Origin of the sequence: Bacillus sp. FSL M8-0071, from assembly GCF_037975455.1 — a bacterium.
GTDB lineage: Bacteria > Bacillota > Bacilli > Bacillales > Bacillaceae > Bacillus > Bacillus subtilis.
The window spans coordinates 747,033-804,703 of sequence record NZ_CP150256.1 but is presented as its reverse complement, the minus strand read 5'-3'; the positions used below and the strand labels follow the sequence as shown (position 1 = coordinate 804,703).

Sequence of the window (57,671 nt, the reverse complement as noted above, 5' to 3'; positions counted from 1 at the left end):
CCATCTATTGTGGACGGAAGAATTTTCCCCTCCATGCGGATTGGGAACGTTGCCGCTTCTTTTATGATGTTTTTGACAAGACCGATTTCAAAAGCTGCTTTGAGCCTTGTACCGCCTAGCTCCTCCATAATCAAATAAATAATGGCTTCTTCATTTTCTTCAATATACGTGACGGCTTTTTCTAAAATGGTTCTTTTCTCGAACGGGTTGACCGCATCCCATTTTTTCTTTGCCAGCGCCGCTGCCCGATACGCTTCATCTACATCGTCAGCAGTCGCTTTACGGAATGTTGTGAATGTTTTTTGAGTATAAGGATTTTTGTTTTCCAATACATTTGGGCTGCTGCCCTCCTGCCATTTCCCGCCGATAAACTGTTTATTCAACTCTTCATATTGAAACATGGTCAGCATCTCCTTTATAACCGCAAATCAAAATATGGGCGAATCTATTTTTTCTATCGGTTCATCTTGCATAAAATTGAATATACGATTAGTAAAAATTACTATCCTATGATACGACAACGCTGTTTCGCTTCTATCATTTAAAGCAGAAAAATATTTTATTGACTGCGTCAAATTTCGACAATATAATACAACAAGAAATGCATATAATGATTAGAATATTTTGAATATTTATAGGAGGAACTTTTGATGAGTTCATTATTTAGAAAAAAACCGCTTGAAACATTGAGTGCGCAGAGCAAGTCAAAAAGCCTTGCCCGTACGTTAAGCGCATTTGATTTAACCTTGCTCGGTATCGGTTGTGTCATCGGTACAGGGATTTTTGTCATTACAGGAACAGTGGCAGCGACCGGTGCAGGTCCCGCCCTCATCATATCGTTTATTTTAGCGGGGCTCGCCTGTGCGCTGGCTGCTTTCTGTTATGCTGAGTTTTCGTCTTCCATTCCGATTTCGGGAAGCGTGTACTCATACTCATACGTGACACTTGGAGAGCTGCTCGCCTTTTTGATCGGATGGGATCTTATGCTTGAATATGTCATTGCACTGTCGGCGGTTGCCACCGGCTGGTCTTCATACTTTCAATCACTGCTTGCCGGCTTCAATCTTCATATTCCGGCTGCACTGACAGGAGCGCCGGGAAGCACGGCGGGCGCCGTATTTAACCTTCCGGCTGCGGTGATCATTCTCCTCATCACTGCGATTGTCAGCAGAGGCGTCAAGGAAAGCACACGCTTTAACAACGTTATTGTACTGATGAAAATCGCGATCATTTTATTGTTCATTATTGTCGGCATCGGCTATGTGAAACCGGACAACTGGTCTCCTTTTATGCCATTCGGGATGAAAGGCGTCATACTTAGCGCTGCCACTGTATTCTTCGCGTACCTTGGGTTTGACGCGGTTTCAAACGCATCAGAGGAAGTGAAAAATCCGCAAAAAAACATGCCCGTCGGCATTATTTCAGCTCTAGCCGTCTGCACGGTTCTGTACATCGCGGTATCGCTTGTGCTGACAGGCATGATGCCTTATGCCAAATTGAATGTCGGAGATCCTGTATCTTTTGCGCTGAAATTCGTCGGACAGGACGCTGTTGCCGGAATTATTTCTGTCGGTGCGATTATCGGGATTACGACGGTGATGCTCGCTTTGCTGTACGCTCAGGTTCGTTTGACATTTGCCATGAGCAGAGACGGCCTTCTGCCTGGATTGTTCGCAAAGGTTCATCCGTCATTTAAAACCCCGTTCCGCAACACATGGCTGACAGGGATCGTTGCAGCGGGAATCGCCGGCTTTATTAACCTCGGAACGCTGGCCCATCTGGTGAACATGGGAACACTTGCCGCGTTTACGGTCATTTCCGTTGCTGTCATTGTGCTAAGAAAAAAACATCCTGAAATCAAGGCGTCCTTCAGAGTGCCGTTCGTTCCGGTTGTGCCAATTATCAGCGCAGGCATCTGCCTTTGGTTCATGAACAGCCTTCCCGGCGTCACATGGCTTTCATTTGTCATCTGGATCGCTGTCGGAACGCTGGTTTACTTCCTATATTCGAGAAAACACAGCTTATTAAACAAATAATCTCTTTTCAGCCGGCGGTGCCTCACCCGCCGGCTTTTTCCTTTTTTTATGTGCTATACTTTGAATACATATGAGAAAGGGAGACACACAGATGAAACGATACCGCACTTTATTATTTGATGTAGATGATACCATCCTTGATTTTCAAGCGGCAGAAGCTTTAGCCCTGCGTTTGCTGTTTGAAGATCAGAACATTCCTTTAACAAATGACATGAAGGAGCAGTATAAAACCATCAATCAAGGTCTCTGGAGAGCCTTTGAAGAAGGTAAGATGACACGGGATGAAGTCGTAAACACACGTTTCTCCGCTTTGCTCAAGGAGTACGGTTACGAAGCGGACGGCGCCTTGCTTGAGCAAAAATACCGCCGCTTTCTTGAAGAAGGACATCAGCTTATTGACGGTGCATTTGATCTCATCTCAAATCTGCAGCAACAGTATGATTTGTACATCGTGACAAACGGTGTGTCTCACACACAATATAAGCGTCTCCATGATTCAGGATTATTTCCATTCTTCAAAGACATTTTCGTTTCTGAAGACACAGGCTTCCAAAAGCCGATGAAGGAATATTTCGATTACGTGTTTGAACGGATTCCTCAATTTTCAGCAGAGCACACATTAATCATCGGGGATTCACTAACTGCTGATATCAAAGGCGGACAGCTCGCCGGGCTTGATACTTGCTGGATGAACCCTGACATGAAGCCGAATGTGCCAGAGATCATACCAACCTATGAGATTCGTAAGCTTGAAGAGCTATATCACATTTTGAATATCGAAAATACCGTCAGCTGCTAATCAGGCTGACGGTATTTCTTTCATAAGAATCTTTTTTCCTCTTGATAAATTCTTCACCTTATGAATAATATGGTGGTATGCTTTGGTTATATATGTAAGGAGGAGACTCAATTGGCTATCGCCGCCCCGTTAAAAGAAAAAACAGTTCAAAAACCAGGCACCACGGTGTATCCGATTTTGATTATTATCGGAATTTGCCATATGCTCAACGATTCGCTTCAGGCTGTGATTCCGGCCATGTTCCCTATTTTGGAACGCTCCATGAGCCTGACGTTTACACAGCTTGGCATCATCGCTTTCACATTAAACATGGTGTCATCCGTCATGCAGCCTGTTGTCGGCTGGTATACCGATAAACGGCCGCGGCCGTATGCGCTGCCAGTCGGTTTGACCGCCAGCATGCTTGGCATTTTGGGCCTTGCATTTGCCCCGTCATTCATAACGATCTTATGCTGTGTGTTTTTCATTGGATTAGGCTCGGCCATTTTCCATCCGGAGGGCTCCCGTGTGGCGTATATGGCCGCCGGCACAAAACGCGGGCTCGCCCAGTCGATTTATCAGGTGGGCGGAAACTCAGGCCAGGCGATGGCGCCGCTGATCACCGCGCTGATCCTTGTGCCGCTCGGGCAATTCGGCGCTGTTTGGTTCACGCTTGTCGCCGCGCTTGCTGTTATGTTTCTCATGTATATCGCGAAATGGTACGCCTCACGTCTCGGCAGCCTTGCCCAGAAATCAGGCAAACAAAAGAAAACGGCTGAAAACACGGCCATCACCAAATCTGTTGTATCTGCTCTTATTATTATTATATTTCTCATTTTTGCTCGTTCTTGGTATACGAGTGCGATCGGTAACTTTTACACGTTTTACGCGATGGATACATATCACGTAAGCATTCAGCAGGCACAAAGCTATATTTTTGTCTTCTTGCTGTTCGGCGCAATCGGCACGTTTCTCGGCGGCCCGCTTGCAGACCGTTTTGGAAAACGCTTCGTTATCCTCGGTTCGCTGTTATGCTCGGCGCCGCTGGCGATTGTGCTGCCATTTGCCGGCCCGGTTCTCGCCTATGGCGTGCTCGCATTGATTGGCTTGGTTCTGATGTCGAGCTTTTCTGTAACGGTCGTCTACGCACAGGAGCTAGTTCCTGGAAAAATCGGCACAATGTCCGGTTTAACCGTCGGGCTTGCCTTCGGGATGGGCGCAATCGGCGCTGTGGCGCTGGGCGCTCTGATTGACGCCGCGGGCCTGACCCCGACGATGATCGCCATTGCCTTTCTCCCTGTTCTCGGCATCCTTGCCTTCCTATTGCCAAGTGACCAGAAGCTGAGAGAATGGCATAGCTGAAAAAACCCCTGCCAGGCGGCAGGGGGTTTTTTAATCCAGCTGGATAAAATGAGTGTCAGGCACTGCGTGCTTCGGGATAAAGCCATCCGCAAAGTCCGGAAACGCCGACTGTATTTCATCAATCCATCTTTTCAGATTTAATATATACGGCATATAAATCATCTCAATTGTCGCTTCGTCTTCAATCCGGTAGTACCAGCAAAGATTAAACTCTTTTTCTGTCACCAGTGTAAACCCAGAGAAATGATAGAAAATCAGCGGCGTTTCATCTATATACACGCGGCCGTCCTTTTGCCCGACCTTATAGTTTTCGATATTCCAAAGCGCTGTATTGGCTCCTATTGATTTGACAACATGAACACCTTTAAACTGCTCCGGCCATTTCTCCACATATCTTTGATCACCATATGTCTTTCGTTCCGTATCCATTTCGACCGTGCAAAATTCAATACAGTCCTGTCTCCACTGCCACACCGCTTCATATGCTTCCTTTGTATTACCGGCGCCGACAAAGCCTGTATTAAAGCGTCCGGTTCGGTCGTAGTAGGACATGAAGCGCGGCGAATTACGATGATCAGTCAAATACAGAGACGCCGTTGGGTTTTCTGCAAAAATACGTGCCGGATCAGAAAAGAAAAATAGATCCGTATCCATATGGGCAAAGTATTCAGCGTCATCCCACTTGCTCATCACATGAAACAAAAAGGCGGGCTTTAACGTCCAGCAATATTCATGAAACGTTCTGTTGCTTTTCGCTTTCAGCAGCTCCGGGTCTTCCATTTCATGCAGCTGCACAAAGGTTACATGCTCCCATGGAACGTGCTGAAGCAATTCATACGCTTTCTGGTCGACACACAGCACATATAAATGAAAATCATCGCAATGCTCATGGAGAGAATGAATCATAGGCATGAGCTTAAAGATATGTGTCCTTGACACTATCGTTGAAAAATGAAATGTACTCACTTATACCACATCCAATGATCTAAGATCCACGTGCAGCAAATCGTTGACAAGCGCATACAGTGCGTTGGCAAAATCGTTCACGCCTAGCTTTTTCTTCGCCTTAGGCAGAAGCTTGCGGACAGTTTGTAAATCAAAGCTTTTCGCCGTCACCCTTGGGGATTTCTTTCGCCAATCCGGATCAATGTTGCGCTCTTTAACAACATGTAGAAGCTCAAGAAACAGATTCAGCAGCATATCATATTTCTGTGATTCCAGCAGCTTTTGAATATCAGCCATGATTCTGTTCGTCATGTCAGGCGGGAACGGCCCATTAAAAGCGAGATGAACGTCTAAGGAGCGGATGTTATTGTATTTATCGCACATATAGGCAATGTTTGCCCGAATATCGTCTACAGACTTACAATTGCTTGGATGTTCCTGATGAACACTGACAATATCACGGCGAAGCCTGAAGGTCAATCCGGCCTGATGAAGCCTGATCCCGAGGTCATAATCCTCAAACCCGTACCGCACAATGCCTTCGTCAAATAAACCGAGGTCAACCACATGCTTGCGTTTCACAGAGGAATTATTCGTGATAAAAAAGCGCCATGGCATATGATAGCCTTTCAAGTCATCGCCGTACTCATCTAAAATCTTCTTGAGCACGTCTATAAAGTCGGTATCGAGGTCAAAGCTTTTATCAAGAAAGCTTCCGTTTTTGATGTCCGCTTCCTCCAGCAGCTTTTGTTTGTCTTTCTTCGGCATTTCACCTGTGAGCTTTGCGAGCTGTTCCTTATGTTCTTCTTCAAATCGTTCATAGTAAAAACTGTAGATCCGTTTCCAAAACAACCCGCACACGACGAGATTCTCTTCGTTCTCATGGGCTTTAATATGTTTTGCCACAAGGTCCTTTGCCGCAAGCATATCGCTGTCATGGAAAATCAGGATGTCTCCTCTGGCATTGCGAAGCGCCTGATTTCGTCCGTACGCAATGCCCCTGTTTTCTTTAATCCGTGTAAAGATCAGCGGAAAATCAGCTTGAAATGACTCAAGCATCGAGAGCGTCCCGTCCTCAGAGCCATTGTCCGCTACAATGACTTCGAATTCTTCATCGCACTCCTGCTGGTTTAATGACAGAAGGCTGTTGTAAAGACGCTCCTTCGAATTATATGCAGGAATAATAACGCTTGCTTTCACTTCATTTTCACTTCCTGTATTTACTCATTTATTTGTTGTCATCTTTTGAAGCAAAACCGTTAAATTCAGGGTCTAACGTTTGCATGTGCTGAATGATATGCGGCAGTGTCTCTTGATACAGTTCATGCACAAACGGCAGATCTGTGCGGGTTGTTTCATGAATCTGTTTGATTTCATTGATGCTGACGATTCGGTATCCGCTGAAATGATAAAAGATCAGCGGACTGCCATCCTCCAGCACGATCCGGCCATCATTCCAGGAAAACGTATGCTGCCCATAATTCCAATGCCCGATGTTCACGCCGGGTGTTGTAATGTCACACACATTCGGAAACAGCTCAGACATATAATCCAAATAGCCCTGATCACCGAATTTTCCTTCACCCGGTGCATTTTTGCATTCCTCAAGACAGCGTTCCTTCCACCACCCCAAGCAATCCGTGCCTGCATCATCATGCTTGAAGCTGATAAACCCGGAATTATATCTGCCTAAAAGACGCTGCAGCATGTCAATCTGCTCTTTCTCAAAAGAAGGGATTACAATATCCCCCCGTGAAAGCAGCACCGAGCAGTCCGGCTGGTTTTCAAAAATCGGCGATGGATCTGCATAGAAAAAGAGATCCCCGTCAATATACGTCACACGCTCCAGCTCAGGATTGCTGTTCAGCACAGCTTGCAGAAAGATCGGCTTCATCGTCCAGCAATACTCACTTTGATCTCTGGTTTCCTTCAGCTTCAGCAGCAATTCATTTTCAAGAGCGGCCACCGGCACAAGGTTCAGCTGCTTCATCTTCAGCTTCTGTAACACGCGGTGCGTATCTTCATCCATGCAAAGTATAAAAATGGGACTGTCTTGATCAACTTGCTCTAACGACTTAAACAAAGCGACTGCCTGATATAATCTTCCTTTTGATAAAACGGTGCAATACGCGCTGGTCACAGTCTTGTTCACCTCGTTTCACATTACTTTTTGAAGAATTCCGTATACCACTCAATCGTTTTTTCAAGTCCCTCATCAATAGTGTAGGCCGGTGTCCAATTCAGCAGCTTTCTTGCTTTTTCCGCGGATAAATATTGATGTTTGATTTCATTGCTTCCCTGATTCAGCACCTTAGGTTTCAGATTACTGTTCATTTTCTTTAATATTTTCTCTACCAGTTCAAGTACGGTCAGCTGGATCTCATTGCTGAAGTTAAAGGCCTCTCCGGCAAGATTGTTTTCTTCCATTTTTTCTGCAAGAAGCAGATAAGCCTGAACGGCGTCTTCAATATAGAAGTAGTCCCGTACAAATGTGCCGTCGCTTCGGATTTCCGGCGCTTCCCCGTTCAGCACAAGCTGAATCGTCTGAGGAATGATGCGGTTGAAGTTCAAATCTCCGCCGCCGTATAAGTTTCCGCAGCGCGTAATGCAGACCGGAAGCCCGTACGTGTGAAAATAGGTGTGGCTGATCAGATCTGCGCAGCTTTTTGAGACGTCGTACGGGTGCTTGCCTTGCAGCGGCATGTTTTCATCGTATGGAAGGTTTTCTTGATCGCCGTAAGCTTTATCACTTGAAGCGACAATGACCCGCTTAATTAACGGATGCTTGCGGCAGGCTTCGAGAATATTCCAGGTGCCGAGGATATTCGCTTCAAAGGTAGAAATCGGGTTGCGGTTTGCCACGCCGACAATCGCTTGTGCAGCAAGATGAAAGACTGTGTCGATCTCATACTCGCCAAGCGCGCGTTCAATCACAGCCAAGTCCTCAAGAGAGCCCCGCACGATGTTCATTTTCTTGATATGTTCTCCCTGATAAAGATTGGATTGAGGAACATGATCCCTGACAAGCCCCGTAACATTTGCGCCCTGATCGATCAGCTCTTTCACCAAATAGCTTCCTAAAAGACCTGTGCATCCCGTGACAAATACGTTTTTATTTTTCCAGAAACTCAAATCGTTTCACCATACCTTCCATACTTGTTGTCCTTGATTCCACATTTTGTTGACTTCTAAGAGATTTTTATACGTATCAATGGCCGTCCAAAATCCGTAATGGCGGTACACAGCAAGCTCTCCGTCTTTGGCAAGGTTCTTCAGCGGTTCATCTTCGAACATCGCGTTCCCATCCTTCGGCAAATAATCGAAAACCTTTGGACTGAGAACGAAGAATCCGCCGTTGATGATTCCGTCACTTGATGTCTTCTCAGAAAATGTTTTCGCCATGCCGTCCTCAACCGTCAAGGTGCCAAACTGCGAGACTTTGTCAATGCCGGTGACAGTCGCGGCAGCACCTTTTGTCTGATGATAGCTGATGAGATGGAAAAGATTGATATTGGCCAGCCCGTCTCCATAGGTGAGCAGAAATGTTTCATCACCGATATAGTCTTTCGCCTGCAAGATTCTTCCGGCTGTCAGCGTATCTACCCCAGTCTCCAAAAACGTAATTTTCCACGTTTCAGGCTGCCCCAGCATCTGTACCTCTCCCGTAGAGCTGTCGAGTGTCAGGCTGTTGTGCTTCCATTCATAGTCGAGAAAGTATTCCTTGATTTTTTCTCCTTTATAGCCCAAAAGCAGAATAAACTCGTTTACTCCGTAGTACTGATAAATTTTCATAATATGCCATAGAATCGGTTTGCCGCCTATCATGGCGAGCGGTTTAGGAATGTCATTCGTGACTTCACTCATTCTCGTTCCTTTTCCGCCGCAGAGAATGACCGCTTTCATCTCTACCCCTCATCTCTATGAATATTGAGTTCGAAACCTGGTACATCTTCACAATCTATCAAGGCATTTCCCCGATAATTTGTCCGATTTCAATCCGGTTTCAAAATCTACTGTAATGATATGAGAGAAAGCCAGCCTTGGTGACCAAATGGAATCTATTTTTTCAAGTTGGTTGTATAACCAAAAAAAGAGCCTTGAGCGAAGGCAATGCGCCCGCTCAAGGCTCTTTTTCATCTTATTTGATTTCTTTCTCCTTGCCGTAATGATAGTCTGACGGATCAACGGCTTTGAAATCATTTAGTTTATGGAACCTCAGCAAGTCTTTGTACAGGACACTGTCTGAAAGGCTCAGCTGCTGGTTCACTCTTGTTTTCAGATTCTTCGTTTCTTCATTCGCTTTCAGTTTTTCACCTGTCTTCGTATCGTAAATGATATTGTCGACTGATGTGTACTTCGGCGTTACGAAGTCTCCGTTTCTGAATGCCACCGTATCGTCGTGGTCTTTAGAGAATAAATCAGTACCAAAGTTGATATATTTCTGAGAATCAATTCCTTCTAAGTGCAGAAGTGTCGGCATGACGTCAATTTCGCCGCCATACGTATGGTTCACTCCGCCTTTTTTGCCAGGAACGCGGATCATCAGCGGCACACGCTGGTTCTGTGCGTTTTGATAATCTGTGATCTCTTTTCCAAGAATCTCTTTCATCGCTCGGTTATGGTTTTCAGAAATACCGTTATGGTCACCGTAAATCATGATGACTGAGTTGTCATACAGGCCGGCTTCCTTCAGCTCCTTGAAGAATTGCTCAAGCGCTTCGTCAAGGTAACGTGCTGTCTGGAAGTAGCTGTCAACTGTGTTATCGCCTGTTGTCGCTTTTTTAAGAGACGCGTCTTTTTCATCAAGGTTAAACGGATAATGGTTTGTCAATGTAATCAAATGCGCATAAAATGGCTGTTTAAGAGATTCAAGCTTTGGAATCGATTCTGTAAAGAACGGCTTATCCTTAAGCCCCATATTAATCACATTTTCATCTGACATATCATACGTGCTTGCGTCGAAGAACTTGTCATATCCGATATGTTTGTAAATCTGGTCACGGTTCCAGAACGATTTGTAATCACCATGCAGGACGGCGCTTGTATAGCCTTCCTTCTGGTCTAAAATCGCAGGAAGCGACTGGTAGGTGTTTTCGCCTTTCGTCACAAACGCGGAGCCTTCAGGAAGACCGAAGATCGAGTTATCCATTGTCAGCTCGGCATCAGATGTTTTTCCCTGGCCTGTCTGATGGAAGAAGTTATCAAAATACGTCACATCTTCCCCGCCGTGCGCAAGTTTATTTAAGAAAGGCGTCACCTCTTCACCGTTTAGCTTGTAGTCAATCAGGAATGACTGGAAGCTTTCGAGGTGAATTTTAATGATATTTTTGCCTTTGGCAGAGCCGAAGTACTCGGCGTTCGGTTTTGCATAATGAGACGTCGTGTAATTCTCGACGCTTGTTAAATCATCGCTGCTTGCATAGGCCCGTTGCGTTTCTGTTTGAGCCGTCTGTACACCGTCATAAATGGTGTAGTTGTATAAACCTAAATATTTCACAATATAATTGCGGTCAAACGTTCTTGTCAGCAGCTGCGGACGGTCTTTTTCCGCATAGTGCAGGTTGATGAAAAACAGTGCGATCCCAGAAAGGATCACTAAAGATGCAAAGCGTTTTTTCATTTTGTATTCTTTTAATTCAGGTCTCCAGATCAATACCGCAATCAAAATGATAATATCTAAGAAATAGAAAATATCATGACCGGCCATGATACTGAAAATCCCGTCTCCCATGTTTCCAACGTTTCCGGACTGTTTAATGTTCGGGAACGTCAAGAAATCGTCAAAGAAACGATAGAATAAAATATTTGCATATAACACAAATGTCATCAAGAAATCGATAATCAGCATAATAATGGCTGATTTACGCCCTTTCGCCAGCAAAGCCAGTCCTAAAAAGAAGACGGCGCTTGAGAATGGGTTAAATATCAGGAGGATCTCCTGAGTTGTGCCTTTTACCCCAAGATTAAACTCAGTCTTGTAGGATAAATACGTTTTTGCCCAAAACAGTATAACAGCCAGCACAAAAAAGCTAAGTTTGTAAGAAAAAAGTTTCTTCATGGCAACCTCTACTTTCTTAAACACTTTAAGTTCTTCATTCATATTTACCTGCTCTTTATATCCTGCCTTCCAATTCCTTCTTTCCAAACAAAATCAAGGCATCACACAACAAGAAATACACCGCGGCAAGCCGGAATATTTATGTTTCGCACCATATCATTTTTATTACAACCATTTGGAAACCAATCACTGGACGAAAGAAACCTTCATTTCGTTTCACATTTTTTTCTCGGAAATAAAAAAAGGATTTCTTTTGTCATGTGTGCCTTTGAAAAAAGAAATAGATACCGAGTATAAGAATAACATAAACTAGCAAAAACGAAAAATAGGTTTTGCAGACAGCCCGCCCTTCCGGCGGACTGAAGTTATTGTATGCATGAATGTTTAGCGCGATCACCATTTTTTCGAAAGGACTAAAAAGACTGGATGTCTCCAGTCTTCTTTATCTATATCCCTGCCCAGACATCCTTAGCGTACATACCGGTATCCTGCAGATGTCTCAGCCAGTTTTGCGCTTCTTGTTCCCCGGTTCCATGGACAGCCTGATACGCTTTTTGAAGTGCCGCCTCCACATCCGGGGCCATTTTGCTGCCATCACCGCATACATAAAGCCTGCCACCGCGGTCAAGGATTGATATTAATGTATCTGCTTGGTCAGCCATGAGATGCTGGACATATGTTTTCGGCATGCCCTCTTTTCGGGAAAAGGCTGTGTGGACAGTGACGATTCCGTCTTTTTCAAACCGCTCAAGCTCATCTCGGTAAATAAAATCCCGATCGTTCCTGCATCCAAAATAGAGATGAGCCTCACCGAGCGTTTTGCCCTCCCGCTTTAAAACATCGCGGGCTTGAAGGAATCCGCGAAATGGCGCGACTCCCGTGCCTGGCCCGACCATAATAATTGGCGTTTCAGGGTCTTTCGGAAGCTGAAACCGGGATTCCGGTGTGCGGATAAACATCACGACATCATCACCGGCTTGACGCTCAGCTAAATCATTTGATGCCACACCCCTGTATTCGCCACGGCCGCTCCACGCCGGGCCGCGCACGACACCGACTGTGATCGATGCTTGCCGCGGATTCACTCTTGGAGAGCTTGAAATCGAATAATATCTCGGTTTTAACGGCCGTAAAAGCTCTAAAAATCGTTCAAACGGCATGTCGCACGCTTCATACTTTTCAAGCAAATCCAGCATGGAAATTCGTTTTTTCAATATTTGCTCCTGATAAACACCCTCTGCTGACAGTTCTTCTAATTCGCGCCTATGCGGCGGACACACTGTAAATGCCGCCAGTTCACGTATTTGCGCTCTTGTGGCTGCTTCCTGCACCTCGACGCTGTAGCTGAGAAGATCATGCAGGCTGACAGGACGGCCCAATGGCAGATGCCCCGCACTGCGGCCGCTTGCCGACAATGTCACTTGGTCGGTTCCCTTCAAACCGAATCTGTGAAGAATCCGGCTGACATTGGTTTGGCTGTTTTTTGGCAATACGCCAAGATGGTCGCCCTCTTGATATTCAACATCCGGCGGCAATGCGATTTCGATATGGCGGGTGCTTCGATCGCTGTCCGCAGACTGAAGTTCACGATTTTCAGCAATGGATGCGTGAGAGGCTTCGTACGATCTAGCCAGCGGAGACTCGCCCAGCCCTCTGACAAACTGAAGGCTCAGCGTGCTTCGTTCCTTATCGGCGTTTTCATTAAGCTCCAGTCCGAATGCCTTAATGGCGTCTGCCCACATGCTTTTTTTCCACTCGTCAAGCTGCCCTTCAAAATCACCGCTCACATCCCCTTCCCCGCGCGCAGAAAACCGAGTCGCGCCTTTCTCCGCAAGCTGCTCATCAATGAATCTCGGCACGTATTGATACGTGCTCGCCCAGTTGTGGTCGCCGCAGCCAAATACCGCGTAATGGACGCCCTCAAGCTCACCCGGTTTGATTTCTTGAAGCCACTGCACGAACTGTCCGGCATTGCTTGGCGGTTTTCCATTATAAGACGAGGTCACAATGACAACCGCTCCCTCTTTCGGCAGCTTTCCAATCCGGTCGTTCAGAGGTGCTGTCTCTGTCCTTACGCCGTGAAGACTGGCAGTATCAGCAAGCTCCCGAGCGACGCCTTCTGCGGTGCCGGTATCTGAGCCGTACAGCACGAGAAGCGGGCGGTTGTTAAGACCGATGACCGATGCACCCTTTGCTTCCGTTTTCTCCTTTTGCTCATCAGGCGCGGCTTTTTCAGCTGCCTGGACGTCCGCATGAATGGCTTCCTGATGACGGCTTTGAACCCTGATGTGAAAATCGCCCGGCTTAAGTGTTAAGGTTTGTTTGATATCAAGCTCATAATTCTCATGATCAATCAGTGTGAAATATTTTAGAATCATGCCTAACACAAGTGTGGCTTCATGAAGGGCAAACTGCATGCCGATACAGGCCCGTTGTCCATTTCCGAATGGTTTGTACGCATGATGAGGCACTTGGTCCTGATGCTCAAACCGTTCCGGCCGAAATTCTTCTGCGTCCTTTCCCCAAGCGTCTCGATCACGATGAAGCTGCGGAATCAGCACAGAAATTCTGTCATTCGTCGTGATCGGGAATTTCCCGCCAATGACTGTGTCTTCTTTTGGATAAAGGCTGAAAGCCGGAGCTGTCGGCCATAAGCGCAGTGATTCATTTAAAATCATCCGTATGTATGTAAGCTCCAGCACTTGTTTATAGGTCGGCGCTGCATCCGTCAGCACCCGATCGACCTCTTCATACGCCTTTTTCAGTTTGTCAGGATGCTTCAATAAAAAGTAAGTCGCAAAGGAAAGCAGGCCGCTCGTTGTTTCATGGCCGGCAATCAAAAACGTAATGATTTGAAAGCGGATATTTTCGTCGTCGAGCTTTTCACCCGTTTCCGGATCTTCCACATTTAGCATGCGGGCGAGCAAATCTTTTTCATCCTGGTCTCCATTCGCCCTGCGCTCTGCAATAATGCTGTCGACTAACGAAAACATCGTTTGAATATCATGGCGGAATTGCCGCTTTGTTCTGACCATAAGCTTATCTTGAACATCAAGCCGCTGCATTTGATGCATCGCTTCATCAAGCGCCCGCACCATACTGTTGATAAACGGGTGGGGCGTTTCTCTGTAGTAACTGTTAAAGCGGTAGTTAAACCCGCATAGCCCAATGGTGTCGAGCGTCAGCCGGGTCATATCTCCCGGGACATCGACTGCTTCATTCGGATTGAGCCTTGCCCATTTTTGAATGAGCTGAACAGCGATATCAACCATTTTCTCATGATAGTCCTTCATGGCCCGCTGGCTGAACGTCGGCATCAGAATGTTGTGCGCTTTTCTCCAGTTAGGCTCATGCGTCCAGCTCGTAAACAATCCGTCACCGGAAAACGCGCGGACCTTTTCCAAGGCGCCTTCAATGCTTTTATCAAACCGTTCTTCATCACAAACCTCTTTCACCAATTCGTGGCCGGACACTACAATGGTCGTGCCCGCGGGTGTATGGATTTGAAAAATCGGGCCCTGTTCTTCCGCCAGTTTGATCAGCGAAAGCGTCGGCTTGTCTTTATCGATTAAAGGCAAATTGCCGAGCGGCCCAAACGTCTTCGGCTGAGGAATCGGGCTTGTTTCCTTCATCGAACCATTCCTTTCCGTATGAGATGCCTTCTATTTGACTACATTTCCCTTTCATGGTCATGATTATTCCGTTCTCCCAATTGACGCATGATCGCTGTTTTTTCTATACTTGAGAAGCTGTACAATACGCGAATAAGGTGAGTTTATATATGGATTTTGAAATTCGGTTTTTATCCTTTTATGTCATACAGGTGGAAGGCAAAGATGAGCAGGCGAACAAGCAGTTCAAGCACTTCCAGACCCTTGATACGGGCGAATTTGAAGAAAGCGAGCTGAAGGACTTTCTCGACGGGGAACTGAAAAAAATCGTCAAACGGAAAGCAGACCGCCATCCGCAGTCCGAGCAGGTCCCGACGAAAATCGGCCATTTTATCGTCGAGCCCGGCCACGAGCTCGATTCTAACCCAAACTACAACATGTTCAACCGCGCGCGTCTGGCGGAAACAAAAGAAGACTTCAATGAGCTGAGCGAGCAGTTCGTCCGCACGTACCTTGACACAAGCGCGGTTCGCGGCGGCGTGTTTCTCGTCGCTTCGGCCGTACCGAGAAAATACTTTGACGAGTCATTTGTCTTTATTATGAAATGTGATTTTGAGCCGAAGGTCGCCCGCATCTCTGACGCGTCTTCTCTCATTAAAAAAGTCGAAATGGCGATCACGACAAAAAACATGAAAAGCATCCAATACCCGTACATGCCAGAGGAAGGAATGGTCGAGGAAGGTGAACTGAAAATCCACCAGGCCTCACACGCCCGCTATTTTGAGGACTTTCTGAAATTCGTCGAGTACGGAGAATCAATGCCAGAAATCATGAAAAATCAGGTCATGAACATGGTACAAGAGCACGTCTACGAGACATTTGAAGACAACAGCGAAGAACTCAAGCAGTTCGAGCACGACATTGAGATTTGGGAAGCAAGCGAAAAACGGGAAATCCAAGAGCGCCTCGACACCCATCAAGTCATCGAAGCCTCCGCCCAAATCATCGAGCACACGCCAGAGGCCCAGCTGAAAATGAAAGTCGGAGAAACAGAGATTAAGGGATTGCTAGCGGATTTTGGCGATTCTATTCATCTCGCAAAAGTAAACGGGCGCTATGTCGCGCTGATTGAAGCCGAGACGATTTCGTTTGAGAAAGGCAGTTCGCCGGTGGAGTTTTATAAGCCTGAGGGGCTGCATGAGGTGATTGAGCGGATAAGGAATAAAACAGAGCAAGACTAAAAAGTCCAGAAATCACTTTCTGGACTTTTCCTATTTAATACCCTTCCCTCAACACCGCATAGCATTCCCCAATCAGTTCTTCCGCTCCCGGCTCTCCTTTCAGCCCGCGGCGGACGATTTCTGAAGATAGGTTCTGGACTTTGAGCGCTCTTGGGGCTCTTCTTTTGTAGTACGCCTGTAATGCTGTTTCGTGGTCGGCGTGGTTTTGGAGTTCTTCGGCGAGGACGATGGCATCCTCGATCGCCATTGCCGCTCCTTGCGCCAGGGTCGGCGCGCCGGCGTGGGCGGCGTCTCCTCCGATGACAACGCGGCTTTTGTGCCATGGCTCCTGCACGGCGACCTGCTCCAGTTTGTTAAAGATGACAGGATGCTGTTTTGACATGTGCTTTGTAACAAAATCCAGCCCCGGAAAACCAGAAAGAACCTCTTTTACTCTATCAAACCGGGTATCTTCCTCATCCCAGTAATCGCTCGTGCAAGGCTGGAGGACGAAGACCTAGCCAGCGTGTTCCGCCAATGGCACCACCCCGATTTGTGTGTCTCCGCTTCTATACATGAATGTTGCGTCCTCGAATGTGTAATCAGGAAGTTCGATATAAAAGCGCCACGCTCCCATGCCGAGATGCTCTTTTTCCGTCTCCTTTTGCAGCATCTTATCGCGAACAACAGAGTGAATGCCGTCAAAGCCCGCCAGAATGTCAGCCTGCATCTTTTCTCCATCTTCACATAAGGCAGTGACCGATTCAGCAGTTTCTTCATAAGCGACAACCTTTTTCCCCCACTTGATGTCTACACCCGCCGCCTCGGCATGCTTCATGAGAATGTCATTTAACGTTTTGCGCAGGATATTATTGCGTCCTGGAAGTGAATCGTCTAAAAAGGATTCACTGACTTGAAACAGCAAATTCCCCTGTTCATCAAACGTTTTAAACCATTCTGTTTGAAAGCCGTGCTTACAGCACTCTTCGAATACGCCCAGTTCTTTCAACACCGCCAGTGCGTTTTGCGGCTGAAGAATCCCCGCACCTGTTTTTCGGTTTTCTGAAGCCGCTTCACATAAGGTGACGGAAAACCCTGCCTTACGGAGAGAAATGGCCGCTGACAAGCCGCCGATGCCGCCTCCTGCAATTAACATATGTTTCATATAAATAACCACCTTTTCAGCTCTATGTGTATTAGTTAGGTGCCTAATTATATTACCTTACTATGTCCCAAGAAAAGCTGTCAATCATCTCCAAGCCAAGTTGCGTTATGGTTTTCCCTCCTTTATAATCGTGTCACAACGAATGTACGGGAGCTACTTGCGATGGAATTAAAACATTTACCGAAATATAAGCATATAGCAGAGCACGCCGAAACGTATGCCAATATTGACGTCGGCTCTCTTGAATTGTTTTTATCTCTATTTGATATTTCAAAAAAAATGAATCATGTGATGGAGCATTACTTTGCTGGCCGAGGGCTTTCAGAAGGAAAATTCAAAATCCTGATGCTGCTCTTTGATGCCAAGGATCATAGGTTAAGTCCGACAGAGCTTGCCAAACAGTCAAACGTCACGAAAGCGACGATTACAGGCTTGCTGGACGGACTGGTGAGGGACGGTTTTGTCAGCCGCAGGCATCACACAGAGGATAAACGAAAAATCAGCATTGAACTGACAACAGAAGGCAAAGCACGCCTGGAGCAATTTCTGCCCGGCCATTTCAGCAAAATATCCGCTGTCATGGAAAACTACAGCGACGAGGAAAAAGACATGTTCGTGAAGATGCTTGGTGATCTTTTTGAAAGGCTGAGCGTGTTTAAAGACTAAAAAACCCGTCCGATCCGGACAGGCTATAGCGTCTTTTCTTCTGCAGCCGGATACGCATCCGGCTGTTTTTTCTTTATGACCGTAACAAATATGCCGCCGATGACACATGCAATGCCGATGAAATGCACAAACTCAAATGGCTCCTTCAATATCACGCCTGACAAAATGACAGCGGAGACCGGAAGAACGGATGTGAAAATGCCCGATACACCCGCCGGCACCTTCGTCACCCCGCTATACCATAAGTAAAACGCCAAAACAGTGACAAAAAGCGCGTAATACAGCACATACGACCAATCCAAAACAGTCGGCACGCTGTAATCAAATGAAGAGGCCTCAAACAAAGCAAACGGGAGAAAAAACAGGAAGCCGAAGAGCGATACGAAGGTCGAAATCGCCAGTGCCGAAATATGCGGGGATAGCAGCTTGGCCATCAATGTAAACAACGCTTCGCCAATGACTGCAGCAATGATCAGCATGTTCCCGAATAAGGCGTGCGGCGTCCCGTCTTGGCTCCCGGCTCCAAACAAATTAATCGCCATTACGCCGCAAACCGCCAGCAAAATGCCGATCAGCGTCTTTTTCTCAATTTTTTCTCTAAGCAGGAAAAAGGATAAAATACCGATCACCATGGGGGTTGTGCTTGTCAAAATGCCGCTTTCCGTTCCCGTAGTATATTGAACCCCATACAGCAGGCAAATACTGAACAAAAACACGCCTGTAAATGATTGCACCAGCAAAACGAGCACATCTTTTTTCGTTAAAGCCGGAAACCCTTTTTCAATGCAAAACAGCAGCGTGAGCAATACGACAGAAGCCAGCAAAAAACGCAGTCCCGAGGATAGAAAGACAGGAATACGCTCAACCATGAGTTTTCCTACGACGACAGAGCTGCCGACGATTGCCATGGCCGTTCCCAGGGAAATATATGCGCTTAATTGATTTTTCATCATACTCCACCTAACATTTTTGTTAAACATAGCATGTAAAATTAGTTTGTTACAGGTCCAATTCACAAGAAAATAATAGATCCATTTAAAAGCCAGCTCCTTGTGATTCGTATCATCTTAAAGTGGAATTTTGCTTTTTAATTTGGGAGAAGCTGCTTCCCCTTTCTTTTCTTTACTGGGCTGCCGATGACATAAACATGGTCTTGATGAATACCATCAGTCAAGTTTCTTGTATCAAGAAGGGCCTTTGCTGAAGATGTCAGCAGATCCGGATCGTACATAGAATGTGGTGTTAATAGCACCACACAGTCATATTCAGCAAATTGGCTGTAATGAAGCGGCCTGTTATCCATTTTAGCTCCATTCCGGTCAAAAATATTCTCACAAAACGGTTCATTCACACTGACCTTTGCACCCATTTCTGTTAACAACTCATATACATCTAGACTCGGTGATTCTCTGCAATCACTTACATTCGGCTTATATGCCATCCCCAGCAGCAAAATAGAAGCGCCATTCAGGCATTTTTTCTCTTCGTTCAAGATTTCGCTGATTTTACTTACAATGTGCTGAGGCATTTGTTTATTGATTTCCTGCGCTGTTTCAATAAAACGGCTGTAAAAATTTTCTCCTCTTGCTTTCCAGGACAGATACATCGGATCAAGCGGAATACAGTGCCCTCCGATCCCCGGGCCGGGATAAAACGGCATAAACCCGAATGGCTTTGTAGAGGCCGCCTTTATAACCTCCCATATATTCACTTCAAGCTTCTCACACATCAGTGCCATTTCATTGATAAAAGCGATATTAATGCTTCGGAATGTGTTTTCCAGCAGCTTTGACATTTCGGCAACTCGCGGGGAAGAAACCGGAAACACGGTATCAATAATGTGGCTGTACAGTAATTGTCCCCGTTCCAGACATTTCGGCGTAATTCCTCCGATTACCTTTGTTGTATTTTTGATTGTAAAACTTAGGTTACCTGGATCAATTCTTTCAGGCGAGAAGCAAATGTAGATGTCCTCTCCAACAATGAAGCCTTCTTCCGTTACGGATTGATGAATAATTTCTTCGGTTGTTCCTGGATAGGTTGTGGATTCTAATATAATGAGGCTGCCTTTTTTCAATCGTTTTTTGACATGGTTCATCACATTGACAATATATGAAATGTCAGGCTGCTGGTTTTGATCAAGCGGAGTCGGTACGCATATGATCATTACATCAAGCTTGTTAACCTCTTCATAGTGATCTACAGCTTTTAACCGGCCGTCTGCTACGACCTTTTCAAGGTCAATACCGTCTATATAATTGATTCCTTGATTGATGAGTTTCACTTTTTCCGAATCACTGTCAATTCCCATGACAGAAAAACCGTTTTCAGCGTAAGCAGTAGCTAGCGGAAGCCCTACATATCCAAGACCAGCAATGCCGATTGAGGCTTGCTTGTGCTTGATTTTTTCCAACATTTCCATTTCGCATCCCTCCTAAAATAAATGAGTTAAATCATTGCACAATCTTCATATAAAGTGGTTAAAATACGGATTGTCTCGTTAACAGCCTGGATCACATCTATGTCACGAACTCCTTCTACACGGCACCCCATAATGCGAATCTTGGCAGATTGATCCGTTATTTTTTGATAATCGCTGTCTCTATAGCAAAATTGGGATAGGATTCTGTCGTCATCCCTTATCACAAGACTGCCTGTTGACAGGCGAATTTCATTGTCAGAATTCACCGGTAAAAATGATTCACCGGCAGAGCTGACATCCAGTCTCATCTCACCATTGATCTTATCCAAGTCAAATGCTCCCAACGGAATCAAGCTTTGCACCGCAGCCACGTTCAAAACGTCGACAATAGGATTAATTTTCGGATATTTAACTAATTGATCTTTCAGTAAAAATCGCTGAATCATATTTTGAACGGACGGAGGTGTTTTTTTCGTCTGAAGTCCGATTGATTCAAAAAAAGCATTGTATGCTTTGATTACATCCGTTTGTTTTACATCCTGCTTTGTCTTCCCCCGCCACTGTGCATGTTCTTTCTTCCAAAGCACTTTCATGACTTCTTCCGTCTCTCTTCTGAGATTGCCTACCTGAATGTCAGCAGCAAAAATAATTAGATTCGGAAAAGCGGTTCGTACATCTTCTGTTATACGAATCTGGAATACTGGCTCCTTATTCATATTGTTCGATATCCCGAACTCACAAAACGGATTTCTTCTTCTACAGACAGATCAATATCAGTTGCTGACAGCAGAAGATCCGTCTGAATGATAATGTTATAGTGATTCGGAAAATGACAAGCATCAAATCCGGCAACAACGCCAAGATACGTTTCATTGATATACACACGATCACCCTTCTGTATGACCCCGCCTGTGTCCATCTCAGCAAATCCTAAGAAACCAATCCTTCCTACTAGCTGTCCGGGTTCATATGCTTTCTGATCAGTTGTCACAATTTCATGAATCTCTTTTTCTCTGATACATCTAGTTTGAAAGTTTTCTAAAACCATGTTTCGTTTATCCTGTTTATGAAATAAAAGTTTCACAAACCGTCCGGTTACGGTCCGTTTTATAGCTGCAATCTTCATTGTTTAGCTCCCTTATAAGGTTACTCTTCCAAAGCTGTACGCTTCTTGTACAAGCCGGACAGCATCTTGACCGCTTTCTCCGAAGCAATTTCCGGCAGCGATGCTGGCTTTGAAATCTTTTAAAATTTCTTCATACTCATGATAGAGGGAGGATTTAAACACTTCAAAATCTTTCAGCATATCAATATGAATCGTTGTACCGTCTTGCAGCGTAATATCAACATCTTTTCTTTCTCCATGAGGAAATTCCCAATCAAGCTCCACTTGTGCCTGTACGCCGTCACCATTTTTCAATTGAATAACAGCTTGTACATCAATGTCATTCGCATTGTTCCAAATTTGTGCACCTGTTACATCAAGCTTGCCCAAGAAATAAGATAGCGTATCAAATACGTTCGGTCCGTTATCAGCAACACATCCACCTCCGCATTGGTCCGGTTCGAGATACCAGCTGTCACTTCCGGCGTGTTCTTTAATATTTTCTAAATAACGGGCTTTTACGCTTTTGATTTGTGATAGGTTTATTTTTTTCATCTCATTTAGAAAATTGATATTGTACCGTCTGTGGAATGCTGTAAAAAGTGTCTTCTGTACTTGTTGAGAACGTTCAGCCAGACGGTCAGCATCTTTCAGTTCAATTGTTAGCGGTTTTTCACAACAAATATGATGACCGCATTCCAATGCATAGCGGCAAATGTCATAATGCATGTGATTCGGAACATTAATGACAACACCGTCAATATCGGCCTTTTCTAAAAACGTTCGGTAATCTGTGTAGTGCTCCGCCTCAGGAAAAGGACTCATTTTTTCTTTTTGTATATCGCATACCGCTGACAGTGTAAATGAGTCTAACTGTTTAATGGCCTCTACATAATATTTTGATATGACGCCCAATCCAATGATCCCGATTTTCATAATGTTATCCCCCAATTTATTAAGAATAGACTTTTGAAGCCTGTGCATATTCTGGTATGCTGATTCCCGCCTGTTTCGATAAGTTGGTTAAAGAACCAAATATCACTTCATCCACCGTAATGTTCTCCTTCTTCCTCACCCCTTCAAGATAACCCGGATAAATGACTTGATCCGCTGTTTGTGTTGTCGGACAAGCCATTAGCGTGCTTAGCATTTGTTCCATACGGTGTTTGAATTGTGAGATTGGAACGAATGCATCTATATTAATTGTCATAAAGAAATGGCCGACATTGTAGTCATTCTCTCCAGCCCCTTTTTCCGACAATACACCGGAATGAGGACCGATATCCGCCCCCGAAAGCAGTCCGCATAAAATATCTACTAAAATCGATAAGCCGTATCCCTTGTTTCCTCCCATTTCCGGTCTCCCGCCAAGGAACTGGATAAACCCTTGTCCATTAAGGTAGTCATGCGGATTTGTTGTCGTTTGGCCTTCCTTGTTGATCAGCCATCCCTCAGGAATAGACCGCCCCTGTCTCGCTGCTTCTTTTATTTTTCCAGTAGCTGCAACAGTCGTACTCATATCTAATAAGAATGGCGGCAGTTCTTGTGAAGGTGCGCTTACACTGATGGGGTTTGTACCAAGCATATTTACCGTCCCGCCCATCGGCGGAGCCACTCCTTGTGAGCCTAAATTGGTCATAGAAAAACCTAGCATATTTTCTTGTAATGCTTTATGGCTGTAATAGCCTGCACTACCGAAGTGAGAGCTGTTTCTGACGGTTACGATCCCGACGCCGAACATTTTCGCTTTTTCAATTGCGATTTTCATCGCCGTATCACCAACGACGAGCCCAATGCCGTGCTGAGCGTCTAAAACCGAAATCGCCTGATGGTCGATGACATGCTGCACTTCGGCTTTAGGATTCATATCGCCGTTTTGAATTTTTGTTAAGTAAATTTTCTCCAAGTTTGCGATTCCGTGTGTTGAGAATCCGTTTAAATCGGCGTATGCCAGTACTTTAGCAGCAGTTTCAGCATGATCGTCTCGCAAACCGTGATGAATAAAAGTATTTTTGACAAACTCAGATAACTGATCTTCTTTAAATGTATAAAAGTTCATTTGAGCACCCGTTTCTTTGTTTTCTCATTAACATGTAAAATCAGATTTTTGATGTCCATGCTGAACTTCTCCAATTCAGCCTTTTCGATATATTCATTTTTTCCATGTGCATTATTGATTTCCAGGCTGCCTGGTCCATATACAACAGTATACATTCCGTCACCTTGCGCCCACATTGCATCACAAGTAAACGCTTTTGATTGCATATGACCGGGAAGCAGCTTCAAGCCAGATTCCTCGAGTAAAGCTCTTTTTGCTTCATTCTTATTATTTAATACTGGGAGTTCCTTCTTTACCCACGTTAAGGTACATATACTGTCTATTTCTCTCACAGTTTTTGCAGCATCAGGAACATCGGCAAATTGCAAAACAAAGGCTTTCATCGCTTCGGAATAGCTATCTTCTACAAGCTTTTCAATTAAATTGTGCTGCTCCATTGAAGAGTAGGCGAAATTCCACTTAAGAACCCCTGATCCATACACCTTGTTATGCATGCGGCCTGTATGCAAACCGGAAAGGCACATTTTTGCATCCGTATTGTTTAAGCGCTTTGATAGCGCCTTCGTCATAAACTGAGCGAGGAATCCTAAAACCAAGGTGGCATTATGACCTACAGCAGGGGCATCGTCGGTTGAATCGTTTCCATCAACAGTGATTTGTGCGGTCATTGACGTTGTAGAATGATCGAAAAATAAACGCTCCGTTGGTTCTATAAATACATTCAGCGCGCCAACGTAACCTCTTTCACAAAGAAGCTTTGTCCCATACACTCCCATTGCACCACCCTCTTCTCCGGAGACAGCCTGGATGATCACCTTCATATTTCCGGTAAGCGAGGGTGCTTCCTCAAGAGCCGCTTGCAGTCCCGCCAACAGAGCAACTGCCGGTCCCTTCATGTCAACGGCTCCCCGGCCAAAAAAGTTCTCATTTCGATAGCTTGTCATTCCGTATCCTTCAACTGTATCGATATGAAAATTGAACATAATGGTTGCTTCTCGTTCATGTGAATACCCCAGTTCCATAACCAGATTGGGCTGCGAGCTTAAAAAAGCATCGCCCATTTTTGCATACACCTCTTTTACAGCCCCCGGTATTTCAGATCTGAGAATATCTTCTTCCATCGGAGGAGCAAAATAAACCGGTTTAAACCCTAAGTGTGAAGCAGCTTCTGCATAACGTTTCAACGCGTATTCATGGTGTCCGGCAACTCCTGTTTCCATCGGAGTTGTCGTGTCGATATTCAGCAAATCCGTCAATAAATTAACATAATATTCAGTGAATAATTCAGCCATTGTGTACTCCTGTTTTCATGATCGACCTGACCAATTGTTCCGTTTCTCTTCCATATCTAATATATGAAGCAAAGTGATCGTTCTCATTCCCCGGAACTTCACCAAGATGAGGAATCAGATGAATATGCGGTTCAATCGATATGACACCTTTATAATTCAGATCTGCTAAATAAGCCAAACACTCCGCCGCTTTCGATTCACCGGCTCCTGGGAAGGTAAAATGGATGTTTTGACCATCACTCAAGCTGTCTTTCATATGAACATACTCCACATAAGGATAAACAGCCTTTAAAAAGGATAAGCTGTCATAGCCGTAAGTGATGCCGTTTCCGATATCAAACAATAGCCTTAATGCTTGGCTGTTTATGGATGTGATTAATTCAATTGTATTCTCTGCACTTTGTCCGCCCCAGCCGGCACAGTTCTCATGCAGCAAAATAATGTCTTCCTGCTCCGCTAATGTTGTCAGCTCTTTGACGCGAGCGATTACTTTTTCCTTCCATTCCTGTGGCTCTAATCCGTCATTTGGATAAGACATAATCCGAACGTAACGTGTTTTCAGACGGTGCATGCGTTCAGCTATTCTTTTTAGTTCTTCTTTTTCAGTTTCCTTATCGAATGTAATTGGCCTTTCCCAATTTCCCACTTTTGAAGAAAAAGCGGTTACTTTCATTTCATGCGACTGTATCAAAGAAACCACATCATTGAAGGCAGCCTCGTCAAGTTCAGCAATAGATAAACCTTGAATAGACCGGAGCTCAATGCTTTGCCACCCCAGCATTTGATGAGCTTTAATCTGCATATCAAGCGTTTGGGCAGCTTCATCCGCTATCCCGCTAAGACTGATGTTGCTTAGCCGCATAAAATTCATTCACCCTTTCTGTGATCTGTCGCACGTCGGTATGTCTCATCTCAGGATACAAAGGAAACGCTAAGCTCTTTCTTGCGAATTGCTCCGCATTTGGGAAATCTCCTGGCTGATGACCCAAATGCTGATAAGCTTTTTGCTCATGAATGGCAAGAGGATAAAAAACAACAGTCTCAATGCCTTTCTCTTCTAAAAATGACTGAAGCTCATCACGGTATTCAGCTTGTACAAGATATGTGTAGTATACTCGCTGATACTCCGTTTTTGGTGGCAAGGATACATAAGTTGCGGAAGGTGCCAGCTCTTTATGATACAGTTCCGCAAGTTCACCTCGTTTTTCTATGATTTGCTCCAACTGTTCCAGCCGCTGTGAAATAAAGTCGGCTACTAGTTCATCCATTCGATAGTTATAGCCTATTAAAGTGTGATAAAACCGTTTGCCTTCTTCTTGACCATGGTTTCTTAGCATTTTGCATCTTGCTGCTAATTCATCATCCTTGGTGACAATCATGCCCCCGTCACCAATCCCCCCGATCGGTTTTGCAGGGAAAAACGAGTACAGGCCGATGTCACCCAATAGCCCCGCTGATACGCCATCTATAGTTCCCCCGAGCGCGACAGCACTATCTTCGACCAAAAACAGTCCATGCTCATCTGCAATGTCTCTCAATCTTTTCATATCAGCCATGACAGAGAATAAATGTGCAGCAATGATGACGCGGGACGAAGGTGTTATTTTTCGCTTAACATCATCAGGATCAATCATTCCTGTTTCCTTATCGATATCGACAAAAATCGGGTTTCCGCCGAGAAGAGAAATACAGCTCGCTGTCGCGATAAAGGAGAATGCCGGTGTCAGGACGTCCACACCGGGTTTGACACCAAGTGCTTTCAATATGATGATCAAGGCAGAAGTGCCGTTCGATACTGCTGTTGCATAAGGAGCACCTGTATATCCTTTTATTTTTTCTTCAAGGCGAGCGACCTTTTCCTTTAAAATAAACTGATCTTTCAATCCCGCTTCGTAAACGATAGATTTTATTCTTTCTTTCTCATTTTTATATCTCAACTGATAGTTTTGATATGGCTGTATCATAAGCTGCCTCCACCCTCGTAAAAGTCTGTTATAACATCACACACATAATCAAGCTCATCTTCGGTTAAATCTGGGTATAGCGGAAGGCCTAACGCACGAGTTGACGCTCTCTCAGCATGCGGGAAGTCTCCATGTGTATAATTGAGATATTGAAAGCATGGCTGCAGATGAAGCGGATACGGATAATAAGCCTCTGTTTCTATTCCTCTTTTTTGCAAATAAGCTGCAAGTTCATTTCTGTTATCAGCTTCTATTAAATACACATAATAAACATGGACAGCACTATATGGTTTCTCCACAACTGTTGGCGTCGTCACCGTGGGATGAAGCTCTTTCAGTCTTTCATCATATCCTTCTGCCAATTTTTTTCTGCGGACAATATCTTCGTGCAAATATCTTAATTTCTCCTCTAAGACCGCTGCTTGAATATCATCCATTCTGCTGTTATAACCGATGATGTCATGATAATACTCTGTCCCCAGTTTGCCGTGATGCCTAAGTAAACGACAGGTTTTAGCGAACTCATCATCATTGGTTAAAATCATGCCCCCGTCGCCAATTCCGCCCAGCGTTTTTGTTGGGAAAAAGGATAGGACACCCGCCAGACCGTGAAGGCCGGCATGGATACCTTCAGCTTTCATACCAATCGCCTCGGCACTATCTTCCAGCAGAATCAGATTGTGTTTTTCTGCAATTTCTTTCAGCTTTTTGATATCAGCCATTTGTGTAAAAAGATGAACAACCATAATTGCTTTTGTGTTTGGAGTGATTTTTTCTTCAATTTGTTCAGGGCAAATATTGTACGTTTCAGGCTCAATGTCTGTAAACACTGGAGTGGCGCCTACATTCGCAATACTCGAAGCCGAGGCAAAAAAGGAATAGCAAGGTACAATCACCTCATCGCCAGGCTGAATGCCCGCTGCCTTTAAAATGATTTGCAGTGCGTCTGTTGCGTTATTCACTGCTACGGCATGTTTTGCGCCTGTATAATTCTGTATAGCTGCTTCAAAAGAGCGGACAGCACCTCCGTCAATAAATTTACCTTCTGAAATGACTTCGTCCAGTCTCTCTGAGATTAGGCCCCAACGCTTGTGGAAAGAAATTTTCCCAGAGAAAAATGGAATCCTCATGTCTTTCTTTACTGTCATATGACTGCTCCTTTTGTATGTAATTTTATCTCGCTTTTAGCTTTAGCTTCCTCAAGTAATTGGATGATCTTTTGATTGAAATAAATATCACTAACTGGTTTTATTTGAGAGATACCGTGAAAATATTGATAGTATTCAATAAAACATAAACTTAAAGGGTCATCATAAATTAATTCTGAATGAACCATTTCGTTAGCACTGTTATATATAGAAATGTTTGAATAGCTGTCGCTTCCATCAGGCGGAAAATGCCCTAGAAGCGTATATTGCTCGAATTGAATTTTAACGGTTCTTTGTTTAACGAATGATGTTAAATTCGATGCAATATATGTACGGCTACCATTCGTATGCTTAAGAACAGCTTCCGCTCCGCCAAGGCGCATATACCGTTGCTGGCCGATCACCATATCTTTTGTCTCCGAAGCGATGACTTCAGCATCGGCTCCTTGTAAAAAGCACGCAAGCGCCATTTGATGCGGTGCCTCAATATCAAATGCATTGCCATGTGATGAGTTTTCAAGTGTACGGCAAAATCTCGGTTTATCCTGCTGCAGATAGACAGCTTGCAGGTTCCCAAACGTTTTTTGCTCTAAAAATGTTTGAATTTTAGCGGTTAATCGGCTGGACAGCCAATTCGCGACAACGATAACATCAAGCTGATGTTCTTCTACTGATTTGATCAGCGCATCAATCTCACCAACATCATCCGTAAGCGGCTTTTCCACAATCATATGTCTAAACCCGGCCGAAGCCGCTTCCTTAATGACAGAAATATGTGCCGATGGCGGAGTGCAAATATGCAGAACAGCATCCTGACAGATTGATGGCCGAAGTCCAGCCGCCTCTTGAAGACTCCCGCAAAACGCCACATCTTCGAACGATTTGTTTTTAATATACGGATCGATTACGATGACCTGTTGATGAAACAAGTCTTCAGCTTCCTCTGATGCCGCAGCCTTCCGTAAACATCGCAAATGCAGATCTCTTCCCGATCTTCCAAATCCAATGATTATTGGCTGCAGCATGACGCATTCTCTCCTAACCTCACGTTTTGGTAGTACCCGCATTGCCGGATCAGTTCTCTCATTTTATAAAAATCTTTTTTGCCGCCGGTTTCGACACCGCTACTTACATCAATCCCATGGGGTTTAATAGTTTCCAGTGCTTCCGTTATATTGTTCGGCGTCAGCCCTCCGGCCAGTATCACACGCTGCCTGCTGGAAACATCTTTGGCCAACTCCCAATTGAAGGTTTGTCCTGTCCCTCCCTGACTTCCTTTCACATAGCTGTCCAGCAAAAATGAATGCGGTTTATAAAGGCTGAATGCGTGTAAATCCTGTTCACACCGTACTTTAATGGTTTTAATCACGGGACAAATCACCTGTTCACAATATTCAGGCGGCTCTTCACCGTGCAACTGGGCAAATGTCATTCCACAGCTGGCAGTAATTTCATTAACTATCGTTAGATTTTCATTTACAAAAACGCCAACAGCGGATACAAATGGGGGCAGCGTCTGAATGATCTCCCGCGCTTGCTGGGGCGTAACGTACCGTTTACTTTCTGCAGAGAAAACGAACCCAACAGCCTGTGCTCCAGCCGCAACAGCTTCTTCTGCTTCTAGCATCGTTTTGATGCCGCAGATTTTGACTACACTCAACAATCTCACCTCATCTATTCAAATGGACTGATTTTGTACTCTCTTTTAAATTAGATATAAATACGGATACAGCTTGAAGCCGCTCATCCTTGGGTGTTTCTTTTATCAGCCTGATCAGCGCGCTCCCTACAATGGCACCATCAGCAAATGAACTGACTTCTCTGACATGATCCGGTATTGATATGCCAAAACCAATTGCTAAAGGAAGCTTAATTTTTTCCCTGAGATGATTTATAAACTCTGGTAAAGCGATCGGTACCTTGTCTCTTTCACCTGTTACACCAAGATCGGAAATACAATAGATAAAACCTGATCCGGCTTTAGAAATAACCTCGATCCGTTCTTCCGTTGTTGTTGGAGCAATGAAGAAAATAATGTCAATATGGTGCTTGCTTGCACAATCAACCCAATATTCGGACATTTCTGGCGGCAAATCAGGGATGATCAAGGCGTTCACTCCTGCTTCTTCAGCGTCTGCGGCAAACGTTTCAAATTGATAAGCAGAGAATGAATTACAGTAGCCCATCAACGCAATAGGTATTGTATTTCCGCTGGCACGAACAGCTTTTACAGTTTCCAAACATTTTCGAAGAGTAACCCCCTGCTGAAGTGCTATCTGCGCCGCTTCCTGGATGACGGGTCCGTCCGCAAGCGGATCAGAAAATGGAACACCCAATTCAATCATATCGGCTCCAGCCCTACTGATGCACTCAATATAATCTAAGGTTTCATCTAAACGAGGATATCCAACTGGAATATATGGAATCAGCGCTTTTTGCCCTTTCCTCTCCAAATCTTGAAACATCTCTTCAACTTTATGCTGTATCATAAGGAAGCCCCCTCTTTTTGCCTTGTTTCGATAGCCGAAAGCGCCTGTTCCAAGTCTTTATCGCCTCGCCCCGAAAGATTCACCAATATGGTTTTGTCTCCCGTTAATTGTTTAGCAAGTTCCACTGCCTTGGCTACAGCATGAGAAGACTCAAGTGCAGGTATAATTCCTTCTTTTCTGGATAATAGCTGGAATGCATCCAATGCCTGCTGATCGTTAACAGACGTGTATTCCACTCTTCCCGAATCTTTTAAATAACTGTGTTCCGGACCTACTCCGGGATAATCGAGACCGGGTGCTATGCTTTTAGTTTCAAGAATTTGTCCATCGTTATCCTGCAGGACATACGTTTTCATTCCTTGAACGATTCCGCTTTTCCCGACCAGCAATGGCGATGCATGATGTCCGCTCTCAAGACCCGCTCCGCCTGCCTGAACGCCAATCAGTTTCACATCGGATTCCTCAAGAAAAGCGCTAAACATGCCAATTGCATTGCTTCCTCCGCCGACACAGGCAATGACATAATCCGGCAGCCCCCCGATCGCCTGTATCATCTGTTCTTTCGCTTCCTTTCCAATGATCGATTGAAAATGGCGGACAATGGATGGAAAAGGATGTGGTCCTACCGCTGAACCTAACAAATAATGAGTCGTATCTGCGTAAGAAACCCAATCGCGAATCGCTTCATTAATTGCGTCTTTTAACGTTTTTGTCCCGTGATGGACAAGTTTTACATCAGCTCCTAAAAGCTTCATCCGCTGGACATTCATACGCTGTCTCTCCGCATCGTATGCCCCCATATAAATAACGCAATTAAGATTGAGAAAACTACAAACTGTTGCAACAGCCACACCGTGCTGGCCTGCACCTGTTTCGGCAACAATTCTCTCTTTTCCTAATTTTTTGGCCATAAGCGCCTGTCCGAGTGCATTATTAATTTTGTGAGCTCCCGTATGAGTCAAATCTTCTCTTTTCAGGTAAATGGCAGGCCCTTCTTTGGATGCTGTACTGAGCTGCTTTAAATATGTAAGTGGGGTGGGTCTTCCCACAAACTCTCTTAGCAACGCATGATAATCGTCAATAAAAGTACTGTCAGCCATCAGCCTTTCAAAGCTTCTTTCAAATTCATTTAAATTGCTGACAAGTGTTTCAGCTACGTATGCTCCTCCATATTCACCGAATAAACCATTCACATTCGTCTCCCCCTAGCTCAAAAGTTTGTTAATTCCTTCACTTTCTCTTCTACACTGTCAGCCCTTAAAATGGTTTCTCCGACGAGCATCCCGTCAAACCCCAATTCCTGTGCTGCAAGTACATCCTGCCTTGTTAAGATACCGCTTTCACTAACAGCTAGATACTCATCAGGAATTCGTTTTTTCATTACCTTTGATTTCTCCAGATCCACTTCAAAAGTTTGCAGATCACGGTTATTTACCCCGATAATTTTAGCGCCTGCTTCAATGGACTTTGTGACTTCTTCCGGTGTAAACGTCTCTGTAAGTACATCCATATCTAAGTCGTAGGCCAATTGAATAAGCTCTGATAACAGTGTTTGATCTATCGCTCTGACAATGATTAATACAGCGTCTGCTCCGTTTGCTCTCGCTTCATAGATTTGATAGGGATCAACAATAAACTCCTTGTACATAACTGGTATTGTAATATCGGGGTCGTTAGCGACTTTTCTCAAATACTTCGCACTGCCTCCAAAAAACTTTTCATCGATGAGCACCGAAATTGCGCTTGCTCCGCTTTTATCATATGTCCGGGCTAGTTTGAGCGGATCAAAGTCCTTCCGAATCAATCCTTTTGAAGGAGATTTTCTCTTCACTTCGGCGATAAGAGAAATATTCGGTTTTTGGATCGCTTGATAAAAGTCTCTCGTTTTCCTGGCAGTCTGAATCATATTTATTAATTCCGACTCAGGCTTGCATTTTTTCTTTTCTTTCACTTCGGAATACTTGTATTCAATAATTTCGTCTAACATGTTCATGTAGCTGCTCTCCTTCTGTCAAACGCTGACTCTCATTTTTAATAAGGAAGAAATGTTCTTTCACTTTACCTGAGATTAGCAGCTCTCGTGCCAGCTCAGTACCTTGTTTTATACTGTCAGCTTTCCCACCAAGATATAGCGCGGCCCCGGCATTCATAATGCAAAAATCAGTAATGGCCGATTGCTGACAATCTAACACACTGTAAAAAGCCTGGACGCTATCTTCTAAACTATCACAGCTGACCACTTCGGCATTACTCCTGTACACATTAAAATGTTCCGGATGAATGATATATTCCTTCGTTTCTTTGTGATCTATCTCACAAATAGAAGTAGGGGCTGACACACTGATTTCATCAAATCCATCCATACTGCTGACAATTAAAGCTCTTTTCACCCCTGATTCCAGTAATAAGTCTGCGAAAAATGGGATCAGCTTTGGATCGGGCACACCTAACAGCTGTCTTTCAGGCCTTGCCGGACTGCATAAAGGCCCAATTAAATTAAAACAAGTTCGAAAAGTCAGACTCTTCCTGACGGACGCCAGTTTTTTAAGTTTCGGATGAAAGAATTGAGAAAATAAAAAGGTAAAATCAGTTGATTCTAACAGTTGCTGTGATTGTACTGCGGGCAATTCTATATTGAGTCCTAACGCTTCTAATAAATCAGCACTTCCGCATTTGCTGGTAGAAGACCTGTTTCCATTTTTGGCTACGGGTATGCCTGCGGAAGAAGAAATCAGGGAGGCTGTCGTTGATGCATTAAACGAATTGCTGCCGTCACCGCCTGTTCCGCATGTATCAAGTACTTCTTTAGTCCTTTCAAAGGGAATCATTTTGTCCCGTATCGCACGGATAAAACCAATTATCTCATCTTTTGTTTCCCCTTTGAGCGTAAGCGAGGTGAGCAGCGCTCCTATTTGCACTGTACTGTAATCGTCTTCCAATATGTGTTTCATACATTGATAGGCTTCTTCTCTGTTCAGGTGTTTCCCATTGATTATTTTCTTAATATAACGATTAAATGCTGTCACTCCAACACTCCTTTTTCCTTATATTGTTAAACAACCTCTCACTTGCGTAATTAATATATCATGGTAGTATTTACAATTATAGGTCCATTACTAAAAAAATTAACAGTACCATTTTACGTCGAAAATTATTATAAAATGGATAAAATTTCTTTCTAATAATTTATTTAAAAGAGTATTTTATACAATGAAGGAGTGCGCACTATGCTTTGGATTAAGGTAAATAAAAGCTCAAAAGTACCGCTTACAAGACAGATTTACATCCAAATCAGACAAGAAATCTTATCGGGCCGCCTAAAGGAAGGATGGAAAATCCCTTCAACAAGGGAACTTTCCAAAGAGTTAAAGATATCGAGAAATGTTGTCATTTCGGCCTATGAATTGCTATATGCCGAAGGATACATTGAAAGCCGGCAGGGGGCCGGGAGCTTTATATCCAAAGGTATTTTATTAGATTGTGCAAAACGTAAGAATATAAAAGACCAAAAAACTGCTACTCTCACTAATCCCTGTCATACTGATACAGGGGATATTGTAGATTTCAAAACGGGAATGCCCGACCTGCAATTATTTCCGAGAATTCAATGGCAAAAGGTGTACAGTGAAACAATGAAAAACAGTCCAAAGCAGTTATTCGGGTATGGCAAACCTGAGGGACTGTATGAATTGAGAAAGGCTTTAGCCGATTATCTCTATTTAAAACGAGGAATTTGCTGCTCCAGTGAAAACATCATTATTACAAATGGGGCCGCACAAGGACTTTCTATTTTGTCTCATGCCTTGGTTCATCCTGGTGATTCAATTTGCTTAGAAGATCCTTGTTCAATTGATATTTACCGAATATTCAACCAAAAGAACTGCTCTATGCATTCTCTTGAAGTAGACCAGCTGGGTGCAGTCACCAAACATCTGAAATTCAAAGAAGCCCCAAAGCTGATCTATGTGACGCCATCCCACCAATTTCCACTTGGCGGAACACTGCCGATTCAAAGAAGAATTGAATTAATTCAATACGCGAGGCACCATAACACTTATATTGTAGAAGATGATTATGACAGTGAATTTCGCTATACTAGCCCCGTTATCAGTTCGCTCTATGAACTTGATCCTGACCGTGTGATTTATATTGGCACATTCAGTAAAACATTGTCGCCCGCTCTTCGCATCGGCTATTTGATTTTGCCCGATGAACTGATTGAACAATGCAGAAAAGAAAAATGGTACAGCGACCTGCATTCTTCCCTTTTCGAGCAGAAAGCACTTGCTGAATTTATTTCACAGGGCCACCTTGACCGTCAGATCAGAAAAGCCAATAAGATATATAAGCAAAAAAATAACCTGTTAACAAAAATGCTGAAGAGAGAATTTTCATCCATTTGCATTATGGGGGAAAGCACAGGTCTTCATTTAGCGGTCGACTTTCAGTATGATCATCCGAGTGACAAGTTTCAGCAGGCACTAAAAAAGGAACGGGTTCATATCTATCCGGCAAATGATTATACTAGACGATCTCATAGCCATAATTCAAAATGGTTGCTTGGCTTCGGCCATCTGAGCCTTGAGGAAATTGAAAAGGGTGTAAGAAGAATTAAGCGAGGACTAGACTCAATCATTGTTTAACTGTTACCTGATCACTTGCATTCATAAAGCGCCTATCCAAAGACAGGCGCTTTTTCATTAATCATCACTGCTCAAAATGCCGAAGAAGCGGAGCAGGTTGATGAATAAGTTGATAAAGTCAAGGTACAGCGATAACGCCATAACGGGAATCAAGTCTTCCGTAATGTGGCGGTGTTTGATTTGGTTCAAATCATACAAAATGTAAAGGGAAAAGACGATGGTTCCGATCACGGAATACGCCATCATCGCCGCTGAGTTTAACGGGCTGAAAATGTTGAAAATCCCTACCACTGCGAGTGCGAGCACCGCAACCAGCAGAAACGACCACAGGAAGGATAAATCCTTCTTCATTTTTGCGCCGATTGTGCCCAAGACGGCAAAAATGACAAATGTAGAGCCAAAGGCTTCGAGCACGACATAGGCGCCGGCGATGGAAGCGTAATGGCTGACGATCGGAAATAAGGTAATGCCGGAAACGAACGCGAATGTATATACAAACGCATACCCGACCGCTTTTCTTCTGCGCATCCAGAAGGCCAGAATAATCATCGCCACTTCAAGAATAGAAAGCGGCAGCATCAAAGCGACAGGAACAAATTGGCCGATAAAAAGGCCGACAGTCGCGATCAGCAAAGTAAAGACAAAGACTGTCAAAATGCGTTGCATGATCGATTGCTTACTCTCGTGAACCGTAGCTTGCATGTCAAAAATCCTCCTAAAAAATGATCTTAAAGGTCTATTATATAAAAATTGGATGAAATATGTATATGTTTTAAGGAGAATTTAATGAAAACAAACGCCCTTTACATTATCATTTTGATTCTTTCCTTTTCAGCGAAAAACGGTGCTTTTCTATTTTCTCAATTTGGGTAATCTGAGAATCATGAACCGTAATTTGAACGGTGCCGAAATCGAGTGTTTCCAGCGAGCTGATGATTTTTTCAATCACTTCCGGATCAATCGTTGATTTTGAAACCAAAAGACCTTCCCCCCTGTCGAATAGGTTTAATTCACAGTATTCTTATAAGAATTATAATATTATGTTTTTTTTGATAAATCAATGGTGATTTCTGTTCAAATCAAAAAGGCATATGATCACCCGGTGACGGACAATCATATGCCTGGAAACTTCCTATTTGTTTTCTTCCAATTCCTCAACAATACAGCGGACACCCATATTTTCTAATGCCTGCTTCAGCGTGCCGTACGTTTCATATTCACTAAAATCAAGCCCCAATTGAATCGATGTTTGGGCCACATCCGGGCGAATCCCTGAAAATACGGCTTTGACGCCTAATAAGAAAAGCGTTTTAGACAGGTTGTACAATTGCTGAGCCACCATGGTATCCACAATCGGAACACCCGAAAGATCAACGACGAGGCTTGTGATTTTTCTCTCGACACAGCGGACCGGCACTGTTTCTAAAATGACCTGTGCCCGTTTTGTATCAATGGAGCCGATAAGCGGCAATATCCCGATTCCATCGGCAATGGAAATGACCGGGCAGCCAAGCTCTGAGATCAGTTCCTGCTGAGATGTGAGCCTCATCAGCATGAATTTTTGGTACTGCTCAGAGAATTCAATAATCAGCTTATCGAACGACTGATTCACAATGCGGTTCCATCGGTCTGCATCCTCATTTGTCACGATCTCCTGATTCTCTTTTATAAATGTGGCGACTGCGTCCCAGAATGAGATTCTAGAGTTGGATATGGCTTCTACGACCTCATGAACTTGAACATCCTGCTCTACCCTGTTTTTCGCAACGTTTTCCGCCCATTTTGTCATGTTGTCTTGAAAATCGGTTTGATCCTCCAGAAATGCGCTTGCGATTGTTATATTGGTAAATGTATGCTGCTCGGTTAAAAGTGTTTTCGTTTCTTCACTTAAATGGCTGGCGGAATATAGCTCGCCTTTTAGCTGGCAACGCAAACTGAACCATTTCTCAGTAATATCCGCAGTGTTGTCTATGATATATTGATATAATAATTGATCGATATTCACGGTCTGTCTCCTTTTTCGTAATAGAAGCACTTTCATTATAAAATGATAAATCGGAATTGTGAATAAGACTAGAGAAAAATCAAATGATTCTGCTCTTTGAGAGCATTCCAGCTTCATATCCTTAGGCGAATGCACCAATAAGAGTCCGCCCGCATAAACTGCAGTGTACAGTTTACAATGAGAAAGGACGTTATCACATGTATTATGTTGATCCTTATATGTTTGCGGGGCATTTTTATGAGCCTTGGCCTGCTTTTGAATATGAATACCGATATCCATGGCCTGGCATTGGCAGCGGTGCTGTTCCGGGCTCTGGCGGCGGCTCCGGCCCTGGTATTGGCGGTGGCGCTGTTCCAGGTTTTGGCGGCGGCTCCGGCCCTGGTATTGGCGGTGGCGCTGTTCCAGGTTTTGGCGGCGGCTCCGGCCCTGGTATTGGCAGCGGTGCCAGCCCAGGCTTCGGCGGTGCGCCCCAGGGACCTCCTCCTTCCCAAATACCAGCGAAACCCCCAAAACCGCAGGGTTCTCAAGGAGCCGTTTTGTTAGTTGAACCAATCACCATTCGGCCTTGCCTTTTCCGATTTACCTATGTTTGGTTAACCAATGGCCGCTCATTTTGGTTCTACCCAATTATCCTTGGCAGAAGATCCGTCGGCGGCTTTTATTGGGATTCCTCACGGCGCCGCTGGGTTTATTTCGCCTTAGACACAAATCACATCGATGTTGTAAGCTGCTCATTTTAATAATCAGCCGGTTTCCCGGCTGATTTTTTTATGTTACTTCGGCCGTAAACAGGTTATAGTATTATTATCTTTTCAACTTGGAGGTTTCCCTATGATCAAACAAATTGGCACTGTTGCTGTATATGTCGAGGACCAGCAGAAAGCGAAGCAATTTTGGACAGAGAAGGTAGGCTTTGATATTGCAGCGGACCACCCAATGGGACCTGAAGCAAGCTGGCTGGAGGTTGCGCCAAAAGGGGCCGAGACTCGTTTAGTCATTTACCCGAAAGCCATGATGAAAGGCTCAGAGCAAATGAAGGCTTCTATTGTGTTTGAATGCGAAGACATCTTTGGTACATACGAGAAAATGAAGACAAACGGTGTAGAATTTCTCGGTGAGCCCAATCAAATGGAGTGGGGCACCTTCGTTCAATTTAAGGACGAAGACGGAAATGTGTTTTTATTAAAAGAATAAACTGTTGCGCACGGCGGTTCGATTCCGCCCTGCGCTTTCTTTGACAATGAGAATGAATTTCATTTACAATTATTCATATGTGAGAATGATTGGAGTGAGACGAATGTTTGTTCAGTTGAGAAAAATGACGGTAAAAGAAGGCTTTGCAGATAAAGTCATAGAACGTTTCAGCGCTGAAGGAATCATTGAAAAACAAGAAGGTTTAATTGATGTGACAGTGCTTGAGAAAAACGTACGCCGCGGTGATGAGGAAGTTGTTGTCATGATTCGCTGGGAATCAGAGGATCGCTGGAAGCAATGGGAAAAAAGCGATGCGCATATCGCCGGCCACAAAGCAAACAAAGGCAAACCAAAGCCTGACTATCTGATCAGCACTGAAGTGAGCATGTACCATGTACGTGCTGTCAAACAAGGGACATACAATCAATAAAAAGCTTGCGCCTGCAAGCTTTTTTCTAAGAGTCATGTTGATCTGCTTTGTTCGTATGTTACGGTATACAGCGGCTTATTTTTATGCCATTCTGCAAATAACACGTCCTCCGTCTTATCAATGTTCTTCTTTTTCAATTCTTGCTTCAGCCACTGTTCATCCACACCTGCTTCCTTCAGATTATCCCGGACAATCTCTCCATCTATGATTAAAGTGATCGGCAGGGAAACAGACTTCGAAGGAATCTGCAAATCCTTATTGGTCGGTTTGTCAAAGTCGGATTTTGGAAGCACACTGACCATCCCGTTTGTTTCCAAAATCGCATATTCTACTTCTTGAATCGAAAAGCTCCCCGCTTGCCTCAAAAGGCTTTGCAGCTGGTTAATGTCCATCTTATTTTTCTTCAATACTTTATATTGAAGCTCCCCTTTGCGGATGACGATATTCGGCTCGCCCTCCAAGAACTTTCGCGATGATTTCATTTTTTGCGTGATAAATTCAATAATATAAATCAGCACGCCCCACAATAGCGAAGCAAAAATAATTTCTTTGATTTTGATTTCATGATCGTAGACGGCATTTCCGACCAATTCACCTAAAATTAAAGCAGAAATAAAGTCAAACGGCGTAATTTGAGAAAATTGGGTTTTCCCGAGAAGCTTTAAGATGATAAATAAAATGCCTAAACCGCAGACCAGTTCTACCGCAACACTTAAATAATTTCCCATATTGATAGCACCTACTTCTTGATTATACTATCAGTATGGTCAATGCTTTCCTTTCTAAACCGGAAAGAGCTAATCGGCAAGCTCAGCTTTGCATGATGCATTGGAGCATGTCATTGAAAAGCTGCTCTGCATCACTGCGGTCAATCTGGACAAGCGGGTCATTGAGGAAGGCTTGAAACGCGAGGCCAACATCCTTTGTTAAACCTGCGTCCGCCACTGCCTCCTGATTGGATATATGCCTAGCCGCCAGCATTTCCACACCTTTCGGAAGCGCTCCGGACAAAATCGGCTGGACACGGTTCCTTGTGATGAATGCGTTTGTTTCGACAATGGCTTGTATAGGAAGGTTTGAGACCTGGCCTTGATTCGGCATATTTACATTTGTGACGAGTTCACCCAATCCGAGAAGAGCCGCTATGATGTTCACGCCTTCTTCTCCCGAAGCTTTCTCAGCAACGCCCCGTTGTTGCACGATCAACCGTTCTGTTTCTTGTCGTTTCTCAGCTCTGTCTTGTTTTCTGAATGATATAGGTGTGAGATGAAATTTCCATACTTCAGGCTGTTTGAGGTATGGGCCGGGAAGAAACTCTGCCAGATGCCTGTCACCCGCAGCAGGGATGGCGCCATACGTTTCAAATAAATCAAACGCAACACGGTGTGCCGAACAAAAGACGCTGTCCCTCCAGCATTCCCCCTCCAGCTCATATCCTGATTCCCCATAGTGCGCGCTGAATTCACGGAATATAGGCAGCAGGTCAATATGGCGGTAAGAGGCTTTTGTGATCCATGTAAAATGGTTAATGCCGAGCACATTAACGCGGATATCCTCACGCCGCGGCACCTCAATCCCCAGCCTTTCCGTGACCATTTCCGCCAATAACTTTTGCGTCCCGAATACCTCGTGGCAGCAGCCAATCGCTTTGATGCCGGGAAACACTTTATACAGCACTCTTGTACAGACAGACATCGGGTTTGTATAATTAATGACCCATGATTCAGGTGCGTAGTCTCTTATTGCCCGGGCAATTTCCGCAAATATCGGCACAGCACGCAAGCCCCTGATGATCCCTCCAGGCCCGACAGTATCACCTACAGACTGATAAATACCGCAGCGCTCAGGCAAGTGCACATCGACTTCCATATCATCCAGTGATCCCGGCAAAATGGAAATAATGACGATATCCGCAGCTGATAACGCCTTTTTCAAAGTAGAAACAGCCTCATATCTCCATCTGCCGTTCCCGCTGTGATTGCCGATCACTTCATTTTTCTGAGCGGCTTCAAAATCAAGATCATAGAGCGCCACCGTGCCTGACATCCGTTCATCAATCGACAAATCACTCATCAGGCTTCTGGCCCAGCCTTGGGACCCCCCGCCGATATAGGCAATCTTAATCTGATCTAATGTACTGATATGAAACACTCCCTTTCTCAGCCTTTCACCGAACCGATCAGCATTCCTTTTGCAAAGTGTTTTTGTAAAAATGGATAGACCGCCAAAATCGGCAGCGTCGCAATGACAATGACAGCGAGTTTAATTCCCTGCTCCGGCGGAACGGCATTTTGCATCGTATCGCCATTGGTCGCCGTTAAATCCGATAAAATCGTGACTTGGCGAAGCACCATTTGCAGCGGCCATTTTGCACTGTCATTGATATATAAGAGAGCGTGGAAGAAATCATTCCAAATCCCGACCGCATAAAACAGCGCAAAGGTCGCAATAACCGGCTTTGACAGTGGCAGGGCGATCCGCCAGAAGACGCCGATTTCGGAACAGCCGTCTATTTTTGCTGATTCCTCCAGCTCGCGCGGCAACTGCTGAAAGAAGTTTTTGATAATAATAAGGTTGAACGGATTAATCGCCATCGGCAGAATCAATGCCCAATACGTATCCAAAAGGCCAAGTGATTTTACGACAAGGTACGTCGGAATCATGCCGCCTGAAAACAGCATGGAGAAAATCACCAGATTCAACAGCAGATTCCGTCCCTTCACATGCCGCTTCGCCAGCGGATACGCCATCGTGAAGGTGAAAAACAGCTGTACAGCCGTCCCGACCACGGTGATGAGGATGGACACACCCATGCTTCGAAGGAACGTCGGTGTCGAAAACACATACTTGTAAGCATCAAGTGTAAAGGTTTTCGGGAAAATAAAGAAGCTCCGCTGGGCGAGTTCCGCTTCTGTCGCAAAGGAACCAGCGATAATATATAAAAACGGCAAAATGGTAATCGCGCCGACACCACCGAGAAACAGAATGTTGCAGACGTCAAACACCCGTCCGGCTTTGGTGTTGTGCATCGTGTGAATTTCAGCCATACCTCTCCCTCCTCTAAAACAATCCTTCCTGATCAAACTTTTTCGCAATGTAATTGGCGCCAAAAATCAAGATAATCCCGACAACTGATTTAAACAAACCGACCGCCGTGCTGTAGCTATACGCCCCTTGGGTAATCCCCATCATGTACACATACGTGTCGAAGATGTCAGCCACACTGCGGTTGAGTGAGTTCGTCATCAAATACACCTGTTCAAAGCCAAGATTCAAAAAGCTGCCGATTCTTAAAATCAACAAAACGATAATAGTGCTTCTAATCGCCGGCAGCGTAATATGCCACATTCTCCTGAACCGCCCCGCTCCGTCCATGATGGCCGCTTCATACTGCTCTTGATCAACCGTAGCGAGCGCTGCCAAAAATAGAATCGTTCCCCAGCCTGTCTCCTTCCAAATGCTTTGCATCACAATCATCGGCCGGAACCAGTCTGCATCCGACAAGAAAGAAATCTGCTCACCTGTCAGGCTCATGATCATTTTGTTGATCACACCTGTATCGACAGTAAAGAAAACGAAGGTGATGCTGACCACAATTGTCCATGATACGAAATGGGGTACGTAAATGAAGGTTTGGATACATCTTTTATACGCGGCCTTTCTTACCTCATTCAAAAGCAGGGCCAAAATGAGAGGCGCGGGAAAGGCAAACAAAAGATCCAGACTCGCCAGCATGAGGGTGTTGCGCAGCAGCCGGAAAAAATCCGGATTCATAAAAAAGTCTTTGAAATAATCAAAGCCGACCCATTCGCTTTTCCAGAAGCCGAGATATGGCGAATAGTCTTTAAAAGCGATCAGCACACCCCACATCGGCAAGTATTTGAAAATCAAGAAATAAAGCAGACCGGGAATAAGAAGAAGATAAAGCCATTTGTCCCGTTTGAGCGCAGCCATCCAGCTGATGCCTTTTCCAGCGGTGAGAACAGGTGAATTTCCCTTCTTCGGCACTGTTTCCATATCTGTTCTCCTTTCATGTTACCGGGGCGCCCGCCGAACGGCAGGCGCATCGGTTTATTTTGACGATTGGTACAATTTGTTCAAGTCCTTCATCAGGTCATTGCCGCCGCTTTTTTTCCAAAGCTCCACTGCATCAGCGAACCCTTTTTCATCAATTTCTCCAATGATAAATTGTGTTCTCGCGTCGAGGATGATGTTGTCAAGCTGGGCTCCTTTTTGGGTATAGACATCAGATACAAGCGACTCAGCCGGGTTAAAGACGGCTATTTTTTCTCCTTCGGTTATGATGTCCTTGCGATGCTGGAAGAGCTTGGTTTTCTGGTCTTCGATGTAATACTCGCTTTTCGGAATCGACATGCTGAACTGTGCCAAGCCTTCATGCTCATACAGGAGAGATTTATTATTTTTTTCAAGTGAGGTGAATACGCCGTCCTTGAGCTCGTAATTGCGGCCCTTCACTCCGTTGTTCGTGAGAATCTGCGCCTCCTTATCATTCATCTTATCGAGGAAGGACAGCACCTCTTTCAGCTCTTTTTCGGTTTTGACACTTGATTTTGGTATCGCGATCATGCCTGAATAACCAGATGTCGGGAAGGTGCGCTTGCCATTCGGTCCCTCAAGCGAGCCGACGATATCAATGATATCCTTGTTCGACTCATCCGCCTCCTCCATCGCGCTTTGGATTTGAGACGCTCTTGAGCCTGTATCAACGATGACACCCGCTTTTCCTTTTACAACCGGATCATTCCACTTCGCAGAATCCATGACAGCAAAGTCCTTATTGATCAATCCCTCATCATAGAGCTTTTTAAAAAACGTGAGCGCATCCATGTATTCCTTCGTTGTAAAATCCGGAATCAGCTTTCCGTTTTCAACACCGTAGCGGTTCGGAGCGCCGAACCAGATTTGCAGAACATCCCATGGGCTTCCGTTGCCGAGTCCCATCCATTTCGGCACGACCATGCCGTACGTATCATCCTTGCCGTTTCCGTCAGGATCTTTTTCCTTAAAGGCTTTCAGCACTTCATAGAAATCATCAAGCGTTTCCGGCATATCCAGACCGACATTTTTCAGCCAGTCGGTTCTGATGATCATACACGCCCTAATCAGATCCCTCGTTCTGTAGATTCCGTACACCTCGCCGTTCACCGAGCTGTTCTTCAAAATCTTTTCATCTGCCTGGCTTAAATTCTTGTAGTCTTTTAAATAAGGAGACAGCTCCCAAAACGCCCCTGCTTTGACAGACTTGATAAAGCCGGCTGACTTATCTTTAATGACAATCGCGTGAGGCATCTCTCCTGAAGCCATGACGATGTTGAATTTGTCGTTGTAGGATGAATCAGGCACCCATGTGACCTTAATCTCTTTGCCTGTGTATTTTTCGAGCGCTTTTAATGAAGGACTCTTATCACTCGGGCTTTCCGGCGATAAGAGCGGCGCCATAATTTTGATCGTATCTTTCGAATCGCTTGCTGAATTGGATGTTTCCGAATGGCTGCATCCGGCGATCATCATGGCAGCAAGCGGCAAGGCCATCCATTTTTTTCGCATTCTTATTTTCATGATGCGTAAGTCCCCCTTTTTTCAATTTGCATTTCCCCTTTGCCCCTCTCAATATAAAGCGCTTACATAAATTCTTGCAATCTTCATTTTTTGCACCATTTCTCCTATGAAATTCCGGCTGTTATCCTTTTTTGCCCGATGTTTCTTTTTTTGCCGGAAGGGAATCTCCGATCAGTTCCAGTGCCGCTATGACATTTAAACACCATTGAGAGACAGTGTTCGTTGTCACCCATGGAAGCTCCTCTAGCTGCGTCCATGTCTCGATGCGCTCCGGTTTGATCGGAAGCGGCGTATGGCTGAGCTTATCTTCTAGCAAAAGATTCCACGCTTTGGCGGCGAGATGAGGATCTTGCTTTTTTCTTGCGGCGTAGGCTGTCATACCGGCGGCGAACATCGGCCAGTGAAAATGCCCGTCATGAAGAGCGCCTCTGCTTTTTTTCCGTTTTTCCTCATCACTGAGTGTGTAAAATTCGCCGAATTCACTCAGCATATCCTCCCATTCCCGGTCATCAAGAAGCTCAGCCAGCTCCATCCACACTTGCGGCGCGCCGAAGGCAATGATCATATGATATCCGCCCGCAATGCCGTCTCCCATGTGATGAAGCATCGAGGTCGCCGGGTCATATTCAAATGTCGGGCCGGATAATAAGCGGAGCGGCAGCCGCTTCAGACAGTTGATTCCCGTTTTGATTTTTTTGAGATATTCCGGATTTTCGGTCCGCTCCCATTCCGTCAGCCAGTTCGAGCAAAACGCCGCCCAGTCCGGTCCCGTTCTGGCGTGAGTCGGGTGCTTGCCTTTCTCGTAAAAAGCGCGCATCGGATCGGTTTTGACGAGGGCATAATCGGCATCCTTCACTTCTGTCAAAAGATCTCCCGTCCGCTCATCACCCGTCAGATAATAATAGAATTTATAAAGCCCGGCCATGCTGATTCTCGCTTCCTTGCAGCCGCATCCCCAGTGCACAACATTATGCCGTGAGCCAAGCCCGGCGTATTCACCGAGGTGAAAGCTGTCCGTTTCGCTCGTATGGCGGGTCATGGCTTCTGCCATGCGAAAGATATCCTCTTTGCCTGAGCGGAAAAACGCCTGCCACAGCCATAAGGTCGGAACGAGCTCATTGTTTTGCCATGCGTATCCGCCGAGATCGTACCGCCACATATGCCGGATCGGGTCATACGTATGCATGACATCGCCATAATGCCAAAAACCGTACCATCTGCGTTGCTCTACTTCCTTTTTATAAAACAGAAAGGCCGCATCGAGCTGTTCTTCCAGCTCTTTTTTGAGCGGATGGGATGTGTCAATGATGCTCCAAACCCCGAGTGCTTTTGATTCGTAATAGACGTCCGGCTCGCATACAATGAGCGGCGGCGCCTGCCATTTGTCAGCGAGTGCATTGAGGACTTCGTCAGACGGCATGTGCGAAAAGCACGCCAAGCTGATTTCATTTGTGTTCGCAATGCCTGTCGGATCAGAGCGCATTTCATCAAAGCCTTCATACGCGCTGACCACGTGGGTGTTTCCTGTATAATGCCGCAAATCCATCGCTTCGCCGTCCGGAGGCCAAAGCCAGATAGTCATTTTGGGGCGGCTGCCGGCAAGACCTGTGATTTCCAGTGCTGACGGATATTTCTCAAAGAAATACCGCAGGCCGAGAGCCACACCGCCATTTTTTCCGCCCGCATAGCAAAGCCCCTTCGCCCGGCTGCCATGCAGCATTCCAACCCACGCATAATCTTTTCCGGTCCGTTTTGACAGGCTGTAATGATCGCTGGAATCCTGCACGAGCTTGACATCGTCCCAAACCGCATTCTGTGTGCCATGTGCAAACCATTCCTTATGCTCTTCATCTGGAGACAGCATTTCGCCATTGATTTGTTTTTCATAAAGCGGATATCGTTCATTGAATTTACGTGTGCCAAACAGCTGGGAAGGTTCTTTATACATCCCTTTCTCTCCCGCAAAGCGGAAATGGCGGTTGTACGGCTCTCCCTCCAAAAAAAGGGCAAATTCGATGCCGAGCCCCTTAATGAATTCTTGTTTACCGCTCCTGTCAATCAGCTGCGTGTGCACAAGGCCGATCTCAGACAGCCCGGCATAAAACGTCAATCGGATGACAAACGGCAGCCATTCTTCATTCGTTTTATGGAGCACATGCACTCCCTCGATTTTGACTACTGCTTTGACAGGACCGCTTTGCTCAATCGCCGCCTGTTTGATAAGGCTGACAGACGTTTCTTGAAAAAGAACCGTTTCCGCCGCTGACTCTTTTCTCGTTTCTCTTATCGCAACGAGCCTCCCGCCTGCGGCGATCGGCTTTCCATTGATCTGCAATGATTGAATGAAATCAGATCCTGTTTTATGAATGGTACAAACGAGTGCTCCTGTATCCACTTGGATATCATGCTCTGTCTCATGAATGCTGAGCGATTCAGTTGGCTGCGGCACTTCTCTTTTGTGCACTGTAAAGCTTTGGTTTTCCTGACCGCCAAACACCGCCGCGTGCTTCGTCCACTTGATGCTCCCGTCCGGCCAATAGGCCGACGGTTCGCTTTGCACATATCGCGTTTCCGCGTTTTCATTCATAAGCGCCAGACGGTCACCCTTTTTTAATTCTCCTTTTTTCCATGGCACGCCCCACGTCACACCGCTTATCACCTTTGGCTGTCCTGATAACCATTTGATCTTTTTCATCGGTCTCTCCCTCCATAGAAAAAAGCTGATTCGATGCAAAGAATCAGCTGGGATTGTCAAATTGAATCACACGGTATTCATGCGGTCCGACCGCCAGCCTCCCCGCCTTTTCCAAGCGGTGCGTCAACAGATCTGTTCCCGCTTCCGGCAGTGTCACACTTCCTCCTTTTCCATCCATATTCACGATGATCCACACAAGGCCGTTATCGCCTTTGCGCGGGGCAACGATCGTGCCGGGCGTAACATCCGACCGGCTGGAAATAACAGCTTCCTCCGCGTAATGCCTAACGAGCGCTTCCAGCATCGCATCCCCTTCTTTCCCGGATGGAAGCGAGCCCAGCATGACAATTTTCCCCTCGCCGTAATTCCGTTCCGTCAGAAAAGCATGGCCCGCCCCCGGTCCTGCTTCAACCGTGCCAAGGGTGTTTCCGCTCTCTGTGTCAAACACCGCGCTCCATAGTCCGAGCGGTGCCGTGATGCCAAACGCTTTTCCTGTATTCACGTTCTCATTCATCGGAAAGGTAAAAAGTGTTTTGATCCCTGACGTTTTCTCAAGTTCGCCAAGTCCGCAATCGGTATGAATGGTATGCTCGCATGTGCGCCCTCCTGTCAGCGGCCCGGTGATCCAGATGCCGCCCGCTTCAGCGAATGCCGAAGCTTTTTTGATAAATTCAGAAGACAAATACGGCACAAATGGCGTAAACAGCAAGCGGTAGCCGTCCAGCGGAGCGCCTTCCGGAATAAGGTCACGGTGAATCCCCGTGTTGAGAATACGTTCATAAAAATGCGTCACAAGCGAACGATGCCGGAGTCCCCGGTGAGGCTCAGTTTTAATAAATGCTTTTGCTCTGTCAGAGTAAGTCATCGCCGCCTCGGCTTGAACGGGTTCAGTCGATAGAATAATAGGCTCGATTTCCTTTCTTGCCCGCTCAACCGCCAGCACATTTTGGTAGCCGATGGCGGGTTCGCCCCAGGCGCTGAGAACCGAACCGTGGGAAATCTCGCTGCCTGAACGCTGCTGTCGCCATAGCCAGTAGCAAAATCCCTGGCTCCCTAAGGCGTAGGACGATACGGCTTCGGCCTGCAAATACCCGTCTGCGTGCGGGTAAGCGGAGCTTTCAAGCGAGGCGGCATACGACGGACTCGTTTCCAAAATCCAAAACGGGCGTCCCTGTTTCAGATTTCTCCATAAATCACAGTTCAATAAAAAGGCAGAGGCGTTTTCCTGCGAAGCGTACGTGTCATAGGAGGCAAAATCGAGATTCTGAAACATTCGCTCATTGTCCACGCTGAACATGACTGATCCGTTATGCGTGATCGGCGCATCTGAATAGCAGCGGATGATTTTGGCCTGTTCATCCGCAAACGAAGCGATCATCTCCATCGAAAACAGTTGATACATAGTGCGTAGAGAGGCATGATGCAGAAACGGGGCCGGTCCCGGCTGCGGGACTTGCTCAAACGTCTGATAGGTCTCGCTCCACACATCGGTTCCCCAAGCTTCATTCAAGCGCTCAATTACCCCGTAGCGATTTTTGAGCCAGTCATGCCATAGGCGCAAGCATGTCTCACACATGCATTCTGCAACATGGCATTTAAACTCATTGTCTAGCTGCCATCCGATCAGCCCCGGGAGCCGGCCAAGCTCCTTGGCGATGGCTGTGGTGATGATGGCGGCTTTTTTTCGGAAATACGGGTTGTTCGTACAGGCATGCTGACGGGAGCCATGCCCCATGATCTCTCTTTTTTCATTGGCATGCATGCGTTCGGGCCGGCCATGTGAGAACCAAATCGGCGGGGTAGGCGTCGGCGTGCACATAATCGTTTCGATCCCGCTATCATACAGCCGGGCGATGATTTCTTTGAAAAAACCGACGTCAATTTTTCCTTCTTCAGGTTCCATGATAGACCAGGCAAATTCGCCGATCCGCACAACATTTACGCCAACTTCACGCATGATGTCAATGTCCTGCTGAATCGTCTCTTCATCCCATAATTCCGGATAATAGCAAGCGCCATGATACAGTTTTCTCATCCCATTTTCACCTTTCTTTGATGATCGATTCTGTCAATGGCAGGCCGAGCTCCTTTATGCCTTTTGCCACAAGTTTCGCCATTTCATTTGCGCCTTTTTTTGTAAAATGCGTGTAATCGTTAATCCCTTCTGAAATCATAAAATAGGTGTATACTTTTTCCTCGCCCTTCTCAGTAAAGAAAGCAAGGCTTTTCTCCATCAGATCAATGAGCTGGACATTCTCCTCTTCAGCAGTCTGCTTCATGGCAATGCAGTAATCAGGAAAATCGTTCAAAAACACGCCATTTTCGTAATGAAAGCGGGCTTCGGGGGTAATGAGAAGCGGATGGGCGCCTTTTTCCCGCGCACCTGCGATATACTGCTTTAAATATTGTTTATAAGTAGTGTAGGGCTCGGTGTAGCGCTCCGGCTTATTTTTCGATGCGTCATTATGGCCCATCTGCACGAACAGCCAATCATCCGGCTCGATCACATCGAGGATTGCCTGAAGCCTGCCCTCTTCCACAAATGTTTTCGAGCTTCTTCCCCCGATCGCTCTGTTGATCACTTGAATATGCTCCGGCAGATGCGAGCCGAGAAACTGCCCCCAGCCCCCTTGATTTGTGCTGTCTCCATACGTTTGAACAGTCGAATCGCCGGCAAGATAAATATGATTTGCCATTTTTTATTCCCCCTCGTTTTTTATACAGCTTCCATCACGGATAGCTCTTCCCTTGAAAAAGACCGGTGCGTACAGCGCTTGAGCATTGGTTCGTCCTGCCCGTTCGTTAATCATCTTGTCGTAGCGTTCAGCCTTTGCGTCTTATCCCTTAGTCCTCCTACAGCGGCGCCTCCGCTTTACTTCCCGCTATGTACAGGGCGGGCTTCGGCGGTTTTTTCATTCCCGTTCCGAGGTAAAAGCTCGTGTGCGGCGGCTGGTTGTAGGCGGTATTCTGCCAGGCGATGCCGAGCCTGTAAACCGGATCATGCATCAGCGTGTAAAAGCGGTGGCGGGTGAGATGTGTCGTTGTATAGATACGGAGCGCGCTGCTGTCTTCCGTTCTCCATATCACTTCTTCCCGCCAGTCTCCGAACAGGTTGGCCTGAAGAACCGGGTTTCCTTTCGTGCCGTTGTTGGACAGCACGCCGGCCGGCTGAAATATCGTCTTCAGACAGCCGTTTTCAGCATCCCATTTTTCAATCTTTGGCCTGCCAATCGTTCCGTCCCAGTCATGATCAAGCAGTTCTCTGACCAAATCACCGTCCCACCAGATGGCGAAATTGGCTGAAGGGGGCGCTTTGTCGCTGATTTTTTCGCCTTTGCTCGTGAAAAGCCCATACGACATGCCATCATTGCCCGGCGGATCAATTCCCCAGACGAGCGACCCTTTGTAGCTTGGGTCAATATGAGCCGCCATGCCCCGGCCAACGTCAGTTCCAGCATGGACGCCCCATAATATCTCACCGGTTCCGGCATCTCGCAGTGACAGTCCGTACGGCTTCGTGGCGTCCTCATGCACCTGGAACACTTCAAGCCCTTTTCGTGACGGGTCCAGATCCCCTACATGCATCGCGTCTCCATGCCCGAGCCCCGTTGTGTACAGGCCGGTTCCGTCATGATCGACCGCCATTGCGCCGTATATGATTTCATCCTTTCCGTCTCCGTCGACGTCAGCCACGCTCAAGCTGTGGTTCCCCTGTCCTGCGTACGCTTCATGTCCCGGATGGTTGGAGTCAAATACCCATCGTTTTTTGAGCCTTCCGTTTCTGAAATCGTATGCTACGAGAACGGCTCTCGTATAATAGCCCCGCGCCATCACGAGGCTCGGCCGCTCCCCATCCAAATAAGCGATCCCGGCGAGAAAACGGTCCATCCGATTTCCATAGCCGTCTCCCCAATCCTCCAGTTTGCCGCGGGGCGGTTCATATTCCACGGTCGTGAGCGCCTCACCGGTTTCTCCTTTAAACACCGTCAAATATTCCGGTCCGGACAGAATCCTTCCCTGTTCATTTCTAAAATCGGCATGCTCATCACCGATGATATGTCCTTTCCCGTCTGTTGTGCCGTCAGCTGTTTTCATGGCGATTTCTGCTTTTCCGTCACCGTCAAGGTCATACACCATAAATTGCGTGTAATGAGCGCCCGCCCTGATGTTTCTGCCAAGGTTGATACGCCACAAAAAGGTGCCGTCCAGTTTATAGGCATCTATGAGCACCTCCCCGGTATACCCGTCATGGGCGTTGTCTTTTGAATTGGACGGCTCCCACTTCAGGATGATTTCATATTCTCCATCCCCGTCCACATCCCCGACGCTGGCATCATTGGCGCTGTAGGTGTACGGCTTTCCGTCCGGCGTGATACCGCCTTCCGGTTTGGCAAGCGGAACCTCCAGTACATTTTCCCGCCAGACGGAAGCTTCTTTGGACAGTTTTTCTTCCCTTCCCTTATTGACGGCCGCCACCTGATAAACAGCGTCAGCCGTTCCGTTTTGATCGAGAAAATTAGTGCTTTCAGCGATTGGATCGCGGGTGATCCGCTTTCCATCTCGATAAAGGTGAAAAGCCGTCGTCTCATGATCCGTGCCGAGAAAACGCCAGCTGACAAACACGCCCTGATCTGTCTTTACCGCAATCAAACCTCTGGTCAAGTATTCCATTTGCCTCTTTTTTGGTTTCATTTGATGAGAACGGGCTGCGCGCAGCCCGTTCCTTCCCCCTTTCAGTTAAGGCGTATACATATTTGGTTTTGGCTGTTCCGCCATGCCGTCTCCTAAAAAGAAGCTTGTGTGCGGCGGCTGGTTATAGGCGACATTTTGCCAGGCGATGCCAAGCCGGTACACCGGATCGTGCATCAGCGTATACAGCCTGTGCTCAGTCGGAATGGTCGTCGTGTAAATGCGCAGAGCACTGCTGTCCTCCGTTCTCCACACGACTTCCTCGCGCCAGTCACCGAGCAGATCAGCCTGAAGCGCCGGTGTTGCTTTTGTGCCGTTGTTAGCCGCTGCGCCTGATGCAGTCAGCACATTTTTCGATACGCCGTTTTGATAATCCCACTTATCAATTCGGTTGCTGTCCAGCTGTTCCCGCAGCAGGTCGCCGTCCCACCAGATACCGAAGTTGGTCGAGGACGGAACCCCGCTTCCGATTTTGACCCCTTTCGCTGAGTAGAGAGAACCGTTTGCCCACACCTCCTGTCCCGGATAACGCGGGTCAATATCAGCAGCCATTCCCCGGCCTACATCCTTGCCGGCATAAACGCCCCAAAGGATTTTTCCGGTTGCAGCATCCCGGAAAGATAAGCCGTATTTTGCATTTTTGTCCTCATGTACTTGAAACACCTCAAGCCCCGGCCGGCCCGGATCAAGATCTCCTGTATGGAGGGCATCCCCATGGCCTAAGCCAGTCGAGTACATGCCTTTCCCGTCATGATCAACAGCCATTGAGCCGAAAATAATCTCATCTTTTCCATCCCCGTCAACGTCCGCGATGCTCAGGTTGTGATTCCCCTGTCCGGCAAACGCTTCATTTCCTGACTTTGAGGAGTCCAGCGTCCAAAGCTTTGACAGCTTTCCGTCCCTGAAGTTATAGGCAACTAGCATGGTTTTAGCGTAATACCCTCTGGTCATGATCAGGCTCGGCCGCTGTCCATCAAGGTAGGCAATGCCGGCGAGAAAACGGTCAACACGGTTGCCGTAGCTGTCTCCCCAATCCGACACATTGCCGCGCGCCGGTTCAAAATTTGCAGTGACAAGCTCTTTCCCGGTTGAACCTTGAAACACAGTGAGATATTCAGGGCCTGAAAGCACACGCCCCTGTTCATTTCTGTAATCAGCATTGGCATTTCCAATTACTTTGCCCGTGCCGTCTTTTGTCCCGTCTGCCGTTTTCATTGCCACTTCCGCTTTTCCGTCACCATCAAGGTCATACACCATAAACTGGGTGTAGTGCGCGCCCGCTCTGATGTTTTTGCCGAGATTGATCCGCCATAACTTTGTGCCATCCAGTTTATACGCGTCAATTAGCACGTCACCCGTATAGCCATCCTGTGAATTGTCTTTTGAGTTAGACGGGTCCCATTTCAGAATCAGCTCGTATTGCCCGTCACCATCCACATCGCCAACACTTGCGTCATTAGCGCTGTACGTGTAAGCTTCACCCTTTGGCGTCGTGCCGCCAGCCGGTTTATCCAGCGGGACGGAATGATACGGCTGCGCCCATACGGAGGCTTTTTCAGAAGCCGGCTGTTCGGTACCGTTTACAACAGCCCGAACCGTATACGTTGAGCCCGCCGAACCGTTTTTATCCACATAGTTCGTGGTTTTGACAGGCGCAGCATTCAGTTTTTGCCCGTCTCTGTACACATTGAACAAAACAGATGCGTTTTCAGTTCCAAGAAACCGCCAGCTGACAAAAATGCCCCCGTCCGTCTTGACCGCTACAAGCCCCCGGTTCAGCGCTTCCATCTGCCGCGCTGCCCCTTCAGCTTTCACAGGACATACAGAGGTTCCCATCACCAACAAGACCAGCAACGTAACAGCGGTAAACATGCGTTTCCTTCGTGTAATCATCAGACAGCTCCTTCTCATTTATCTGTAATCGCTTACTTAAATTGGATTTTATGCGCTGTGTGAGCTGTCTTCAATTTCACTTTTTTGCATCTGCCTATTTCGGACACTGCACTTTTTTGCGTATTTGTCATTTTTTTGTTACCCGGCTTGATGGTGCTGGGCCTCCGTCTTTTGAAATCCCCTAAGAGCAAAAAACATTAACACAAGCCCAAATAAACACGGGCCGTAAAATGGGATCAGGCCAGGAAGCGTATAAAGCAAATAAAGGACAAATCCGCACCCGATCAGCATACAGCCGGTTGTCAGCGGTCTCATGGCGCCAAACAGCAGTGCCTGCGGTATATATTTGCGAAGCGGGAGCTGATAATGCACATAAAGGGGAAACACATACATCAGCGCGATGATATACAAAAGCCCTGCAAGCAGCGTGCAGCTTGTTACGGCAAAGGACAGCCAATCCGTACTGGCAGAAAAATAATGATAGTTCGCGGACAATATGAGCAAAAGAGCCGAAAACGCCAATCCGATCGCATTAACCTTGAGAAACTCTTTTTTATAGGTATCGAGAAATAACGGAAATATCGGGACATCCTTTTGCCCCATCAGCCATTTCCTTATAACGGCACACATCGCGGCTGTGCTCGGCGCCCATCCGAAAAGAACGCCGCCCAAAAGTGTAAACAACAGCCACAGCCCGTTGAGCCATGCTATTTTCACCACCGCTTCGCAGCCTGCATAAAGCGCATCCGTTACAGTCGTCTTCATCTTCTCACCGCTTGATGCACGACAAAATCCCTGTAAGCTGCTTTCATGGGGGCCATCTGCCGGAACCCGATTTTTCCTTTTGTTAACACAGGCCCATATGTGCTGCCGTCGTCCATCCACTCAAGAATGGGCAGACCATTGATTGAAAAGTGCACATAGCCTTTGTCTTTGATCAGCTTCATACGATACGGAGAATCAGCGTCGTCTGGAGAAGGCAGCGGATCGGCCCCCATTGCGGCGAGGTGGAAACCGCGGCTTTTTCTTAAATTGCAGGTGCGGAACGCTCTTTCCTCCGCGTATTTTCTGCGGAAATACGACAGGTGGAGCGCATTGATGTCCCCCGAATGATACTCGGGGTATTTTCCCGTTCTTTTCTGGAGACTTGGATCAAACAAATCCTCGCCTCCCATTCCCGCAGCAGAAAAAAACAGCATACACAGTCCAGGCTGCTCAATCGGAGAGAAATCCCATGTCACAATGATGCCGTCTGGAAAGGTTTCCGGACACCAAAAGACAAAGTGCGCTTCATCCTGGACATGTGACAGGTGCAAGCTGTGATCGTCAAATGAGATCTGCCCGCCTCCCTCCATCCGCCAGTCCTTCACATCGCTTTTAGACCGGAGCGGATTGCGGTACAAGCAAGTGCCTTCCTTATACATGTTCTTTCCCCTCCCGGCTCACAAGGTGGTCCTTAAGCGGAAGTCCGAGCTCTTCAATGCCTTCTGCCACAAGCTTCGCAACCTCCATTGCACCTTTTTCCGAAAAATGCGTATTGTCCTCAATACCGTGCGGGTAATTCGGATGTTCATTCGGCTGAAACCAAACGAACAATCGCTTCGACTCCTCCGGCCCGTATGCTTCATACAGCACCTTTGTTTTCGCAAGCAGATCAATCACAGGTACATCGAGCTCCTTCGCCAGTGCTTTCATCGCATCGGGATACTCACCGAGGGAATGCTCGATCCGTCCGTTTTCATCAAAGCGGCGGCGCTGCACCGATGTGACGAACACAGGATGCGCGCCCTTTTCGCGTGCCGTATCTGCAAACAAGGTAAGAAACTGCTGAAATGTGGAGTACGGCTTCGTCCCCCGCGGTTTTTGGTCATTGTGGCCGAATTGAATCAACAAATAATCGCCTTGTGTGATGCGCTCGGCAATTGCTTGAAGCCTTCCTTCCTCCACAAAAGAATTGGTGCTCGCTCCTCCTTTGGCATGATTGCGGACCAGCACACCTTCAGAAAACAATTGCCCGAATACCTGCCCCCACCCCGCCATCGGCGCTTCATGAGGCGGGCAGTCACTCACAGTGGAATCCCCCGCTAAAAATACTTGAATCGGTTTCTTCATCACATGTTCTCTCCTTTCACGGCGTTTCCTGATACATTTGCCTGAAGACACCCGGCGGCATGCCGACCTGTTTTTTAAAAATCCGATTGAAATAATTGTGGCGATAGCCGACTTCTTCAGACACATCATGAATTTTTTTATTCGTATTGACCAGCAGTTCTTTCGCCTTTTCGATTCTGATCTGGGTCACATAATCGATAAAATTAATGCCGGTCACTTGCTTAAATGCCTTGCTTAACGTATAGGAATTCATGCCAAGCGCATCGGCACAGCTTTCCAATGAAATGTCCGCCATATACTGTTCGTGAATCATCGCAATCACACGTTCTGCCAGCTGCTTTTGCTGTCTGTTTTTTCTGCCCTCAAGCTTGGAAAGGTAAGGCGTCACCACTACATCCATCAGCCAGGCCGCCGCTTCATTAGGTTCGCGCAATTCTGAAATATCAAGAAACGGATTCCGGTGCTGAAATAGTTCGCTGGGATTGAGCCCGGAATGCAAAATATCCTCCTGAATGCGGGAAAACAGCTGAATCAGGGCGGAATGCACATGCCTGTCTATGGCCGCCTTTTCCGCCAGTTCCCTCATACATCCATCTATCAGTTCCTTGGCTTCCTGTTTTCTTTCCAGCCGGATGGCCTGAACAATTTGTTTTTCCAGCTCAAAAGGGTAATAAGGAGCGAACTGCTCATCCTGAGGGAAGTCGGCCTGCAAATCAATGACCTGATCCCGGTTAGCAAACTTCCTGCGGGATTTGCCGCATTTCACATCCTGAAATAAAGAAGGAATTTCCGTGACACGCTCCGTCTCGCTGCTCAATGTCGAGGTCAGGCATAGTCCGGTTACATTCCCAAATTGGCGTGCCAGCTCTGTTATATACGCCTTCAGATCAGAGCTGTTTGTTTTTATCACAAGAACGGTGACAGAAAGCCGGCCGATATCAAGTATGGAGAGCTGAAAAACGCGTTTATCCGCCAATTCCTCAGCGATATTAGTCAGTGTAAACACAGCGAGCTGTTCATCATCGCAACAGAAGATGCTTTTTTCACAGCGGAGTCCTGTCAATTGAAGATCCAGCACATGAAACACGTTTTCGCCGATGTTCCAGCCGGCCTCCTCCATCCGCAATCTGAGGCTTTCCTCGTTGTCATAGTAAAAATCGCCCTGCAAGAGATGCTGCAAAAAACTTTTTTTCATATGGGGCGTCTGCCGCAGGAGCTGCTGTTGGAGCTTCCGGCTTTCAAGGGATAGATCCTGCCATCTCTTTTCAATCCATTTGAATTCATCCTGCCCGGACGCCTGCCATGTTTTCTTCTCTCCTCCGGTAAACAAGCCAAGCAAATGCTGGATGGGACGATAGATTTTTTTTGATGCATACCATGTCATGCACACCGCCAAACCGATGCAAATGACCAGCATCACGATGATCACTTTTGATAAAAACACCATCGGCGCTGTAATAGCTGAAAGAGGCGCCGCTGACACAAAGGTCCATTGCTGATGCATCCGGTTCATTTCTCCAAAGGAGACAGAATACACCTTGCCTTCCCATTCCATCTGAAAATGGCCGTTCTCAGCAGGCTGTTTTTTTATCTCTTGAAGTAAAGTCTTTTCAAAATCTTTTTCCCCTTCATGAAACAGCACCTCTTGATTTTGATCTAAAAGCAGCGCACTGCCATCAGGATAGGGGGACAAGCTTTGCAGGATTGATTCCATTTCTTTCGGATCAACCGCCAGCATGATCGCGCCGAACGGTTTCTCCGCCGCGCCCGGAATGAGCTGGATCAGCATCGCTTGGTTTCCCGACCGTTTCCAATAAATGCTGTGGTCTGAGGCAAGCAGCGAGCGATACTTGCGAAGCGCCTCCTGTTCTGTCAAAGCGCTGTATTCAGGGCTCAGCACAAGTGGCCGGGGGCTGTTCAGAAAGATGGAGGCCTGCTCGATCAGCGGCTGCTGGTCCCGCAAAAGAAACAGCTTTTTCGTTAATTGATAGGAGAACGTAAAGTCTTTCTCCAAATCCCTCTCGGCCAATCCATTCATCAGTGAAGAATCGTAGGCCATCTGGGTGAGTGCCAGTTCAAGCACTCCCAGCTTCTCATCCATTCGGCTGAC

49 protein-coding genes and 2 pseudogenes (2 of these 51 cut by a window edge) are annotated in these 57,671 nt (G+C 46.1%); 9 read left to right on the top strand and 42 right to left on the bottom strand.

The annotated features are described in order from the left end of the window. A protein-coding gene (yfmT, locus tag MKX71_RS04080; RefSeq protein ID WP_003244104.1) for a benzaldehyde dehydrogenase crosses the window boundary here: on the bottom strand, nt 1-401 show its 5' portion. Its footprint begins 1,057 nt before the window's first position; 401 of the gene's 1,458 nt are visible here — the first part of the coding sequence; it begins with the start codon at nt 399-401; its stop codon lies beyond the left edge, outside the window. Between the two features lie 249 nt (nt 402-650). Between yfmT and MKX71_RS04075 the strand changes: the two genes are divergently transcribed. The 3 genes from MKX71_RS04075 to MKX71_RS04065 all read left to right on the top strand — a co-directional run bounded on the left by MKX71_RS04075 (nt 651) and on the right by MKX71_RS04065 (nt 4,176). Beyond that, nucleotides 651-2,036 carry an amino acid permease gene (locus MKX71_RS04075; protein WP_327847448.1) on the top strand — a complete coding sequence of 462 codons (1,386 nt, stop codon included), beginning with the start codon at nt 651-653 and terminating at the stop codon, nt 2,034-2,036. 91 nt (nt 2,037-2,127) lie between these two features. Then, on the top strand, nt 2,128-2,835 hold the full coding sequence (locus MKX71_RS04070; RefSeq protein WP_116316373.1) for a YjjG family noncanonical pyrimidine nucleotidase: 708 nt from the start codon (nt 2,128-2,130) through the stop codon (nt 2,833-2,835). A 111-nt stretch (nt 2,836-2,946) separates the two neighbouring features. Continuing rightward, complete coding sequence (locus MKX71_RS04065; protein WP_003243467.1) at nt 2,947-4,176, top strand: MFS transporter; 1,230 nt, start codon at nt 2,947-2,949, stop codon at nt 4,174-4,176. 30 nt (nt 4,177-4,206) lie between these two features. On the opposite strand, the gene MKX71_RS04060 is transcribed toward MKX71_RS04065, so the two are convergent. The 7 genes from MKX71_RS04060 to cypD all read right to left on the bottom strand — a co-directional run bounded on the left by MKX71_RS04060 (nt 4,207) and on the right by cypD (nt 14,811). Continuing rightward, nucleotides 4,207-5,142, bottom strand: coding sequence for a putative nucleotide-diphospho-sugar transferase (locus MKX71_RS04060; RefSeq protein ID WP_015252589.1), 936 nt, complete (start codon nt 5,140-5,142; stop codon nt 4,207-4,209). Continuing rightward, nucleotides 5,143-6,321: a glycosyltransferase family 2 protein gene (locus tag MKX71_RS04055; protein ID WP_003233779.1), complete on the bottom strand. Its 1,179-nt coding sequence runs from the start codon at nt 6,319-6,321 to the stop codon at nt 5,143-5,145. It abuts the gene before it with no gap. Nucleotides 6,322-6,349: 28 nt separating this feature from the next. Continuing rightward, nucleotides 6,350-7,261, bottom strand: a complete 912-nt coding sequence (locus tag MKX71_RS04050; RefSeq protein ID WP_015715489.1) for a putative nucleotide-diphospho-sugar transferase — start codon at nt 7,259-7,261, stop codon at nt 6,350-6,352. 23 nt (nt 7,262-7,284) lie between these two features. Further along, on the bottom strand, nt 7,285-8,253 hold the full coding sequence (locus tag MKX71_RS04045; protein ID WP_003233783.1) for a GDP-mannose 4,6-dehydratase: 969 nt from the start codon (nt 8,251-8,253) through the stop codon (nt 7,285-7,287). A gap of 6 nt (nt 8,254-8,259) precedes the next feature. Then, nucleotides 8,260-9,024: a glucose-1-phosphate cytidylyltransferase gene (locus tag MKX71_RS04040; RefSeq protein ID WP_192858300.1), complete on the bottom strand. Its 765-nt coding sequence runs from the start codon at nt 9,022-9,024 to the stop codon at nt 8,260-8,262. Nucleotides 9,025-9,259: 235 nt separating this feature from the next. Next, nucleotides 9,260-11,179, bottom strand: a complete 1,920-nt coding sequence (gene ltaS1 / locus MKX71_RS04035; RefSeq protein ID WP_003243930.1) for a lipoteichoic acid synthase LtaS1 — start codon at nt 11,177-11,179, stop codon at nt 9,260-9,262. A 446-nt stretch (nt 11,180-11,625) separates the two neighbouring features. After that, a complete protein-coding gene (cypD, locus tag MKX71_RS04030; protein WP_339231765.1) occupies nt 11,626-14,811 on the bottom strand; it encodes a bifunctional P-450/NADPH--P450 reductase in 3,186 nt (1,061 codons plus the stop codon). 149 nt (nt 14,812-14,960) lie between these two features. On the opposite strand from cypD, the gene MKX71_RS04025 reads away from it, so the two are divergent. Continuing rightward, nucleotides 14,961-16,031 (top strand): DUF3900 domain-containing protein, encoded by a 1,071-nt coding sequence (locus tag MKX71_RS04025; RefSeq protein WP_003233793.1) that lies wholly within the window; start codon nt 14,961-14,963, stop codon nt 16,029-16,031. A 34-nt stretch (nt 16,032-16,065) separates the two neighbouring features. Here MKX71_RS04025 and MKX71_RS04020 read toward each other — a convergent pair. Further along, nucleotides 16,066-17,175 (bottom strand): annotated as a pseudogene (locus MKX71_RS04020) (FAD-dependent oxidoreductase). 162 nt (nt 17,176-17,337) lie between these two features. Between MKX71_RS04020 and yetL the strand changes: the two are divergent. Further along, nucleotides 17,338-17,841: a transcriptional regulator YetL gene (yetL, locus tag MKX71_RS04015; RefSeq protein WP_339231763.1), complete on the top strand. Its 504-nt coding sequence runs from the start codon at nt 17,338-17,340 to the stop codon at nt 17,839-17,841. Nucleotides 17,842-17,864: 23 nt separating this feature from the next. On the opposite strand, the pseudogene MKX71_RS04010 reads toward yetL, so the two are convergent. The 16 genes and pseudogenes from MKX71_RS04010 to trpD form a co-directional block, all read right to left on the bottom strand. After that, a pseudogene (locus tag MKX71_RS04010) lies at nt 17,865-18,794 on the bottom strand (DMT family transporter); the annotation flags it as partial. Nucleotides 18,795-18,928: 134 nt separating this feature from the next. After that, on the bottom strand, nt 18,929-20,263 hold the full coding sequence (locus MKX71_RS04005; protein WP_029726657.1) for a nucleotide sugar dehydrogenase: 1,335 nt from the start codon (nt 20,261-20,263) through the stop codon (nt 18,929-18,931). A gap of 26 nt (nt 20,264-20,289) precedes the next feature. Further along, a complete protein-coding gene (locus tag MKX71_RS04000) occupies nt 20,290-20,979 on the bottom strand; it encodes a phenylalanine--tRNA ligase beta subunit-related protein (protein WP_029726656.1) in 690 nt (229 codons plus the stop codon). Further along, nucleotides 20,976-21,389: a hypothetical protein gene (locus MKX71_RS03995; protein ID WP_029726655.1), complete on the bottom strand. Its 414-nt coding sequence runs from the start codon at nt 21,387-21,389 to the stop codon at nt 20,976-20,978. Before MKX71_RS03995 ends, MKX71_RS04000 begins: the two co-directional genes overlap by 4 nt. A 12-nt stretch (nt 21,390-21,401) precedes the next feature. After that, complete coding sequence (locus tag MKX71_RS03990) at nt 21,402-22,304, bottom strand: Gfo/Idh/MocA family oxidoreductase (protein WP_029726654.1); 903 nt, start codon at nt 22,302-22,304, stop codon at nt 21,402-21,404. A gap of 19 nt (nt 22,305-22,323) precedes the next feature. Then, on the bottom strand, nt 22,324-23,427 hold the full coding sequence (locus MKX71_RS03985; RefSeq protein ID WP_029726653.1) for an Ldh family oxidoreductase: 1,104 nt from the start codon (nt 23,425-23,427) through the stop codon (nt 22,324-22,326). Then, nucleotides 23,424-24,719: a M20/M25/M40 family metallo-hydrolase gene (locus MKX71_RS03980; protein WP_144483517.1), complete on the bottom strand. Its 1,296-nt coding sequence runs from the start codon at nt 24,717-24,719 to the stop codon at nt 23,424-23,426. The genes MKX71_RS03985 and MKX71_RS03980 overlap by 4 nt, the downstream gene beginning before the upstream one ends. Beyond that, the gene (locus tag MKX71_RS03975; RefSeq protein WP_032678961.1) at nt 24,712-25,581 is read right to left on the bottom strand and encodes a sugar phosphate isomerase/epimerase family protein; all 870 of its coding nucleotides are present in this window, start codon (nt 25,579-25,581) and stop codon (nt 24,712-24,714) included. Before MKX71_RS03975 ends, MKX71_RS03980 begins: the two co-directional genes overlap by 8 nt. After that, the gene (locus tag MKX71_RS03970; protein WP_029726650.1) at nt 25,556-26,683 is read right to left on the bottom strand and encodes a DegT/DnrJ/EryC1/StrS family aminotransferase; all 1,128 of its coding nucleotides are present in this window, start codon (nt 26,681-26,683) and stop codon (nt 25,556-25,558) included. Before MKX71_RS03970 ends, MKX71_RS03975 begins: the two co-directional genes overlap by 26 nt. After that, the gene (locus MKX71_RS03965) at nt 26,680-27,831 is read right to left on the bottom strand and encodes a DegT/DnrJ/EryC1/StrS family aminotransferase (RefSeq protein ID WP_250620095.1); all 1,152 of its coding nucleotides are present in this window, start codon (nt 27,829-27,831) and stop codon (nt 26,680-26,682) included. The genes MKX71_RS03970 and MKX71_RS03965 overlap by 4 nt, the downstream gene beginning before the upstream one ends. Beyond that, nucleotides 27,828-28,856 carry a Gfo/Idh/MocA family oxidoreductase gene (locus MKX71_RS03960; RefSeq protein ID WP_029726648.1) on the bottom strand — a complete coding sequence of 343 codons (1,029 nt, stop codon included), beginning with the start codon at nt 28,854-28,856 and terminating at the stop codon, nt 27,828-27,830. The genes MKX71_RS03965 and MKX71_RS03960 overlap by 4 nt, the downstream gene beginning before the upstream one ends. Beyond that, nucleotides 28,841-29,491 carry a phosphoribosylanthranilate isomerase gene (locus MKX71_RS03955; protein ID WP_128471733.1) on the bottom strand — a complete coding sequence of 217 codons (651 nt, stop codon included), beginning with the start codon at nt 29,489-29,491 and terminating at the stop codon, nt 28,841-28,843. Before MKX71_RS03955 ends, MKX71_RS03960 begins: the two co-directional genes overlap by 16 nt. A 10-nt stretch (nt 29,492-29,501) precedes the next feature. Continuing rightward, complete coding sequence (trpA, locus tag MKX71_RS03950; RefSeq protein ID WP_029726646.1) at nt 29,502-30,320, bottom strand: tryptophan synthase subunit alpha; 819 nt, start codon at nt 30,318-30,320, stop codon at nt 29,502-29,504. Beyond that, nucleotides 30,317-31,513 (bottom strand): tryptophan synthase subunit beta, encoded by a 1,197-nt coding sequence (gene trpB / locus MKX71_RS03945; protein ID WP_029726645.1) that lies wholly within the window; start codon nt 31,511-31,513, stop codon nt 30,317-30,319. The genes trpA and trpB overlap by 4 nt, the downstream gene beginning before the upstream one ends. A 17-nt stretch (nt 31,514-31,530) precedes the next feature. Next, complete coding sequence (gene trpC, locus MKX71_RS03940; RefSeq protein WP_029726644.1) at nt 31,531-32,313, bottom strand: indole-3-glycerol phosphate synthase TrpC; 783 nt, start codon at nt 32,311-32,313, stop codon at nt 31,531-31,533. Next, a complete protein-coding gene (gene trpD, locus MKX71_RS03935; protein WP_029726643.1) occupies nt 32,288-33,346 on the bottom strand; it encodes an anthranilate phosphoribosyltransferase in 1,059 nt (352 codons plus the stop codon). The genes trpC and trpD overlap by 26 nt, the downstream gene beginning before the upstream one ends. Nucleotides 33,347-33,547: 201 nt before the next feature. Between trpD and MKX71_RS03930 the strand changes: the two genes are divergently transcribed. After that, entirely contained in the window at nt 33,548-34,963 is a 1,416-nt protein-coding gene (locus tag MKX71_RS03930; protein ID WP_029726642.1) for a PLP-dependent aminotransferase family protein, read from the top strand. A gap of 57 nt (nt 34,964-35,020) precedes the next feature. Here the strand turns inward: MKX71_RS03930 and MKX71_RS03925 are convergent, their stop codons facing one another. The 3 genes from MKX71_RS03925 to MKX71_RS03915 form a co-directional block, all read right to left on the bottom strand. Continuing rightward, nucleotides 35,021-35,665: a Bax inhibitor-1 family protein gene (locus MKX71_RS03925; RefSeq protein ID WP_003244397.1), complete on the bottom strand. Its 645-nt coding sequence runs from the start codon at nt 35,663-35,665 to the stop codon at nt 35,021-35,023. A gap of 109 nt (nt 35,666-35,774) precedes the next feature. Further along, the gene (locus MKX71_RS03920) at nt 35,775-35,942 is read right to left on the bottom strand and encodes a YezD family protein (protein ID WP_003244522.1); all 168 of its coding nucleotides are present in this window, start codon (nt 35,940-35,942) and stop codon (nt 35,775-35,777) included. Nucleotides 35,943-36,095: 153 nt separating this feature from the next. Further along, nucleotides 36,096-36,968 (bottom strand): STAS domain-containing protein, encoded by an 873-nt coding sequence (locus MKX71_RS03915; RefSeq protein ID WP_116316367.1) that lies wholly within the window; start codon nt 36,966-36,968, stop codon nt 36,096-36,098. Between the two features lie 197 nt (nt 36,969-37,165). Here MKX71_RS03915 and MKX71_RS03910 point away from each other — a divergent pair, with 197 nt between their 5' ends. The 3 genes from MKX71_RS03910 to hmoA all read left to right on the top strand — a co-directional run bounded on the left by MKX71_RS03910 (nt 37,166) and on the right by hmoA (nt 38,592). Continuing rightward, nucleotides 37,166-37,708 (top strand): hypothetical protein, encoded by a 543-nt coding sequence (locus MKX71_RS03910; protein WP_064671886.1) that lies wholly within the window; start codon nt 37,166-37,168, stop codon nt 37,706-37,708. 91 nt (nt 37,709-37,799) lie between these two features. Further along, nucleotides 37,800-38,162: a VOC family protein gene (locus MKX71_RS03905; RefSeq protein ID WP_003233803.1), complete on the top strand. Its 363-nt coding sequence runs from the start codon at nt 37,800-37,802 to the stop codon at nt 38,160-38,162. A gap of 103 nt (nt 38,163-38,265) precedes the next feature. Further along, complete coding sequence (gene hmoA, locus MKX71_RS03900) at nt 38,266-38,592, top strand: heme-degrading oxygenase HmoA (protein ID WP_014479126.1); 327 nt, start codon at nt 38,266-38,268, stop codon at nt 38,590-38,592. 32 nt (nt 38,593-38,624) lie between these two features. On the opposite strand, the gene MKX71_RS03895 is transcribed toward hmoA, so the two are convergent. The 14 genes from MKX71_RS03895 to yesS all read right to left on the bottom strand — a co-directional run. Continuing rightward, nucleotides 38,625-39,320 (bottom strand): DUF421 domain-containing protein, encoded by a 696-nt coding sequence (locus MKX71_RS03895; protein ID WP_014479125.1) that lies wholly within the window; start codon nt 39,318-39,320, stop codon nt 38,625-38,627. 82 nt (nt 39,321-39,402) lie between these two features. Continuing rightward, nucleotides 39,403-40,743 (bottom strand): alpha-galacturonidase LplD, encoded by a 1,341-nt coding sequence (gene lplD, locus MKX71_RS03890; protein ID WP_220396554.1) that lies wholly within the window; start codon nt 40,741-40,743, stop codon nt 39,403-39,405. An 8-nt stretch (nt 40,744-40,751) separates the two neighbouring features. Next, complete coding sequence (locus MKX71_RS03885; protein ID WP_003233807.1) at nt 40,752-41,639, bottom strand: carbohydrate ABC transporter permease; 888 nt, start codon at nt 41,637-41,639, stop codon at nt 40,752-40,754. Between the two features lie 13 nt (nt 41,640-41,652). Then, on the bottom strand, nt 41,653-42,609 hold the full coding sequence (locus MKX71_RS03880) for a sugar ABC transporter permease (RefSeq protein ID WP_069322444.1): 957 nt from the start codon (nt 42,607-42,609) through the stop codon (nt 41,653-41,655). A 54-nt stretch (nt 42,610-42,663) separates the two neighbouring features. Next, nucleotides 42,664-44,172: an extracellular solute-binding protein gene (locus tag MKX71_RS03875; protein ID WP_167407960.1), complete on the bottom strand. Its 1,509-nt coding sequence runs from the start codon at nt 44,170-44,172 to the stop codon at nt 42,664-42,666. 121 nt (nt 44,173-44,293) lie between these two features. Further along, nucleotides 44,294-46,867 carry a hypothetical protein gene (locus tag MKX71_RS03870; protein ID WP_213420396.1) on the bottom strand — a complete coding sequence of 858 codons (2,574 nt, stop codon included), beginning with the start codon at nt 46,865-46,867 and terminating at the stop codon, nt 44,294-44,296. Nucleotides 46,868-46,910: 43 nt separating this feature from the next. After that, on the bottom strand, nt 46,911-48,902 hold the full coding sequence (yesZ, locus tag MKX71_RS03865; protein WP_264099542.1) for a beta-galactosidase YesZ: 1,992 nt from the start codon (nt 48,900-48,902) through the stop codon (nt 46,911-46,913). 7 nt (nt 48,903-48,909) lie between these two features. Continuing rightward, entirely contained in the window at nt 48,910-49,563 is a 654-nt protein-coding gene (locus MKX71_RS03860) for a rhamnogalacturonan acetylesterase (protein ID WP_327847450.1), read from the bottom strand. Nucleotides 49,564-49,720: 157 nt separating this feature from the next. Continuing rightward, nucleotides 49,721-51,559: a rhamnogalacturonan exolyase gene (gene rhgX / locus MKX71_RS03855; protein WP_339231759.1), complete on the bottom strand. Its 1,839-nt coding sequence runs from the start codon at nt 51,557-51,559 to the stop codon at nt 49,721-49,723. A 45-nt stretch (nt 51,560-51,604) separates the two neighbouring features. Beyond that, entirely contained in the window at nt 51,605-53,467 is a 1,863-nt protein-coding gene (gene rhgW, locus MKX71_RS03850; protein WP_072175471.1) for a rhamnogalacturonan lyase, read from the bottom strand. Nucleotides 53,468-53,587: 120 nt separating this feature from the next. Beyond that, nucleotides 53,588-54,214, bottom strand: a complete 627-nt coding sequence (locus MKX71_RS03845) for a YesL family protein (protein ID WP_041056970.1) — start codon at nt 54,212-54,214, stop codon at nt 53,588-53,590. Further along, on the bottom strand, nt 54,211-54,873 hold the full coding sequence (locus tag MKX71_RS03840) for a YesU family protein (RefSeq protein WP_144483546.1): 663 nt from the start codon (nt 54,871-54,873) through the stop codon (nt 54,211-54,213). Before MKX71_RS03840 ends, MKX71_RS03845 begins: the two co-directional genes overlap by 4 nt. After that, nucleotides 54,866-55,564 carry a rhamnogalacturonan acetylesterase gene (rhgT, locus tag MKX71_RS03835; RefSeq protein WP_080019534.1) on the bottom strand — a complete coding sequence of 233 codons (699 nt, stop codon included), beginning with the start codon at nt 55,562-55,564 and terminating at the stop codon, nt 54,866-54,868. Before rhgT ends, MKX71_RS03840 begins: the two co-directional genes overlap by 8 nt. Nucleotides 55,565-55,577: 13 nt before the next feature. Further along, nucleotides 55,578-57,671, bottom strand: partial view of a transcriptional regulator YesS gene (gene yesS, locus MKX71_RS03830; protein WP_339231758.1) — the 3' portion only. Its footprint extends 192 nt past the window's final position; only the last 2,094 of its 2,286 coding nucleotides appear in the window; the start codon falls outside the window, past its right edge — the gene reads right to left on this strand; its stop codon occupies nt 55,578-55,580.

Coding starts and splice junctions, on each gene's coding strand:
- MKX71_RS03870 (WP_213420396.1), bottom strand. CDS start 46,867: ATGAAAAAGATCAAATGGTTATCAGGACAGCCAAAGGTGATAAGCGGT.
- MKX71_RS03995 (WP_029726655.1), bottom strand. CDS start 21,389: ATGAAGATTGCAGCTATAAAACGGACCGTAACCGGACGGTTTGTGAAA.
- MKX71_RS03925 (WP_003244397.1), bottom strand. CDS start 35,665: ATGCAAGCTACGGTTCACGAGAGTAAGCAATCGATCATGCAACGCATT.
- yetL (WP_339231763.1), top strand. CDS start 17,338: ATGGAATTAAAACATTTACCGAAATATAAGCATATAGCAGAGCACGCC.
- MKX71_RS03885 (WP_003233807.1), bottom strand. CDS start 41,639: ATGGCTGAAATTCACACGATGCACAACACCAAAGCCGGACGGGTGTTT.
- MKX71_RS04075 (WP_327847448.1), top strand. CDS start 651: ATGAGTTCATTATTTAGAAAAAAACCGCTTGAAACATTGAGTGCGCAG.
- MKX71_RS04005 (WP_029726657.1), bottom strand. CDS start 20,263: ATGGAAATGTTGGAAAAAATCAAGCACAAGCAAGCCTCAATCGGCATT.
- MKX71_RS03875 (WP_167407960.1), bottom strand. CDS start 44,172: ATGAAAATAAGAATGCGAAAAAAATGGATGGCCTTGCCGCTTGCTGCC.
- rhgX (WP_339231759.1), bottom strand. CDS start 51,559: ATGAAACCAAAAAAGAGGCAAATGGAATACTTGACCAGAGGTTTGATT.
- MKX71_RS03905 (WP_003233803.1), top strand. CDS start 37,800: ATGATCAAACAAATTGGCACTGTTGCTGTATATGTCGAGGACCAGCAG.
- MKX71_RS03965 (WP_250620095.1), bottom strand. CDS start 27,831: ATGACAGTAAAGAAAGACATGAGGATTCCATTTTTCTCTGGGAAAATT.
- MKX71_RS03985 (WP_029726653.1), bottom strand. CDS start 23,427: ATGAACTTTTATACATTTAAAGAAGATCAGTTATCTGAGTTTGTCAAA.
- ltaS1 (WP_003243930.1), bottom strand. CDS start 11,179: ATGAAGAAACTTTTTTCTTACAAACTTAGCTTTTTTGTGCTGGCTGTT.
- MKX71_RS03840 (WP_144483546.1), bottom strand. CDS start 54,873: ATGTATAAGGAAGGCACTTGCTTGTACCGCAATCCGCTCCGGTCTAAA.
- MKX71_RS03930 (WP_029726642.1), top strand. CDS start 33,548: ATGCTTTGGATTAAGGTAAATAAAAGCTCAAAAGTACCGCTTACAAGA.
- MKX71_RS03980 (WP_144483517.1), bottom strand. CDS start 24,719: ATGGCTGAATTATTCACTGAATATTATGTTAATTTATTGACGGATTTG.
- MKX71_RS03880 (WP_069322444.1), bottom strand. CDS start 42,609: ATGGAAACAGTGCCGAAGAAGGGAAATTCACCTGTTCTCACCGCTGGA.
- trpC (WP_029726644.1), bottom strand. CDS start 32,313: ATGAACATGTTAGACGAAATTATTGAATACAAGTATTCCGAAGTGAAA.
- MKX71_RS03990 (WP_029726654.1), bottom strand. CDS start 22,304: ATGAAAATCGGGATCATTGGATTGGGCGTCATATCAAAATATTATGTA.
- MKX71_RS04040 (WP_192858300.1), bottom strand. CDS start 9,024: ATGAAAGCGGTCATTCTCTGCGGCGGAAAAGGAACGAGAATGAGTGAA.
- MKX71_RS04070 (WP_116316373.1), top strand. CDS start 2,128: ATGAAACGATACCGCACTTTATTATTTGATGTAGATGATACCATCCTT.
- MKX71_RS03975 (WP_032678961.1), bottom strand. CDS start 25,581: ATGCGGCTAAGCAACATCAGTCTTAGCGGGATAGCGGATGAAGCTGCC.
- MKX71_RS03845 (WP_041056970.1), bottom strand. CDS start 54,214: ATGAAGACGACTGTAACGGATGCGCTTTATGCAGGCTGCGAAGCGGTG.
- MKX71_RS04000 (WP_029726656.1), bottom strand. CDS start 20,979: ATGAATAAGGAGCCAGTATTCCAGATTCGTATAACAGAAGATGTACGA.
- yesZ (WP_264099542.1), bottom strand. CDS start 48,902: ATGAGAAAACTGTATCATGGCGCTTGCTATTATCCGGAATTATGGGAT.
- cypD (WP_339231765.1), bottom strand. CDS start 14,811: ATGAAGGAAACAAGCCCGATTCCTCAGCCGAAGACGTTTGGGCCGCTC.
- MKX71_RS04025 (WP_003233793.1), top strand. CDS start 14,961: ATGGATTTTGAAATTCGGTTTTTATCCTTTTATGTCATACAGGTGGAA.
- MKX71_RS03860 (WP_327847450.1), bottom strand. CDS start 49,563: ATGGCAAATCATATTTATCTTGCCGGCGATTCGACTGTTCAAACGTAT.
- MKX71_RS03910 (WP_064671886.1), top strand. CDS start 37,166: ATGTATTATGTTGATCCTTATATGTTTGCGGGGCATTTTTATGAGCCT.
- trpA (WP_029726646.1), bottom strand. CDS start 30,320: ATGATACAGCATAAAGTTGAAGAGATGTTTCAAGATTTGGAGAGGAAA.
- MKX71_RS03970 (WP_029726650.1), bottom strand. CDS start 26,683: ATGATACAGCCATATCAAAACTATCAGTTGAGATATAAAAATGAGAAA.
- hmoA (WP_014479126.1), top strand. CDS start 38,266: ATGTTTGTTCAGTTGAGAAAAATGACGGTAAAAGAAGGCTTTGCAGAT.
- rhgW (WP_072175471.1), bottom strand. CDS start 53,467: ATGAGAAGGAGCTGTCTGATGATTACACGAAGGAAACGCATGTTTACC.
- MKX71_RS03960 (WP_029726648.1), bottom strand. CDS start 28,856: ATGCTGCAGCCAATAATCATTGGATTTGGAAGATCGGGAAGAGATCTG.
- MKX71_RS03895 (WP_014479125.1), bottom strand. CDS start 39,320: ATGGGAAATTATTTAAGTGTTGCGGTAGAACTGGTCTGCGGTTTAGGC.